We start from the raw sequence: 57,671 nt of genomic DNA, 5'->3' as shown, positions 1-57,671 counted from the left end.
AGAGATATAAACCATTTTCTTTGGGGGCTGAGCAACTAACGCTTGCAACAGGTGGTCATCTAATCCAGTTCGAGGGGGATCAACCACAATACTGTCGGGTCTAAAACCAGCAGCAAACCATTTAGGGAGTAAGTCTTCAGCAGTTCCTGTTTCATAATGCGTATTATTTGCTTGGATTCGGCGGGCATTTTCTTTGGCATTTTCGATTGCTTGCGGAATGATGTCCATCCCACGGACTTCCTTTGCATGTTTTGCGAGGCTTAGTCCAATCGTTCCAACACCACAATAGGCATCAACGACGGTTTCATTTTTTGTCAATGCCAGTGCTTTGATTGCTTCGTCATAAAGTATACTAGTTTGTTGCGGATTCAGTTGGAAGAATGCACGAGGTGAAAGGTCGAATGTTAATTCCTGCAATCGTTCTTCAATCGCTTCTTTTCCCCAGAGATGTAAAGTTTCATCCCCCATGATCACCGAGGTCTTCTTGCTTTGGACATTTTGCATGATCGAAACTACTTGAGGCATGCGTTGATTGATTTCTCGAATCAACGCATTTTTCTGTGGCAGTTTGCTAGAGTTCGTGATAAAAACGACTTGTACTTCGCCGGTCGCTCTGCCCACTCTAACCATCAAAGTCCTCAGGATGCCGCTGTTTTTTCTTTCATCATAGATTGGGAGTTGATACTTGTTCAGTAACTGCACAAGGCCATTGATCACATCTTGGGTTGCTTTTTCTTGAACGAGACAATCATCGATCGCCACTAAACGATGAGAATCCATTTCGTAAAGACCAGCTTCGATTCGTTTTGATTTTGTATCATATCGCAACTGAAATTGCGCTTTGTTGCGATAGTGCCATGGTTCTTCCATGCCAATCGTATCTTTTAAGATATACTTCTGATAACCTTTGGGCTTAAATTTGGTTAATGCTTGTTTTAATAAGTCTTTCTTAAAGTCTAGCTGCTTTTCATAAACAAGATGCTGTAATTGACAGCCCCCACAACGATCATAAAATTTGCAGGGGGGGAGAATACGGTCGCTGCTTTTCTTGATGATTTTGGTCATTCTCGCTTCTGCAAACCTCGGAGTTGCTTTGGTCACTTCTGCAATCACTTCTTCTCCCGGAAGAACTCGCGGGACAAAGACGATCAATTTTTTATAATAGCCGATTCCTTCTCCGTTGATTCCTAAACGTTTGATCGTCAGTTGTAGTTTTTGACCGTTTTTAAGTTGTACGTTTGCCATGATTGCTCCTTATCGATAAATAGTCTCTCTATTTTACCATACTTTTTATAGCTCTTTTGAAGGAATTTCCCCTTTTTTGTGATAAACTAGAATATACGTTCGTGAGGTGAAGAAAATGATAACGATCATTCGTATCAGTAAGGGAAAAGGTCCCTTTTACGAAGTAGACTGCTCCAATGGAGAATCTTTGCGGGTTTCTGAGGATCTTCTGGTTCGTTTCCGTCTTCTAAAAGGAAAAGAAGTGACGGAAGAAGAGTTGACCGAAATCAAAAAAAGCTCCGGTTTTGATATTGGGCTGCAGCAAGCAATGAATTACATTAGCTACCAACTACGTTCCGAAAAAGAAGTTCGTACCTATCTAAAAGACAAAGAAATCAATTTAGAGGATCGCCATTTGGTCGTGCAGCGATTGAAAGAACTAAATTTACTTGATGACCGTACCTACGGAGAAAGCTACTTGCGGACACAAATCCGTTTAGGAGACAAAGGGCCATCAGTCATCAGTCAGCAACTAAAACAAAAAGGGCTGTCTGAAGAAGTGATTCAAGAAGTGATGCCGTTATATACAGAAGAAAAGCAATTTGATGTCGGCTATCATACTGCCGAAAAAGCATTGCGTCGGTTCCAAGGGAAAAGTCACAAAGAGATGATGCAGAAACTATCGCTGCACCTAATGCAAAAAGGGTTTAGACAACCAGTTATCCAATTAATTTTAGATGAACTGCCTACAGATAGAGGCGACGAAGAGGAAAACGCAGCTTTGCAAAAAGAGGGTCAACGACTTTTGCGAAGACATCAGCGGTTGCCTTTGAATAAAAGAAAAATGAAAATCAAACAAGGTCTTTACCAAAAAGGTTTCGCTCTGGATGCGATCCAACAATTTTTAGATGAGGAAGTTATGGATGAATAAACAGTGGGAAAAGTGGTCAAAAGAGGACATTCGTTCTTTCCAAGACAAGTTTTTGAATTGGTACCATGATGAAAAAAGGAATCTCCCCTGGAGAGCAACCAACGATCCCTATGCAATCTGGATCTCGGAGATCATGCTCCAGCAAACAAGAGTGGACACCGTCATTGGCTATTATTACCGCTTTATGGAACAATTTCCAACCATCAAAGATTTAGCTGGTGCAGAAGAGCAGAAGCTTTTGAAGGCTTGGGAAGGATTAGGTTATTACTCTCGTGCACGCAATTTAAAAGCTGCCGCTCAACAAATCATGGCAGAGTTCGATGGAGAGATGCCACAGACCATCACTGATATTCGTTCGTTAAAGGGGATTGGTCCTTACACTGCCGGGGCGATCGGCAGTATCGCTTTTGGATTGCCGGAACCTGCAATTGATGGCAATGTGATGCGTGTAGTGAGTCGTTTGTTTTGTATTGAGGCAGATATAGCTAAAGCAAGTTCTCGCGGAGTCTTTGATAAAGCAATGCGTACAATCATTTCTCACGATGAGCCAGGAGAATTCAATCAAGCTTTGATGGATCTTGGTTCAAGTATTTGTACGCCGACTTCGCCATTATGCGAGGAATGTCCACTGCAAGAATATTGTCTAGCCTATCAGCAGGGAACACAAACCGACTTTCCCGTAAAATCAAAAAAAGCGAAGCCAAAAGATATGTATTACATTGCTGGAGCTATTGAAGAAGATGGCCGCTTTTTATTGGTGCAGCGACCAGAAACTGGCTTGTTAGCCAAAATGTGGCATTTTCCGCTTTTGGAAGTGGATCAGGCGACCTATATGCAATTATTGGCTTATTGGCAAGACCAACAGTTAACATTGGATGCAGTTGCAGAAGAACCAGCTCCGATTTTCCCTGAATTTCCCGTCGTTTGGCAAAAAAGACATCTTGGTGAGGTTACTCACATCTTTAGTCATTTGAAATGGCACATACTGCTTTTTTATGGACGCACACCGTCGGAATTCTCTTTAGAACACAGTCAATGGGCTGCGCCAGAAGAATTTGAACAGTATGTCTTTCCCAAACCTCAGTTGAAATTAGTCGAACAATTGAAGAAAAATCATAAAGTCGATAAACATTTCTAGGCAAAGGGTTGTTTTATTGCTATAATATTTACGATATCGGTGTAATGAACACCCAAGCAAAACGCAAGTTTTCTTGCTGAGGGAAGGGTTGCTATGCGAGTTCCAAAAGAAGGAGAGTTTGTCAGCATCCAAAGCTACAAACATGACGGCAATTTGCATCGAACGTGGCGGGATACTATGGTCTTAAAGACGAGCGAATTCTCAATGATTGGTGTCAATGATCATACATTGGTGACTGAATCGGATGGAAGACGCTGGGTTACCCGTGAGCCAGCTATTGTATATTTTCATAAAAAATACTGGTTTAATGTAATCGCAATGATCCGAGAAAAGGGGGTTTCCTATTATTGTAATCTCGCTTCACCGTATTTGCTTGATGAAGAGGCCTTGAAATATATTGATTATGACCTTGATATCAAAGTATTTCCTGATGGTGAGAAACGTTTACTAGATGTGGATGAATATGAGCTTCATAGCAAGATCATGCATTATCCGCAGGACATTGATTTTATTTTAAAAGAAAATGTCAAAATTTTAGTAGATTGGATCAATAATGGCAAAGGACCATTTTCTGAGGGGTATGTGGACATTTGGTATGATCGCTACAAGCAGTTGTCTCAGAAATAGCAAGGAGTAGCCGTAAAGGGTCACTTCAATGTGCAAAAGACTCGACTTTAATTCGAAGTCGAGTCTTTTTGTATCAAAAAATAGTGCCTGTCATCGAGTGATTGATTTGTAAGGCGGGGCTTCTTTAAAGGAGATTCATCCAGTTCTATAAAGAAGCGAAAGTTGTCAATCACGTGAGTTATAAGTGATTGACAGCTTTTAAGATACTTAGTTCTGCAGATATTTACTCATTTTGATGTGGGGCATATCCGCATCAAGAAATTCTTCCCCTTCAGGTTGGTAGCCTAGAGAAAGATAAAAACCTTTTGCGTTTAGCTGAGCACCTAAAGTGATTTTTTGAAACCCTTGTTTCCGAGCAAAATCCTCCGCCCCTTGGATCAAAATTCGTCCGAAGCCTTTTTTGCGATGGGAAACGGGTACGGCCATACGCTGAAGTTTCAATGTGTGGCTATCTATAGGAAGCAGCCGCAAAGTTGCTGTTGCTTCTTTTTGTTCATTGTAGAGAACAAAATGGACCGCGTTTGCTTCGTCCTGATCGATCTCAAGACTTAAGGGCACGCCTTGTTCTTTGACGAAGACATCATTACGAATTTTCAACGAGTCCAGATAAATTTCGCTTAATGTATCTTTGGTTTGTGCGACGAACATAAAATCAACCACCTTCTTATTTCATCAATTATTTTCTAAGTATACCATTTTTACGAAAAGAAAAATTGCTTTTGCGGCTAAAGTCGCAAGCTTTTTTTTGCAAAATACTCTATAATAGTGAAAAAAAGGAGGGAATCGTTTGTTCGACAAATTCAAACAATCAAAACTTTTCTTCTGGTCATTAGAAATTCTCGTTCTTGCCACGTTAGCTCTGGTATTGAGCAAAATCAATTTCTTATTTGCACCAGTAGGAACATTTTTTTCGACATTATTTGCGCCGGTCTTAATTGCAGGCTTTTTGTACTATCTGCTTAATCCGATCGTCGTTTTTCTGATGAAGACCACTAAGATCAAAAGAATCTACGCTGTGATTTTAGTTTTACTCTTATTAGTAGCAGCTATTGTCCTAACAGTCGTAAGCGTGATTCCAAATCTGATCAACCAAATTTCACAACTTGCAGAAAATATTCCTACTTTTGCTAAAAATATGGAGACTTGGATTTCTAAAATAGCAGATGACCCAGTATTTAAACAGATCGACTTTGCGCAACAGTTAGAAAATCTCAATCTTTCCTATGGTTCATTGCTGCAACAATTTCTAAGTGGGCTGTCAACAAGTTTGGGATCGATCGTAGGAACGATTGCTTCAGCAACGATGATCATTGTTACAGTACCATTCATCTTGTTTTATATGCTGAAAGACGGCGAGAAACTTGTGCCAAATATTCAATCAGTTTTACCTGAAAAAAGACGAAATCAAATCATCGAGTTATTGGGTGATCTGAATAAAACATTGTCCAATTACATTAGCGGACAAGCGATTGAATGTATTTTTGTCGCGACCTTTACCTTTATCGGCTACTGGCTAGTGGGTGTCAATTACGCCTTTTTATTTGGTGTCATTGCAGGGATCACTAACTTGATTCCTTATTTAGGCCCTTACCTCGGCTTGATTCCGGCAGTTTTAGTGACAATCTTTGATGATCCTTTCCGGGCTCTGTTATGTGGTGTAGTCGTGTTAGTCGTTCAACAATTAGATGGTAATGTGATCTATCCTAATGTAATCGGAAAGTCATTGGCGATTCATCCGCTAACCATTATTTTAGTGTTGCTAGTCGCAGGGAACATCGCTGGATTACTGGGTATTTTCTTAGGAGTACCTTTCTACGCCATTTGTCGTACGATTGTGATTTTTGTGATTCGTTTGATTCGTGACGATAAAAGCAAGAAAAACCAAGAGAAATTGATCGAACTAGATAACTGATGGTTTTTATTGCAAAGAAAAAAGCTTTATGATACGATTTTATCGTGGGTATAGCCCACGATTTTTTTTAGAAAATGTAAAAATAAGGAGAGAATGCTATTATGAATGCTGACCCCGAGAGTCAGTCGCTATTAGCGCAAATTTTATTATTGATCGTTTTGACATTGATCAATGCTTTCTTGGCTGCTTCAGAAATCGCGGTTGTTTCAGTTAATAAGAACCGTGTAGAACAGAAGGCTGAGGAAGGAAATGTCAAATCACAAAAATTATTGAAAATCATTGACAATCCCACCAACTTCTTGTCGACGATCCAAGTTGGGATCACATTAGTCAATATCTTATCAGGGGCCTCACTGGCAGATACGCTATCTACCCGCTTAGCACCCGTTCTAGGTGGCGGAGCTGCAGCAAAAAGCCTGGCTAATATCATTGTATTAGCGATTTTGACCTATGTTTCGATCGTATTTGGTGAGTTGTATCCAAAACGAATCGCAATGAACAAATCTGAAGAAGTTGCTCAATTTACTTCAGGTGTGATACGTGTGATTGGTACGATCGCAAAACCATTTGTGTGGTTGCTTTCCGCTTCAACTAGTTTGTTAGCTCGAATCACACCAATGGAATTTGATGATGAAGATACAAAAATGACTCGTGATGAAATGCGGTATATGTTAGAAACAGAAGGTGTCTTTGAAGAAGATGAATTGGAAATGCTACAAGGAATCTTTTCATTGGATACGAAGGTGGCCCGTGAAGTGATGGTGCCGCGGACTACTGCATTTATGGTCGATATCAATGATTCAGTAGATGAAATTTTGACAGAAATTTTAGCAGAAAACTATTCTCGAATCCCAGTATATAATGAGGACAAAGACAAAGTCGTAGGTATTTTACATACGAAAAACCTGCTGAAATGTGCCTATAAATATGGATTTGAAACATTAGATATTAAACAAATCCTCCAAGAACCATTATTTGTGCCTGAAACTGTTTTTATTGATGACTTACTCTATGAGTTGAAAAAGACTCAAAATCAGATGGCTATCTTATTAGACGAATACGGCGGTGTCGTAGGTCTGGTTACTTTAGAAGACCTCTTAGAGGAAATCGTTGGTGAGATCGACGATGAATCGGATGAAGTAGAAGAATTATATGAACAAGTTTCTGATCATGAGTACATCATCCAAGGGCGAATGTTGATTGATGACTTTAATGAAGCATTTGATATGAGCCTGCACATGAGTGATGTTGATACAATGGCCGGATATTTGATCACAGCTTTAGGGTTGATTCCTGATGAAGGAGAGAAATTATCCTTTAAAGTGGATAACGTCACACTGATTACAGAAGAAATGGAAGGGTCACGTGTATTGAAGATCCGCGTTATCTTCCATGATCCTGAAGAAACAGCTGTCGAACCTGAAGAAGAACGCCGCTATTTCAAAAAAGATTTTGAAGAAGACGAACCTCGTCGATAAAATGAATGCTTGAAGCAAATGCTTCAAGCATTTTTTTGTCTAAAAATAATATATAGAACAGAATGAGTTAATCAAATGATACAGATTTAGCTAGATAAAAAAACTAAAATAACTAAGCATATTTCTTGCTTTTCTTGTGAATTAAAGAGAGGATAAGAGTGCGATAACTAGAAATCATTGTGGGGTGGGAAAATGAGATTTTACCGAATGAAAAGTGATGATATTCGGATGAACTTAGCTACTGAAGAATATTTAATGAATAACGTAGATATTTCAGAACCATGCTTGCTGTTATACATACAAAAGCCTTGTGTTATAATCGGTAGAAACCAAAATGCCTACGAAGAAATAAATTTTGACTATTTACGACATAATGACATCGTTTTAACCCGGAGAACCTCTGGTGGCGGAGCAGTTTATGACGATCTAGGCAACATGAGTTTTAGCTTTGTGACTAAAAAAGATGTGACTCATTTTGGTGATTATCATGGAGCCACCCAACCTATTTTGAAAGCATTGCAGAAGATGGGAGCAAAAGAGGTTGAAGTACGGGGAAGAAATGACTTGTTTGTTGAAGGAAAGAAATTTTCTGGTAACGCCATGTACACAAAAAATGACAGAAGCTATTCCCACGGAACATTGATGTTCGATGTTGACTTAAGCGTTTTGACAAAAGTGTTGAACGTTCCACAGGAAAAGATCGACTCGAAGGCAACAAAGTCAGTGCGTAAAAGTGTGACCAACATCAAGCCTTATCTTTCTGAAGAATATCAACAATTGTCAACGAAAGAATTTAGAGATCAATTGCTCTGTCATATTTATGACGTCGACAACATTGAGGAAATCCAAGAAAAAGAAATCAAATTAACGGCTGAAGATCAACGGAAGATTAATCAGTTGTATCAATTGCGATATGCCAATGATCAATGGATTTATGGGGAAGCCCCGAATTATCAATGGACGAAACGCAAACGTTTTGAAAATGTTGGTATCGTTGAACTACGCTTTTCAGTGGCAAAGGGGAAAATCACAGAAGCACAAATCACTGGAGATTTTTTTGGCGAAGAAGATATCGCTGGTCTCGAAAAACAGCTGATTGGTCTTCCTTATAATGAAGAGTTGCGGCAGCATTTTCAAGGGATGGAAGTCGCGAAATATATCCATCAACTGACAAATGAGCAATTTGTATCACTACTTTTCAATTGAGTTTGAAGGCAGAGGAGCGTCAGGAACCAAATATGATCGAAGTAAAAGAGGTTTCACAAGTATATCAGGACAATGTCCTTGATCGAGTATCGTTAACAATCAGCAATGAGATCGTCGGTATCGTCGGCAAAAGCGGTTCCGGGAAGTCTACCTTGTTGCGTCTGATTAATTTGATCGAATCTCCTTCAGCTGGCGAAATCGTGATTGATGGCGTGAACACGACAGGATTGACCAAGAAAATGAGACGAAGTCTACAGCAAGATATTGCGATGATCTTTCAACAATTTAATCTGCTCCATAATCTGACTGTCTACGACAATGTTTTTTTGCCTTTAAAATTAGCTGGAAAATCACAACGACAAGTGATGGAAACGTTAGACTTCGTAGGTATGTCTGAAAAGGCTTCGGTTTATCCTGCTTCTTTAAGTGGAGGGGAAAAGCAACGAGTAGCAATTGCCCGTGCTTTGGTCAAAGAACCAAAGATCCTCTTGTGTGATGAACCGACCAGTGCATTGGATGAAGATACTAAGGGAGATGTTTTATCGTTATTGCAAAAGGTTCATGGCACTTTCCAGCCTACAATCGTGTTTGTTAGTCATGAATTGTCAGCGGTTCGACAAGTTTGTGAGCGGGTCTATGTTATGGAACAAGGAAGAATCGTAGCGGAAGTAGCGAATACGCCGCATCTTTTACAAAAAGAAGAATTAAACTATGTCGATCGTGTGATAAGGAGTCTAAAGCATGACGATAATTGAGAGTATTCAATACTATTTACCAGAATTGATGCAGGCGATGGAAGAAACCCTGATCATGATGAGTATCTCTATCTTCGCCGCTGTTTTGATTGGATTGCCATTAGGTATTCTATTATTTATTAGTCGTGAAAACAACAATCAGGGAACGATTTTGTATCAAATATTAAATTTGCTGATCACGGTCATTCGTTCGTTTCCTTATTTACTGTTTGTTGTTGCGATGATTCCCGTCACTCGTTTTTTGTTAGGCAGCTCGTTTGGGCCGATCCCAGCAAGTATCCCATTGAGTATTGTGTCAATCGTCATCTATGCTCGTTTAGTCGAGCAGGTATTGTTGGATGTCCCAGAAGATGTCGGACTATTGGCACGCTCATTAGGTGTCTCCACTTATCAATATGTCAAAGAATTTTTGCTCGTGGAAGCAAGAAGCGGGTTAATCCTGTCTCTGACGACAACGATCGTCAGTATGGTGTCTTATTCCACAGTGATGGGAATCGTTGGCGGAGGAGGAATCGGAGACTTTGCCATCCGTTATGGATATCAACGGTACGAATATGGGGTCATGTATTTTTCCATTTTAGTGATGATCGTAGCAGTTTTTAGTATTCAGTTGATTGGGAATGGGTTAGCAAAAAAAGTTGATAAAAGAAAGTAGGAGTAGGAATGAAAAAAGGAATATTTTTTGGGTTAGTACTAGCAGTAATGTTTCTTGGTGCTTGTGGAACAGGGAATGAGTCGCAATCAGAGGATAAAGTGATTAAAGTCGCTTCTCAAACGACCCCTATGACAGATGTTGTCAAAGTAGCAGCCGATGCGGTAGAAGATGGCTGGAAAATTGAATTGGTACAAGTAAATGACAATATTCAATACAATGAGCTGTTGAATAATAAGGAAGTAGACGCAAACTTTGCGCAGCATGAGCCGTATATGCAACGCTACAATGAGGAAAAATCAGCAGATTTAGTGGCTTTAGACAAAATTTATAATGCTAAAGTGGGCTTTTACTCAAAAGAGTATACAAAAATTGAAGACATTCCTGAAGGAACGAAAGTTGCTCTGCCGAATGATGTTTCTAATGAAGGACGAGCATTAGCCATCTTAGCTGAGCAAGGATTGATTGAATTAAAAGATGGAGTTGGAGTCAATGGTACGATCAAAGACATTACTGCGAATCCTAAAAACTTTGAATGGTTGTCTGTGGACTTATTGAATCTAGCAGAAGCCTATAATGAACCAAATGTCTCCCTTGTCTACAACTATCCGACCTATATCGCCAAAATTGGTCTAAAGCCTGACGATGCCTTGTTCTTAGAGAAAACGATAGATGATCGTTTTGCGATTTCTTTAGTTGCTCGTAAGGACAATCAAGATTCAGAAAAAATCAATGTTTTGCGAAAAGCGATGACCAGCGATAAAGTCAAAGAATTTTTGGAAAATGAGCATAGTGATACATTAATTCCAGCCTTTTAGTTTTTTGAGTGTTTTTCATGCTTTCACAGCAGTTCTCGTATAAATACAAATAGCTATCAAGCTGCTTAAACAGTTGCTCTCTAGACTTTCGAATCTGAATGATAGAGAGCATTTGTCTGTAATTTTTCTTTTTTCCGCTCTTGATACATGATATACTGATTTGGTCAGAAAATCTTTGTATAGACACAGAGAGTTCTAATTTCAAGGAATGGAGTAACTACATAACATGGAGAATCCAAATTTAAAACAACAAGTTGAAAGTCGTCGCACCTTTGCGATTATTTCTCACCCGGATGCTGGGAAGACAACGATCACTGAGCAGTTGCTGCTATTTGGGGGAGCAATTCGCCAAGCAGGAACTGTCAAAGGAAAGAAAACCGGTAATTTTGCTAAATCCGACTGGATGGAAATCGAGAAACAACGGGGGATTTCTGTCACTAGTTCTGTAATGCAATTTGATTATCAAGGAAAACGTGTGAACATTTTGGATACACCAGGACATGAGGATTTCTCTGAAGATACGTATCGTACGTTAATGGCTGTTGATAGCGCCGTGATGGTTATTGATAGTGCCAAAGGGATCGAAGCACAGACGAAAAAGCTTTTCCAAGTCGTAAAAAAACGGGGAATCCCGATCTTTACCTTCATCAACAAATTAGACCGTGATGGTCGTGAACCATTAGAACTTTTAGAAGAGCTAGAAGAGTTGCTTCAAATCGAGTCCTACCCAATGAATTGGCCAATCGGAATGGGAAAAGGGCTTGAAGGACTTTATGACATTCACAATCAACGGGTTGAAATTTATCGTCCAGAATCTCATGGCGGTGAACGCCTGATTCCATTTAATCAAAACGGTGAAATTCCCCAAGATCATCCGCTGAATCAAAATGGTGTCTATCAACAAGTGTTGGAAGAAGTCGAATTATTACAAGAAGCTGGCGATTCCTTTGATGAAGAGAAAATCGCTCGTGGTGATCAAACCCCTGTCTTTTTTGGCTCTGCGTTAACAAACTTTGGTGTGCAAACTTTCTTAGAAACATTTTTACAATTTGCACCAGCACCTTACGGACATAAGACAAGGACAGGAGAAGAAATTAGTCCATACGAACAAGAGCTTTCAGGATTTGTTTTCAAAATCCAAGCCAATATGAACCCCGCACACCGTGACCGGATTGCCTTTGTCCGCATTTGCTCAGGAACATTTGAACGGGGAATGGATGTCACGCTTGAGCGGACAGGCAAAAAAATGAAATTAAGTAATGTGACCCAGTTCATGGCAGACACTCGCGAAAATATTGAGCAAGCTGTTGCCGGCGACATCATTGGGGTATATGATACCGGAAATTATCAAATTGGTGATACTTTTTATGAAGGGAAATTGAAAGTCGCCTATGAAGAATTACCTTCGTTTACACCTGAACTCTTTATGAAAGTAACAGCCAAAAATGTTATGAAACAAAAATCATTCCATAAAGGGATCTATCAGTTAGTGCAAGAAGGAGCCATCCAATTGTATAAAACGTATCTCAGTGATGAATACATTATTGGAGCGGTTGGACAGCTGCAATTCGAAGTATTTCAATATCGAATGCTGAACGAGTACAATGCAGAGGTGATCATGTCGCCAATGGGACATAAGATTGCTCGTTGGATCGATCCTAAAGATTTGGATGAAAAGATGAGTTCAAGTCGCAACATCTTAGCCAAAGACCGTTTCGACCAGCCATTGTTCTTGTTTGAGAACCAATTCGCGATGCGTTGGTTCGCCGACAAATATCCAGATGTCGAATTGAAAAGTTTGATGTGAAAACACTGCTAGTACTTGTGACGGCTAGTGTTCTCAAATGATGGGAGCGAGAAATGAGTTGGTTCTTGTCTAAAAAAACATTCTTATCGTTTTTGATAAGAATGTTTTTTTGTTTTGTATCAGTAAAAAATCGAATTGTTTTGGTCTAAAAAAACTGATATAATAATTTATGACGTGAGACGAGCGCTTATAGTGTTGCAAATAGGAGTAAGGGGGTCATTATGAAATTAATCAAGCGTGTCAATTTGCTTGACGATAAAAAGCTAATCATGAAACTGAATATCTTAACGATTCCTCTATTGGTTATTTTCTTTGCTTTATTTACGCTTTTAACATTAGATAGAAAGTTAACGGAAGAAGTCACTATCGATTTAATGTATCTCGTTATTGCCATTCTATCAATGGCAGGGTTAATCATCGTTCACGAATTGATTCACGGGATTTTTTTTAAGCTGTTCAATAAGGAAGGAAAAGTCAAATTTGGTTTTAAGAATGGTTTGGCCTATGCAACAAGTCCTAATTCCTTTTATTCAAGGTGGCAGTTTTTACTTATTTTGCTTGCTCCTTTTGTCTTGATCACTTTGGTCTTATGGCTGTTGTATGCGTATAGGGAAATTTCTCCTTATGCATTTGTCTGGTTGGCTTCTTTTCATGGGTCAGCCTGTATTGGGGATTTTTATTTTTGTTATTTAGTGACTAAAGCTCCAGCGCATAGTTATGTAGAAGATACCGAACAGGGGATAAATTTTTATTCCAATCATTAGCAAAGCACAGCCATTAGGGCTGTGCTTTTTTGCACTCATTTGAAAAACGTTTTTGTTGCGTAGCATGGCTATCATTTGTCAATCACTTTGCTATAGAGCATGCACTGAAGATCAATTTTTTTGTTGGGCAATTTTAATGAAATCTTTTTTTCTTTTTGACGTTGAAAACCGCGCTTTTCATAAAATTGATACGTACAAGCACTATCTGTAAAAAGATAAATTTCTTTTCCTTGCACTCTTTTCTGTAGTTCATTTAGCAGCCGCGTTCCGAGCCCTTTGATAGGTATATCAGGATTAGCTGCTAAGAAAATGATTTTCCCATCCGGTGAATGGTCACTTAAATATTCAGAAAGGAGTTGATTGTTTCCGGCATCATATGCTCCGGCACTTTCTTTGGCAAAACTATTCTGTAAGAATTCAAATAGTTTGAAGTAGTTACTGTAAATGTCACAGAAGGAGCAGCAACATTTACTTTAGCTACTCCTGTTGAAACAAAAACTGTAGATTTTGCAGATATTAGTTTCACAGAAACGAAAGCGAATCCGCTAACAGGTACTTTCACGTTATCTGGAACATTAACGAATAAGTCATTTGGAGCAAAGCAAGTAGTGATAACAGCAGCAGTTCCTGGAGAAACCTCACACCTGGTTTAACGATTGCAACGAGTGAAGTATTCAAAGTTGAAGCAAGTCAAGGCTATGAAACGACTGAAGAAGGTACTTTTGATTATACAATTGATCCTTCAACTTTTGACAACACTAAGGCAAGTGATTACGTAATCACACTAACTGCATCAGAAGTGACAGACGTCACTCCTTAATCGTATGTTATATCCTAGCTACAAGAATGAATCTTATTCTTTTAGGGTGTTTCTTTTGTTCCTGTGCTTAGGAATATTTTTTTTCAGTCCAGAAGCATTGGCCGAAGAATCGATTGGCTCTTCTTTTGAAGTTCAGATCCAAGCAGACAAGAATTCAAGTATAGTAAAAGATATTCAATTTTCGCCTGATCTGAACCAAAAGTATACTTATACAGCAACTGTTACTAATCATGAAAGTCATGCCATTGAAGTATCGGTTTTTCCTAGTATCGCTGTTTCAACTAGGACTTCAATGACTTATGTTGCGGAAACAAACAATTTGCTAAATAAAGATTATGATTTAAAGAAGTACGTAAAACTCTTACCAATTGAAGGTAAATTGGAGAGAGTGTAAAATATTTTGTGTAAATAGAAAAAAGGAAGTCCCTTCTGTAGAATAGAGTTACCACAACACATTCACAGAAGAGAGGACTTCCCTATGAACGATTTTACTACAGAAATTCTAAAGACTCTAGCGAACAAAGGCGATTTGAATGAATTATCCCGTGTCCATTTGGAGAAAGCAGTCAATACGCTTCTCAAAACGGAGTTAACGGCTTTCCTAGATTACGAAAAGTATGATCGCATTGGTTTTAACACGGGTAATTCTCGTAACGGCTCCTATGACCGTACGGTCAAGACCGAGTATGGGGAACTTCATCTCCAGATTCCGCGCGACCGCAATGGTGAGTTCAAGCAACAGACTGTTCCTGCTTATAGACGGACGAATGACACGTTAGAGGAGACCGTCATTCACCTCTTCCGAAAAGGTATTACCATGTCGGAAATCGCAGACTTGATTGAGAAAATGTATGGGCATTACTACACGCCCCAAACCATGTCCAATATAACAAAATCATTTACAGAAGAGGTAACGGCGTTTAAAGGGCGGGAGCTTCATGACCGTTATGCTGCTATTTATATGGACGCAACGTATATTCCGTTAAAGCGGAAAACCGTCGCCAAGGAAGCTATTCATATCGCAGTTGGCATTCGCCCGGACGGATCAAAGGAAGTATTGAGCTATGCGATTGCACCGACTGAATCCATCACGATTTGGGAGGAAATTTTATTGGACCTTCAAGAGCGCGGTTTGAAAAATGTCCTCCTGTTCATCACGGATGGCTTAAAGGGGATGGTAGGAGCGATTAGTCGGTTCTATCCCAAAGCTCGTTTTCAACATTGTTGTGTACACGTTTCCCGTAATATCAGTCACAAAGTGCGTGTCGATGATCGTAAGGAAGTCTGTGATGATTTTAAAATGGTGTATCAAGCCTCATCTAAAGAGGTGGCGTTGGAAGCACGTGGTGCTTTTGCGGAAAAAAGGAAAACCAGCTATCCAAAAGTGGTTGAATCGATTCTTTCGAACGATCACTTGCTCACTTTCTATGATTTCCCCTTGGCCATACGCAAGAGTATTTATTCTACGAACTTGATTGAATCCTTTAATAAGCAAATCAAGAAATACAGCCACCGCAAGGAACAGTTCCAAAACGAAGAGTCGATGGAACGTTTCTTAGTCTCGTCTTTTGATACTTACAACCAAAAATTCCTAGGTCGCAGTCATAAAGGCTTTCAACAGGCCGAAGGCGAACTTGAACAAATGCTAAGCCAACTGATTGAGAATTAGAAACAATCTGCAGTAGGGAAGAATCATTTACACAAAATTATTGACGCTCCCCAATAGGTAACTGTACTTAATAATTGTTTCGTTTCAGAGATAGACAAAATTATCGAAGTAACTATCATTAAAAAGGAGAGCATCATGGATTTATGGAAGTTGTTTCTGACAGAGAGGCAAGAACAAAAATTAAACTTGTTAGAGGATATTATTTCAAAGACTGAAACATCAATTGATGAACTAGCTTGTAAGCATTCGCTGACTAATCGCAAGGTGAAGTCATTGATTATGCAGATCAATGAGGATTACATAGTAGAACTGAATATAACCGACTCACTCATTAAATTTGAAAATAGATTATTTAGACTTTCTGACATAGAGACCCCAGAAACTTTTACGTCTTTGTATTCAAGTTTAAAGATACAGTATATTAGACAAAGTTCTGTTTTCCAAGTCCTGAATTACTTTCTTAAACATCGAAAAGTAGGGATGGTCAAGTTATCAATGCAATTTAATTATAGTCAGTCTTATTGTTACAAATTAGTCAATAAAGCAACCGATATCATTCGAACGATTGGAGTCGATTGCCAGATTAGGAAGAAAATGAATTATTTAGTTGTGGAAGGTAAGGAAAGCCAGATACGAGTACTTTCCTATATTCTGAATACACATTCTTCGACATTTGCTGAGGACAATTATTATAGATATCATAACGAAAAGAATGTAACGAGGATCAAGCAAGAGAAACTTTCTAGAATAACTAGAGTTTTTATGGATGCCCATAAAATAGGAAGTTAAACTGATATAGATTCAAAAGAAGAGACGGCTATAAGCGACTGTTTATATGAAGAAATCCGACTAGGATTTTGTCAGACTTTTTATCCGTTAGATAAAAAGATCAATCATTCTATTTATCAGTCAGAAAAATTCTTTTACTATCTTTTCGCTATTTATTTCTTTCCAGAATATTTGACATCTGAAATCTGCGAACGATTGGAGAAGCGATTAATGAAATTATCTGGAAATCCTATCGTAGATCATGCATGTGAAGCTTTGAAGAAAATGGAGGAGAGTTACAGTATTCCTGCCAACCTTCATAGCACATTTGTTTTTCATCTTGTATATCGTTTTTTGATCACGGATAAGCTGAGTTTAAGTTCCTTCTTTTACCACGAAGATAAGAAATTGTTGTTGAACGATAAGTTTCTAAAAATAAAAGAGATGATAAAATCAGTTTACAAAAAAAGCATAGCGGAAAGAGATTTGGATATATTTAGTACACAACTAACAGAGCTACTATACTCCTATGTTGGACATGTGATGGCGGAACCTTTGAATGTCATGATTAATATTACCTCTCATGCCAACTATGTAATGTTAGTAAAAAATTATATAACAGGTGTATATAAAAAGGAAACTGTAACTATGGTAGAAAACCTTGCAGAAGCAGATATCGTTATCTCTGATCGATTTGTTGAATCAAAAAAGAATCAGTGTTTTTTCTTTCTTGAGGATATCCATAACAGTGAAACATGGAAAAGGTTAGGGATATTTATCAATGGGAGGATCATCGAACGGCGAATTCGATCTGAAAGTGCCCCCAAAAATTAGTTAGGATCGATCTGTTGATTGAGTCATGGCACAGATGCTTTTGCTTAAAGATTGTTTTTTTTCGCAGGGGCAACGATAAATAAGTCAAAAAAATATATCTATAAAAGAGGGCTGTGACAGTCATCTTTTATAGATATTTTTTTATAGTGATTTTATTGGTATTAGGTTTGCGAAGAAAGCGATTTTTGGATAGAAATTTCTACAATATCTGGCATTTCAATAACTGAGATCGTTTCAGGTTCATAAGAACCAGGCGGTAATTTTTTCAAGAAGTAATGTTTGATTTCTTCAATTTCGGTAGGTTTGATTGCGCGTTTTTTGTTGATCAGCAATATTTCGTTGTGATTTGGAGCAGAAGTAAAGATGACTGTGATGTCTCCGGCAGTATATACTTTTACCATTTCAGCATCGGTATTTTCAAGCTGATTCATAACTAATCGAGAATGGCTGTTTGTCACATTGATCAATTTCACCATACTCACCTCACATTCTATGTATTTTTACTAATATTATAGGGCGTTTTTTTTAAAAAGAAAAGCCAGACAGCTTGAAAACCTTGGTTTTTTTGAGGTTATTCAGGCGTCTGGCATAGAAATCTAGACAAATAAGGTACGATGTCTGGCTGTTGCGAGGATTTTACTCATCATCAGATGGCTGTTTTTCTTGTTCCTTTGGCTCTTCGGGTGTGTCAACAGTTTTTGCTGTCACAATGATTTTGTCTTCAGAATCCAAAGTTGCTTGTAGATCATGGACTAGAGGATGATCAAGATAAAATTCTGCGATACCATCTTCGATATGATCTTGAATCGTTCGGCGTAATGGGCGAGCCCCCATCGTAGCACTATAACCAAGCTCTACCAATTTTTCTTGGACATTTTCTGGAACTTCAATATGCAATTTTTGATTGGCTAAGGTTTGATTGACATCTGCGAGCATCAAAGAAACGATGGATAACAGATTTTCTTTGCTTAATGCTTTGAATTCAATGATGCCATCAAAGCGATTCAGAAATTCTGGTGTGAAGTAGTTATTTAACTGATTCAAGACAGATCGTGTGACACCTTCCCGGGCTGCTCCAAAACCAACATTGGCTTCTACTTTTCCAGTGCCGGCATTACTTGTCATGATGATCAATGTGTCTTTGAAGCTGACCGTGCGTCCTTGAGCATCAGTTAAACGACCGTCATCCAAGATTTGCAAAAACATATGCAGAACATCAGGATGAGCTTTTTCGATTTCATCTAAAAGAATTAAGCTATAAGGGTTACGACGGACTTTTTCCGTTAACTGTCCAGCTTCTTCATAACCAACATAACCAGGAGGAGAACCAATCAGTTTGGAGACACTGTGTTTTTCCATGTATTCTGACATGTCAAAACGAATCATTGATTCTTCAGAGCCAAACATTTCATAGGCAAGTTGTTTAGCAAGTTCTGTTTTACCAACACCAGTTGGTCCGACAAAAAGGAACGAACCGATCGGACGGCTTTGTTTTCCTAATCCCACACGATTACGACGGATCGCTTTAGCAACTTTATCGATTGCTTCATCTTGTCCGATTACATGCGATTTCAGATCTTGAGCTAAGTTTTTCAACTGAGTTTGTTCTTTTTCTTTGAGTTCGCCAACCGGAATGCCCGTCCGTTCTTCAACGATTTGCTCCATATCCTTTTCGGTGATCACGGGAGTTTCTTCTTCACTGATTTGACGTTCTTTCATTTTTTGCAGCTTATTGATTTGATCTCGGTAGTAAGCAGCTTTTTCAAAGTCTTCTTCTCTAGAAGCAGCTTGTTTTTGTTCTTCTGCTTCTTGCAATTTCTTGTCGATTGTTTTCGGATCAACAATTTGAATAGTCAGATTTTTTTTCGAGCCGGTCTCATCCAGAAGATCGATCGCTTTATCAGGCAAGAAACGGTCTTGGATGTAGCGATTGGAAAGGGTAGCAGCAGCTTTGATTGCCTCATCCGTATATCTTACATGATGGTAATCTTCATATCGAGGCTGTAATCCTTTCAAAATACTGATGGTTTCTTCTACAGAAGGTTCATCGACTCGGACAGGTTGCAAACGACGTTCTAATGCTGCATCTTTTTCAATGATGCGATATTCGTTCAATGTCGTTGCGCCGACCATTTGTAATTCACCGCGAGCCAATGCTGGCTTCAGAATATTTCCAGCGTCCATGTTGCCATCACCAGCAGCCCCTGCGCCCACGATCTCATGGACTTCATCAATGAATAAGATGACATTTTCGGCTTGTTTGATTTCTTCAATCAATTTTTGGATTCGCTCTTCAAATTGTCCGCGAATACCCGTTCCTTGAACCAGTGACGCAACATCTAAGCGAATCACTTCTTTATCCATTAGTTTTTGAGGAACGTCACCGTCGACAATTTTTTGTGCCAGACCTTCCACGACAGCGGTTTTACCTACACCAGGCTCACCAATCAATACAGGATTGTTTTTCGTTCGGCGATTCAAGATCTCGATCACCCGACGAATTTCATCGTCACGTCCTACGACTGGATCGATCCCGCCGTCTCGAGCTTGTTGTGTGATATTGATGCCGTATTCGCCTAAAAGACCAGAAGGTGCTTGGCCATTGCGCGGAGGTTGTCCGCCGATTATGCCGTTTCCTCCAGTTTGAGTTGGAGGCGTTTGTTCATAAGGTGAATTTCCTTGTTGCATTTGGCGAGACATTTGTCGAAAAAGGTCATCAAGATTTCCGAAGCCGAAGGGATCCTGAGCCATCATATTTGTTGGATTTCCAGATTGTGCTTTTAATTTTTGGTAACAACTTTGACAATAATCGAGTTGTTTTCTTTGACCATTGACATTGGCATAAAGATGAATAGAAGCTTCATTTTTACCGCAGTTTTGACAAAGCATATGTTCACGACCTTTCTTATCATTTGCTCATCTATCATTCTACCGCGATTTTTACTCATGGTAAAAAGATACACTTGCAGATTCGGTGAATAATTGTCAGCAGCGTCAAAAATTTCATTGACCTTTACTGACCATAACTTTATTATACAATTTTTTTTTCAGACTGCAAGGATTTCAGCTTTGATGACGGAAACAACTTTTCCCTGAAAAAAGAATCGTTTATAATGGAGAAGATGAAGAGGTGATAGAGATGAATGAAAATCGATTTGTTGAACAAATTGAACAGTTGCGCTCTGGAGAAATCGACGAATTGCTGGTAGAACAATCCGAATTTCTGCTATTTCGAGAAGCATGGTTAAAATTGGAAGACCGCATGAAATTTGTCGGCGAGGCTGGCTTGAATGGCAAGATCATCTATCGGTACCAACCATAAAAACAAATATAGGTTCATTTCAGTCGTTTTCTTAAGAGAAAACGGTTGTCTATCAGAGAAAAAAATGGTAATCTTAACAGTTGAAAGGGCGTTTTTTTGAGTCTGACAATTGACTGAGTCAAAAAAAGCCTTCACCACAAAAAAACCGTATCATAAAGGAGATTGATCAATATGGAAAAGAAAGATTTTCACGTAGTTGCTGAGACAGGGATTCACGCACGTCCAGCTACTTTATTAGTACAAACAGCAAGCAAATTCAACTCTGATATCAACTTGGAGTACAAAGGTAAATCAGTAAACCTTAAATCAATCATGGGCGTTATGTCTCTAGGTGTTGGTCAAGGTTCTGACGTTACAATCACTGCTGAAGGTGCTGACGAAGCAGATGCAATCGCTGCAATCGTTGAAACAATGAAAAAAGAAGGTTTGTCTGAATAATGGTTGAGATGCTAAAAGGAATTGCTGCTAGTGATGGTGTAGCCGTTGCCAAAGCCTACCTGTTAGTACAACCTGATTTATCTTTTTCAAAAGTAAATGTTGAAGATACGGCAGCAGAAGAAGCTCGTTTAGATGAAGCTCTAGCAAAGTCAACAGCGGAATTGCAACAAATCCGTGACAAAGCAGCGCAATCTTTAGGCGAGGCAGAAGCACAAGTATTTGATGCTCATTTAATGGTTCTGTCAGATCCTGAAATGATCGGACAAATCAAACAAAACATGGCAGATAACAAAGTCAATGCAGAAGCTGCATTGAAAGAAGTCACTGACATGTATATCGGCATGTTTGAAGCAATGGATGACAATGCATACATGCAAGAACGTGCAGCGGACATCAAAGACGTTGCGAAACGTATCTTGGCACATTTGCTAAATGTGACGTTGCCAAATCCTTCAATGATCAACGAAGAAGTTGTTATCGTTGCTCACGATTTGACACCAAGTGATACTGCGCAATTAGACCGCAACTTCGTTAAAGCTTTTGTAACTGATATCGGGGGACGTACCTCTCACTCAGCAATCATGGCTCGATCTCTTGAGATTCCTGCAATCGTAGGATCAAAAGAAATCACAGCTAAAGTGAATGCTGGTGATATTCTGGCAGTTAACGGAATCTTAGGAGATGTTATCATCAATCCTACTGAAGACCAAGCTGCTGAATTTATTGAAGCAGGGAAAGCTTACGCGGAACAAAAAGCAGAATGGGAAAAATTGAAAGATGCTCAAACCGTTACAGCTGACGGCAAGCACTTTGAATTAGCTGCAAATATCGGAACGCCTAAAGATCTTGAAGGTGTTCACAACAATGGTGCAGAAGCTGTCGGTTTATACCGGACAGAATTCTTGTACATGGATTCTCCTGATTTTCCTACAGAAGATGACCAATATGAAGCATACAAAGCAGTTCTTGAAGGAATGGCTGGTAAACCAGTCGTTGTTCGTACAATGGACATCGGTGGGGACAAAGAACTTCCTTACTTGAAATTGCCACACGAAATGAACCCATTCTTAGGCTATCGTGCATTGCGTATCAGTTTATCTGAGTTGGGTGACGGCATGTTCCGTACACAACTTCGTGCGCTGTTACGTGCTTCTGCTCACGGAAACTTGCGTATTATGTTCCCGATGGTGGCAACATTGAAAGAGTTTCGTACTGCGAAAAAAATGTACGAAGAAGAACGTCAAAAATTGATCGATGAAGGTGTAACTGTCTCTGAAGATATTCAAGTAGGTATCATGATCGAAATTCCTGCAGCAGCTGTCTTAGCTGACAAATTTGCCAAGGAAGTAGACTTCTTCAGTATTGGTACCAATGACTTGATCCAATACACAATGGCTGCAGACCGTATGAATGAACAAGTTTCATATCTTTACCAACCATATAACCCATCTATTCTACGTTTGATCAAAAACGTAATCGATTCAGCACATGCTGAAGGTAAATGGGCTGGTATGTGTGGAGAAATGGCCGGCGATCAAACTGCTGTGCCACTTCTAGTCGGTATGGGCTTAGATGAATTCTCTATGAGCGCAACTTCTGTACTTAAAACACGGAGCTTAATGAAACGCTTGTCAACAACTGACATGCAAGAATTAGCAAAACGTGCTTTGGAAGATTGCGATACGATGGAAGAAGTAGTCGAATTGATCAATCAATATGTAAAGTAGTTAAAAGTTAGCAGCAAGCGAATTCGCTTGCTGCTTTTTTTGTGGTCTGGGAGCGAACAGTTTTGTCATATTGTTTTGATGACCTTTGATAAACCAGCTTTTTGACGTATGATAGAAATCAATACAAAAACTAGGCCTTGAGTTGGAGGGTGTTCTCGTCTAGCTATGTTATACTAGATGTAACAGTTTAGAAGGAGGAATCTCGTTTGAAAGTACTTCTCTATTTTGAAAGTGAAAAGCTTTTAGAGAAATCTGGTATCGGCAGAGCACTTGCGCATCAGCAACGTGCACTGAGCAGTATCGGTGTTGAATATACATTAGACAAACAAGCTGAGGATTATGATATACTTCATATTAATACGTATGGGATCAATTCGTTGAATCAAATCAATAAAGCAAGGAAACAAGGCAAAAAGGTAATTTACCATGCGCATTCGACTGAAGAAGATTTTCGAAATTCATTTATCGGCTCAAACCAGTTATCGCCATTATACAAAAAATATTTGATCAATTTATATTCCCGAGCCGATCAATTGATAACCCCAACGCCCTACGCAAAAGAACTATTGGAAGGGTATGGCATCAAGGTACCGATCTGTGCGATCTCTAATGGGATTGATTTGGACAAATATCGTCCGGAACCAAAAAAAGAACAGGCTTTTCGCGACTATTTCCAATTGTCGGCGGATCAAAAAGTGATTATTTCTGTTGGCTTGTATTTTGAGAGAAAAGGAATTGTCGATTTTGTTGAGATTGCTCGCCGCATGCCAGAGTATACTTTTATTTGGTTTGGACATACACCTATGTATACGATCCCTAAAGCGGTTCGAGATCTCGTGAAAGAAAACCATCCTGAAAATGTTATTTTTCCTGGCTATATCAAAGGAGATGTCATTGAGGGGGCCTATTCTGGAGCAGATCTGTTTTTCTTTCCTTCCTATGAAGAAACAGAAGGGATCGTTGTGTTAGAGGCGCTTGCTAGTAAGCAGAAAGTTCTAGTGCGTGACATTCCTGTTTATCATAGTTGGTTGCAAGAGAATCAAAATTCTTATATGGGACGGACAGTTGATGAGTTCGTTGAACAAATTGCTAACATCGTAGAAGGTCGTGTACCAGATCTGTCAGCTGCCGGCTATCAAGCAGCTGCAGAACGGAGTATTGAAGAAATTGGAAAAGAGTTAAAGAAAGTTTATCAAAGCGTTTTAGAAGAAAAACCCGTTGATTGACGGCAAGTTTGGAGGTACCGTTGTGAAAATCGGATTTTTTACAGACACATATTTTCCGCAAGTGAGCGGTGTAGCGACATCGATCAAAACATTAAAAGAAGAGTTGGAAAAGAAGGGCCATAAGGTCTATATCTTTACGACTACAGATCCAAATGCAGAAATGGATGAGGAAGATATCATTCGTATGCCTAGTGTGCCTTTCGTGTCTTTCAAAGACCGTAGAATCGTGGTGCGGGGCATGTGGTATGCCTATTTGATTGCGAAAGAGTTGGAACTAGAACTGATTCATACCCATACTGAATTTGGTGCGGGACTACTGGGAAAAATGGTGGGTCGAAAACTACAGATTCCTGTGATTCATACCTATCATACAATGTATGAAGATTATCTGCATTATATTGCGAAAGGAAAAGTTTTGCGACCTACACACGTAAAGTATTTCTCTCGTCTGTTTGCCAATCATTCTACTGGGGTTGTCTGCCCGAGTGAACGGGTCATCGATACACTACGCAGTTATGGCGTTGTGTCGCCGATGCGCATCATTCCCACTGGTATTGAGGTAGAGAAATTTCGCCGTCCGGATATCACTCTGGAAATGAAACGAGCCTTGCGTCAAGAATTGGCGATTGAAGAAGACCAGCCAATGTTATTATCATTGAGTCGTATTTCTTATGAGAAAAATATCCAAGCGATCGTTGATGGACTGCCTGATATTCTAGCAGAAATTCCTTCAGCCAAATTAGTGATCGTGGGCAAAGGGCCTTACAAAGAAAAATTGGAAGAAAAAGTTCAAGAAATGAACTTGTCTGACCATGTTCATTTTGTTGGAGAGGTTGCAAATGATGAAGTAGCCATCTATTATCATGCAGCAGATTTCTTCGTCAGTGCTTCTACTTCAGAGACACAAGGACTGACGTATACAGAAGCAATGGCAGCAGGTACGCCTTTAGTCGTTGAAGGCAATGATTATTTAAATACATTGATCGATGATCCATCTCTTGGTGTGACCTTTGACACCGATCAAGATTTTGCTTCTGCATTTATTCATTATTATCAACAGCAGATTCCTAGGGATGAAAGTGTCTTAGCACGAAAAATGTATGAAATCTCTGCGGCACACTTTGGTGAATCGATGCTTTCTTTTTACCATGATATGATTGCTTACTATGAGACAGAACGCCTAGACAAGGAAACCGAAGAAACATTGAAAAAATTCAAAGTCAAATTGAAATCATTTAAACGAACAATTGATTAAACATTATTGCAGTCAAGTTCACGTTTTTAGCGTATACTAAAGACGTGAATTTTTTTATTTTTGGAGGTATGACTATGAAGCTAGGTTTTATTGGAACGGGTGTCATGGGCCAATCAATGGTCGGTCACTTTTTAGCAAGCGGACATCATGTAAATGTGTATAATCGTACAAAAAGCAAAACAGACGAATTAGTCGCTAAGGGAGCGGTTTGGTGTGATACGCCTGAAATAGTTGCTGCTGAAAGTGAAGTTGTTTTCACAATGGTCGGCTATCCTGCAGATGTTGAGGAAGTTTACTATGGAGAAAAGGGAATTTTTCAAACCGATGTCGCGGCAAAATATTTAGTTGACTTTACAACTAGTACGCCAAAATTAGCAGAACAAATCTATCAAACGGCAAAAGAGCATGGTGCGGCAAGTATTGATGCGCCAGTTTCTGGTGGTGACCTTGGAGCAAAAAATGGAACGTTGACGATAATGGCGGGTGGTGACGAGGAAGCCTATCAAAAAGTTGAACCACTATTTGAGATTGTCGGAAAAACGTGTCATCTTCATGGCTCTGCCGGCAAAGGCCAGCACACAAAAATGGCCAATCAGATCATGATTGCTGGCACGATGACTGGAATGACTGAGATGCTCGTCTATGCCGATAAAGCAGGTTTAGAACTTCCGCAAGTCATTGAGACATTATCTGGTGGCAGCGCCGCAAACTGGTCATTGGCCAACTACAGCCCCCGTATTTTGAAAGAAGATTTTTCACCTGGTTTTTTTGTCAAACATTTTATCAAAGATTTAGGTATCGCACTTGATGAAGCAGCGAAAATGGGACTGGATTTGCCAAGTACGGCTTTGGCAAAAAAAATGTACGATCGCTTAGCGGAAGCTGGCTATGAAAGTGATGGGACTCAAGCCCTGATTAAGCTTTGGTGGCAAGATGGAAAAAAATCTTAAAATGACAAAATAAATTGTAAAAAATCAATGCAAGATAGAATATGATTTGATACAATATAACGGACAGAAAAAGGAGGCTTACGAATGAAAAGTTCGCAATTAGTCGCTATCATCAAACGTTTAGAAGCGATGGTCGAAGCGCAAGACAACGAGGTTCAAGTTCGCCGTTTCGAAAAAGAAGGCGTAGAAAAATGCACAGTGACCTACGATAACACCACAGAAACGTTTGAGTTAACGGAAGCAGAGTCAAGTCAGCCTTATCAATTTGATAATATTGATATTGTAGCCATGGAAATTTATGATTTGATCCAATAAACGTATCAGCGTTCAGATGAAAAATGCCATACGCATTGCCAGCGTTCCTCTTTAAGGAGCGCTGGTTTTTTGTTGCAATCATTTGAGCGTTTAGGTATTTGACAGCACAAAATTTAATTGTCTTAACTGGCGCAAAATTATATGTAGAGGGTCAAGGTCTGTTGGCAGCAATCGTTTAGCTGTTGTTAAAGGTGCTGGAACAAAAGCATCAGAGGTTGATACAACTTCGCTATGAATGATTTGTCCAAAAGAGAGTTGATAGACTTTTACTTGTGATGAATCGGCAGCAAGAGAAGCTTCAAGAGAGGTTTCAAGAGGAATCTCAAAGCGAAATTCTGGGAGAGCGATCAGAGTATTCACCTCGAGAATTTCTCGATAAAAGGATTGAAGCAATTTTTTTTGGTACAGTAGTTGATCAGCCTGTTCAAAAAGTAACTGTTCCGCAAAATAATGCAATCGTTGGTCGAGATAACGAAATATTGTCTTGCTTTCTGCACGAAAGAAAAGTTTCAGCTCATTCAGTTTTTCTTCCAAAGGAATAGTTTGCATCAACGGCAACTGTTTGGACAACGAGAGAAGTTTATAAGGATTGACAGAAGGTAATTGATACGTTTCTGTCAATATCTCAATGATTTCCGGCAATTGCTTGGATCGGCGAAAAGGTCCTATTGCATCCTCTGCTGCCTCATTTGTTCGAACGATGTTTCCTGCATCAAAGCGGATGTATTGGTAATTAAGAAAGTTGGTCATTTGACGGTTATAAATGGGACGATGTTGCTGAATCAACTGACATTCTAACAATAGCGCATCGAGTTCTGTGTCTACGAAAATTGTTTCGAAATCTACGACATTGTGAACTAAACGCAGAATCTTGTTTGTATGCTGTGTATTTTTGCGAAAATAAGAAGAAACTCGTTGTTTCAATTGCTTGGCTTTTCCAACATACAGAATTCCGCCATGAGAATCTTTCATTAAATAAATCCCAGGTTTTTGGGGTAACGCATTTGCTTTTTGCTTTAAGTATTCGATCCGTGCGTTGATGTCCATCACCTCATTTCTACACTGCAACGATACCAAAATTTAAGGTGTAGAACAAGTGATGTTCTGACACGATAATCATTTTCGTGAAATGATGGAAGAAATCTTTGATAATCAAAATAATTTTTAACTACTCGATTCTCTGGTAATTGTCAACTTAAAAACTTGTGAAGGTTAGAAAAGCGTACTGAAAATAAAAATGCGCTTAAAAAAAATAAAAATCAAAAAATTTTCTTGCAATTCTCTAAAAGTTACTTTATAGTTTGACTATCAAATGATTTGATTATCAAACTATTCGGATGGTGAAAGATATGGAACCAAATTTAGAAACGGTCAACGACTATTTAGTCAGTGTCTTCAATGACATTCTCGTGATCGAAGAATCAGAATTAAAGAAATCACAATTTAAAGATCTTTCAATCACAGAAATGCATACGATTGAAGCAATCGGCATGTACAAGAAGAAAACAACTTCAGAAGTCGCTAAAGAGCTTTCTATTACTGTTGGGACCCTCACCATTGCAATCAATCGTTTGGTTAAAAAAGAATATGTAGAACGCATTCGCAGTGAAGACGATCGACGCGTAGTCAAACTTGCGTTGACAAAAAAAGGCAAATTGCTTTATCGGGTACATCAACATTTTCACCGTGAGATGGTCAAAGGCGTTCTAAGCCAGATGTCTACGGATGAAGAGCAAGCTTTACTTAAAGCCTTAAAAAATCTGCATGACTTTTTACAAGATTATAAGTGAGTGTAACGGATGAATATGTTTGGAAAGATTACCGCAACAGCAAGCTATGTTCCTGAACAAATCGTGACGAATCAGCAACTTTCAGAAATTATGGATACATCAGATGACTGGATTTTTTCACGTACAGGAATCAAAGAACGTCGAATTAGTAATGGAGAAAATACTTCCGATTTATGTACGAATGTTGCTACGAAACTTTTGGCATCAAGGGGACTTGCTCCAGATGAATTGGACTTTATCCTAGTAGCGACCATCACTCCGGATTTCAATACACCGGCAGTTGCTTGCCAAGTTCAAGGGAATATTGGCGCCCATCAAGCTTTTGCTTTTGATATCAGCGCAGCTTGTGCCGGATTTGTTTATGCATTGTCTTTAGCAGAAAAATTGATTCGGACCGGTTCTAAAAAAGGGCTCGTCATTGGCGGTGAAGTGCTGTCAAAGGTCTTGGATTGGGAAGATCGTTCAACCGCAGTTTTATTTGGAGACGGGGCAGGCGGGGTGCTTTTAGAAGCAACCAACCATCAGCATCTCTTGAAGGAATCGCTGCAGTCTGATGGAACCAGAGGACTCTCTCTGACATCAGGTTTTGTTGAAAATAAGAATCCTTACGGAAGTTCGTCAACCCAATACAGTGCTTGTATGCAGATGGTTGGTCGTGAAATTTTTGATTTTGCGACACGCGATGTCGTTCAATCCATTCATGCAATCAGTGAGCATGAATCGGTAGATTATTACTTGTTGCATCAGGCCAATTCCCGAATCTTAGATAAAGTGGCTCGGAAATTAAAGGTCCCGCGACATAAGTTTTTGCAAAATATGCAATTTTATGGCAATACTTCAGCCGCTTCAATTCCGATTTTGTTAGATGAAGAAGTGAAACGCGGCACGCTGTCTTTAGGCAGCGGACAAAAAGTGGTGTTCTCAGGTTTCGGCGGCGGATTAGCATGGGGGACCATGCTGGCAGCTTTATAGCCTGTTCACAATCAATATTGAAGAAAACACATTGGAGGAATATACACATGGTATTCGAAAAAATTCAAGAAATCGTAGCAGAAGAATTAGGAAAAGAAAAAGAAGAAATCAAATTAAACACAAACATTCAAGAGGATCTTGAAGCAGACAGCTTAGACCTTTTCCAAATCATTAACGAGATCGAAGATGAATTCGATGTAAAAATCGAAACTGAAGACGGCATCAAAACTGTCGAAGATCTAGTTAAATACGTTGAAAAACAACAAGCATAAAAAACGAGGCTAGGCAAACAGCCTAGCCTTTCCTTGTAATAGAAAGAGTGTGTTTCACTCGCTGAGATCTGCGAGTGAAGATGCCATTTTCTCCAAAATCTTTCAGTTCAAAAAAGGAGTTTAAAATGAAAACAGCATTTTTATTCAGCGGTCAAGGAGCCCAATATGTAGGAATGGGTCAGGAGTTATATCAGCAAGAATCAAGTGTTCAACAAACCTTTACGGAAGCAAGTGAGATGCTCGGCTATGATATGACTGAACTATGTTTTACTGAAAATGACCGTTTGAATCAAACTGAATATACGCAGCCAGCCATTTTAACCGTCAGTGTGGCTTTTTGGCGTTTGTTAAAAGAAAAAGGTCTCCAGGCCGATGCTTTGGCTGGTTTGAGCTTAGGTGAATATTCCGCATTAGTAGCAAGCGGCGCATTAGACTTTCAAACTGCTGTAGCCCTCGTGCAAAAACGCGGCAAGTTTATGGCAAATGCCGCACCACAGGGTGTGGGTAAAATGGTCGCTGTGATGAATACTCCGGCTGAAACCATTGAGGCGATTTGTAAAGAAGCTAGCCAAGTAGGGATCGTTTCGCCAGCTAATTACAATACGCCGCAGCAAATTGTCATCGGTGGGGAAGTAGCTGCGGTTGACCAAGCCGTTCAGTTATTGCAAGCGGCGGGAGCCAAACGAATGATTCCATTAAATGTCAGCGGCCCTTTCCATACAAAACTTTTAGAACCCGCTTCTAAACAACTTGCTCAAGAGCTGGCGAAAATTGAAATCAAAGATTTACAGGTGCCGGTGATCAGCAACACGACTGCGAAACCGATGAAACAAGAACAAGTCAAAGAATTATTAGAGAAGCAAGTCAAATCACCTGTGCGTTTTTATGAAAGCACCGAGCAGTTGAAACAAATGGGAATTGAGCAGATGATCGAGATCGGTCCCGGAAAAGTATTGACCGGTTTTTTGAAAAAAATCGACAAAACCATTGCTGCTTCGAGAGTGGAAGATGCTCAAACACTTTTTGACACACTTTCAAGGTTTGATTAGGAGGAATTTATGGAACTGACAAATAAAAATGTCTTTATTACTGGTAGTTCAAGAGGGATTGGCTTTGGCATTGCAGAAGCATTTGCCAAAGAAGGAGCCAATATCGTATTGAATGGGCGGAAAGAGATACCTCAAACTCTTATAGAGACGATTACCCGTTTTGGTGTGAAATGCATCGCAGTCAACGGTGATATATCCGAATACGATCAAGCTGTTTCGATGCTTGCACAAGCGGAAGCTGAATTAGGACCGATCCACATTTTAGTCAACAACGCAGGAATCACCAATGACAAGTTATTGTTGCGCATGAAACCAGAAGAATTTGAAAGTGTATTGAAGATCAATTTGACTGGAACCTTCAACATGACGCAAGTAGCTCTCAAAAAGATGATGAAACTACGCGAAGGACGTATCATTAATTTGACTAGTGTCGTAGGATTGACTGGCAACATTGGTCAAGCAAATTATGCAGCAAGTAAAGCTGGCGTGATTGGTTTTACCAAATCAGTTGCCCGCGAAGGAGCGGCTAGAGGCATTACCTGTAATGCGATCGCACCAGGATTTATTGAAACGGAGATGACCGCAGTTCTTTCTGATAAGGTAAAAGAACAATCGATCAATAATATTCCGTTGCAGCGATTTGGTGCTGTAGAAGATGTCGCAAAAGCTGCGGTTTTTTTGGCCCAAAGCGCTTATATCACAGGTCAAGTAGTCAGCGTAGATGGCGGAATGGCCATGCAAGGATAGAAAGGAGATACTTATGAATCGAGTAGTTATTACAGGATACGGTGTGACTTCCCCAATAGGGAATGATCCAGAAACATTTTTAGCTAGTTTGCAAAATGGAACCAATGGGATTGGCCCCATCACCAAATTTGACGCCAGTGGAACAGGGATTTCAGTAGCAGCTGAAGTCAAAGAGTTTCCACTAGAAAAATACTTTGTCAAAAAAGATACGAAACGGATGGATCTTTTTTCGATTTATGGGATCTATGCTGCCCTTGAAGCAATGAAAATGGCGGGTTTGAATTCTGAAGCGTTAGATGCCGATCGATTCGGTGTCATGGTCGGATCAGGTATTGGAGGTTTGCCAACTATTCAAGACCAAGTGATTCGAATGCATGAAAAAGGTGCAAATCGTGTGTCTCCAATGTTTGTGCCCATGTCGATCGTCAACATGGTGGCAGGAAACATTGCATTGCGTGTGGGGGCAAAAGGTATTTGTACAACTACGGTCTCTGCTTGTGCATCCGGTACTCATTCGATTGGTGAGGCTTTCCGCAATATCAAACATGGTTATGCAGACGTGATGATTGCTGGCGGATCTGAATCAACGATTTGTGAGATTGGTATCGCTGGTTTTGCTTCTTTAACGGCATTAACAACGGAATCTGATCCAGACAAAGCATCCACACCATTTGACAAAAACCGCAGCGGGTTTGTTATGGGAGAAGGTGCTGGGGTTTTGATTATAGAATCATTTGAACATGCCCAAAAGCGCGGAGCGAAGATTCTCGGGGAAGTTGTTGGCTATGGTGCCAATTGTGATGCCTACCATATGACTGCACCGAATCCTGACGGTTCAGGTGCTGGAAAAGCAATGAAACTCGCGATGTCTGAAGCAGCGATCACTCCAGCCGAAGTTGGCTATATCAATGCTCACGGAACAAGCACACCAGCTAATGATGTAGCTGAAGCTACATCGATCCAATATGGTTTAGGGGACGACTATCGCAAACCTTACGTCAGCAGTACAAAATCTATGACAGGACATCTATTGGGGGCAGCAGGAGGAATCGAAGCAATTGCCTCGCTTTTAGCCTTGCAGCATCAATTTATTCCACCGACCATCAATGTTCGTGAACAAGATCCTGAAATCGACTTAAATATTGTGAAAAACCAAAGCCAGCCAGCAGAAATTACGTATGCAATGAGTAACTCACTAGGTTTTGGTGGACACAATGCAGTCATCTTATTGAAACGTTGGGAGGAAGCTTAATTGGAAACAAATGAAATCAAGGATCTGCTTTCCCAATTTGATCAGTCCTCTTTGACTGAATTGCAGCTCAAAAAAGAAAACATCGAACTTTATTTTAATAAAAATTCGTTCAGTAGCCGTCAAGTATCATCCGAGAGTTCAGATGTCAAAGTTGAAAGCATCCCTGCAGCTGCACCAGTACCAAGCGTACAACCAACAGCTGCTGGAACCCTCGAGGTTAGTTCAGAGCCAATTATAGCGGGAACGGAGATCGTTTCACCTTTAGTGGGTGTGGTTTACTTAAAACCTAGTCCTGAACAAAGCCAATTCAAACAAATCGGCGATTCTGTCAAAAAAGGGGATGTCCTTTGTATCGTTGAAGCAATGAAAGTAATGAATGAAATTGTTAGCGATGTTGATGGCGAATTAGTTGAAATCTTAGTTGAAAATGAGCAGATCGTTGAATACGATCAACCATTATTCCGTGTGAAAGAAGGGTAAGCTATGTCAGTTATGTCAATTCAAGAAATCAAAGAAATCATTCCCCATCGCTATCCTATGCTCTTAGTGGATCGCATTGAAGAACTAGAAGAAGGAAAACGGGTGGTAGCAAAGAAGAACGTGACCATCAACGAACCTTTTTTTCAAGGCCATTTTCCTCATGAACCAGTCATGCCTGGTGTATTGATCGTTGAAGCAATGGCCCAAGCGGGGGCAGTTGCACTCTTGTCTTTACCGGATTTTCGAGGTAAAACCGCTTATTTCGGCGGACTTGATAAAGCAAAATTCCGCAAAAAAGTAACACCAGGAGATACATTGATCTTAGAAGTAGAAATACTCAAGGTAAAATCTGCAGCAGGAATCGGCAAAGGGATTGCCTATGTTGATGGCAAAAAAGTTGCAGAAGCAGAACTTACCTTCATGATTGGATAGGTGAAAAATGTTTTCTAAAGTATTGATAGCTAACCGTGGTGAGATCGCTGTTCGCATTATACGTGCTTGCCGCGAACTTGGGATCCAAACGGTCGCAGTTTATTCAGAAGCAGATAAAGAAGCGTTACATGCAGAACTTGCCGATGAAGCCATTTGTATTGGCCCGGCGAAAGCAGCAGACTCTTATTTGAATGTGCAACAAATATTAAGCGCCGCGATCGTTACCAAAGCTGAAGCCATCCATCCCGGATTTGGTTTCTTATCAGAAAATAGCCGTTTTGCATCTATGTGTGAAGAATGCAATATTGTCTTTATTGGTCCTAAGAGTGAAACAATCGATGCAATGGGGAACAAAATCAATGCCCGACGGTTGATGATCGAAGCACAAGTGCCAGTGATCCCCGGCAGTCAAGGAGCGATTTCTGATGTGAAAGAAGCATTGACGATCGCTGAAGAAATTGGCTATCCAGTGATGCTTAAAGCAGCAGCAGGCGGTGGTGGTAAAGGCATACGTAAAGTATTGACAAAAGAAGAATTGCCGCAGCATTTTTCTTCCGCTCAGCAAGAAGCAAAAGCCGCTTTTGGTAATGATGAAATGTATATTGAGAAAATCGTGTATCCCGCAAGACATATCGAAGTCCAAGTTTTAGGAGATTCTTTTGGGAATATCATTCACTTGGGCGAGCGGGATTGTTCTTTACAACGGAACAATCAAAAAGTTTTGGAAGAATCGCCATCGGTCGTAATATCAGCTAGTAAACGTCAAGAACTAGGAGCTGCAGCAGTTCGCGCCGCTCAGGCTGTTGGCTATCGCAATGCTGGTACAATCGAATTTCTGATGGATGAAGCTGGCGAATTCTATTTCATGGAAATGAATACTCGCATCCAGGTCGAACATCCGATCACAGAAATGGTGACCAATATCGATCTCGTAAAAAAACAAATTGAGATTGCTAGCGGCGAACCGCTGGATATCAAACAAGAAGATGTCAAAATGCAAGGTGCTGCCATCGAGTGTCGTATCAATGCGGAAAATCCAGCCTTTAATTTTGCTCCTTCCCCTGGAAAAATTCACAATTTGTTTTTACCTGGAGGAGGTCTGGGCGTTCGTGTGGATAGTGCCATGTACTCTGGATATACGATTCCTCCTTACTATGATTCGATGATTGCAAAGGTCATCGTTCATGGAGAAAATCGATTTGAAGCATTGATGAAAATGCAGCGAGCTTTGGCTGAATTAGTGACTGAGGGTGTAGTGACGAATGCAGAATTCCAAATGGATCTGATCGGTCATCCAAAAGTGATTGCCGGAGACTACAACACAGCCTTTTTACAAGAGGAATTCTTGCCAAACTGGACGCCTGAACAATAGGAGGGAAGAGAATGGCTTTATTTAAAAAGAAGAATTACATTCGCATCAATCCTAATCGCGGCCAGGCTCCTGCCAATGAACCAACAGTGCCCGACAATCTTTGGGCGAAATGTCCCAGATGTAAACGGACCTTATATACAAAAGAAATGGGCGCAGAAAAAGTCTGTCCTCATTGCGGCTATAATTTCCGTATCAGTGCCTGGGAAAGAATCGCATTAACGATCGACGAAAAAAGCTTGGAAGAATGGGATACAGATGTGAAAACAGAAGATCCTCTCAACTTTCCTGATTATCTCGAAAAAATAGCTTCCGTACAGGAAAAAACTGGTCTCCATGAAGCCGTGTTAACTGGAGAAGCGACAATCAATCAGCAACCTGTGGCAATAGGAATCATGGATTCCAACTTTATTATGGGAAGTATGGGAACTGTCGTAGGTGAAAAAATCACTCGATTGTTTGAGCGAGCGCTTGCGAAGAACTTACCCGTTGTATTATTCACTGCTTCTGGTGGTGCACGGATGCAAGAAGGGATTTTTTCATTGATGCAGATGGCTAAAATCTCTGCAGCAGTGAAGCGTCATAGTGAAGCCGGTTTATTTTATTTGACAGTCTTGACAGATCCAACTACCGGAGGCGTAACAGCAAGTTTTGCAATGGAAGGAGATGTGATTCTCGCTGAACCGCAGGCATTGATTGGGTTTGCGGGGAGACGAGTGATCGAACAAACGATTCGACAAGAACTGCCAGAAGACTTCCAAAAAGCAGAGTTCTTGTTGGAACATGGTTTTGTCGATCAAATCGTTCCACGGACACAATTAAGGGAACGAATTTCCCAATTGCTTAAATTGCATACGACAAAGGGGTGGATGACAAATGATTGAAGCGGCACATGAGATCGTTGAGTTAGCCCGCAGCAAAGATCGTTTGACGGCACTTGATTACTTTGAACATGTTTTTAGCGATTTTCAGGAATTCCATGGGGATCGTCTCTATGCCGATGATGAAGCTGTTGTGGGCGGGGTCGCTGCCTTAGATGGGAAACCTGTGACAGTGATCGGTATCCAAAAAGGGCGGAACCTGCCAGAGAACCTTCGACGAAATTTTGGTGCTCCTCATCCAGAAGGTTACCGAAAAGCGTTGCGGCTAATGAAACAAGCGGAGAAATTTCAACGGCCTGTTATCACATTGATCAATACAGCAGGTGCCTATTGCGGCGTCGGCGCTGAAGAGCGTGGCGAAGGAGAAGCGATTGCGCGCAATCTCTTAGAAATGTCAGATTTAAAAGTACCAATCTTGGCAATCATTATTGGCGAAGGCGGCAGTGGTGGAGCTTTGGCATTGGCTTTAGGGGATGAAGTATGGATGATGGAACATTCTATCTATGCGATTTTATCCCCGGAAGGCTTTGCATCGATCCTCTGGAAAGATGGAAGCCGTGCGAAAGAAGCTGCCGGACTCATGAAAATAACAGCGCAAGAGTTGCACAAGCTTGGAGTGATCGAAAAAATGATTCCCGAGACCATCGACGGTGAACTGTTGTCGAAAGAGACAGTGATCGCGGAAATGCGATCGGCAATCACCAAAAAGATCGCTACTCTAGCACAAAAGAATATAGACCAACTCCTTGCTGAGCGCTATCAGCGTTTTCGCAAATTTTAATCATAAGTTTGATATCAATGTCGATTTTTGATCCGTCATTGATTTCAAGCTTTTTTATTTGTCCTTGTGAAATTTCTCTAATATAATAAACATCAGCAGATAGTTGTTTGAAATTCAATAACATTGTGGTATTATGTATATATTCTGAATAAAGATGGGAATATATGCATAATTATTTATTTTATAAGGGGAGAAAACAAATGAAGAAATTGATAAGTGGATTTATAACAGTTGCTGCTTTATTAACTTTAGCTGCATGTGGGAATGGTGGATCATCAAGCACTGATTCGTCAAAAAAAGGAGATCAAAATCAGCTAGAAGCTATCAAGTCTGCTGGTGTATTAAATGTAGCGACATCAGCTGATTTTGCACCTTTTGAGTTCCATGCTTTGATTGATGGCAAAGACCAAATCGTCGGCGCGGACATTGATCTGGTAAATGAAATCGCCAAAGAATTAGGCGTCAAAGTCAATGTAATGGATTTGGAGTTCAATGCTGTTCTAACTGCATTGAGCCAAGGAAAAGCGGATATTGCGGTTTCTGGGATCTCAGCAACTGATGAAAGAAAACAAACATTTGATTTTACTGACAACTACTTTACACCTGAACAAAAAATCGTGATCAAAAAGGACAATACGGATGCATTGTCTGCAATCGATGACTTTTCAGGAAAGAAGGTAGGCGCCCAAAAAGGATCGATCCAAGAGGCTGTGGTTCAAAACCAATTAGCTGACTCACAATTGGTTTCGATTGCGAAAGTGCCTAACTTGATCAATGAATTGAAACAAGGATCGATCGATGGGCTAGTACTTGAAAGTGCCGTTGCAGACTCATATGTTGCTCAAAATGATGATTTGGCAGTGGCTGACATTGCTTTGGAAGCTTCACCAGATGATTCTTATGCTATCGCTCTACCAAAAGGCAGCACAGAATTAAAAGATGAATTGAACCGTATTTTGAAAGAATTGAATGATAAAGGGACAATTAATGAATACGTTCAAAAGAATACAGACTTAGCCAACGAAAATGCGGCTGAATAGATCGGAGTAGTAAATTTATGGATTTTTCCTTCTTGTCGACTTATTATCCTTACTTTATCTCAGGGGTATTGATTACGATTGTCATCTCCATTATTACAGTGATCCTAGGCACCATCCTCGGAATCACCTTTGCATTGATGAAGTTATCAAAAGTAAAACCATTACGCTGGATCGCTAATACGTATATCGAAGTGTTACGGGGAACACCGATGCTGGTTCAGATATTGATTGCATTTGGGTTGTTGCAGGGGCTGTTCTCACTGCCGACGATTTCGTTTGGTGTGTTGAATCTTGACTTTGGACGACTATTTCCAGGGATTATCGCCCTTTCATTGAACTCAGGGGCTTACGTTGCTGAAATCGTTCGTGGTGGTATCAATGCAGTCGATTTTGGTCAATCAGAAGCAGCTGGTTCGCTAGGATTGCGTCCTGCACAAGCGATGCGGTATGTTATTTTACCTCAAGCTTTGCGTAATATCTTGCCTCCTCTAGGTAACGAGTTCATTGTTTTGATCAAAGACTCTTCTTTGTTATCCACTATCGGTATCTACGAATTGATGAATAGCGCACAAATTGTTGTGACAAGTTCGTATCAGCCATTAACTCCTTTATATGTTGCCGCTGTAATTTACTTTATTTTAACGTTTACCACCTCCCGCTTGTTGAATCTATGGGAGAAAAAACTCGGCAAAGGTTACCGGCGATAGGAGGAAAAAAGATGGATACAATGATCAAAGTAAAGAATTTACACAAAACATTTGGAACAAATCAGGTGCTTAAAGGTATCAATACTGAAATCAAAAAAGGTGAGGTCGTTGTTGTGATTGGACCTTCCGGATCGGGAAAGAGTACTTTTTTACGCTGCTTGAATTTGTTAGAAGAACCAACAAGCGGCAATATTTACTTTAAAGGGACGGACATTACTGACAAAAAAAATGATATTTATCAAATGCGGGAAAAATTAGGCATGGTTTTTCAAAACTTTAACCTCTTCCCCAATCTGACAGTAATGGATAATATTACATTGTCGCCAATCAAAGTAAAAAAAATGTCTAAAGAAGACGCTCGGAAAATCGGAGAGAAACTGTTGACTGACGTAGGGTTGCCGGATAAAGCAAAAGCTTATCCTCAAAGCTTATCCGGAGGACAAATGCAACGGATCGCTATTGCTCGCGCATTGGCGATGCAGCCAGAAGTGATGTTGTTTGACGAACCGACATCGGCGTTAGACCCGGAAATGGTCGGTGAGGTATTGAGTGTCATGCAGCGTTTGGCTCAAGAAGGGATGACGATGGTGATCGTTACCCATGAAATGGGATTTGCCAAAGAGGTTGGCGACCGCGTTCTTTTCATGGACCAAGGGGTCATTATGGAAGAGGGGACTCCTGCTCAAATATTTGATGCACCGCAAAATCCGCGGACAATCGATTTTCTGGCAAAAGTCTTATGATCTTTTTTAGACCATGAAGTTGGTTAGTATGATGTGCGTTCATATCGGTCAAGATGAAAAACAATGAATTGTCTGAACGATTCTTGAGGAAGGAAGCTGCAGAAGTAATCTGCATTGATTGCTCACTCCTCTGATCGTTCGGCTTTTTTATTTTTTAAAGAAAGTAGCAGTGGATGATCCGTTGCTTTTTTCAACTAGATGAAAATCTGTTGCTGAGAGTTGTAGCTCAGTCTAGTATTTCACACGATTCTATTGTATAATTACAGGTTGAAAGTAGCATTATAAGTAGGATGCCTTTAAATAATCATCAGTGACCCTGTGGGGACTGATTGACGACTTGTCAGCTGACAAGCTGTTTTTATCTAGACGTGTCAACAAATTGACTATTTTTGTCACATGAATAAAAGAATCAAGGAGAATCTATGTTTTCAAAATTTAAACCGACTTGGATGGTCGATGCCATCTATCAGATCACTCCCCATCAACTTAAGAAGCAAGGCATCAAAGCTGTTCTAACTGACCTTGATAATACCCTGATTGCTTGGAATGATCCTGACGGTAGTGAAGAGCTAAAAAATTGGTTGTTAGAAATGAAGAATGCGGGAATCCCGGTGATTGTCGTTTCAAACAATAATAGTGAACGGGTCGCACGGGCAGTGGCGCCCTTTGGTTTGCAATACGTCCATCGAGCATTGAAACCTTTTTCTCGTGGCATCAAGCAAGGATACCGCCAACTCGGCTTGCAAAAAGAAGATGTTGTGATGATCGGTGATCAAATCATGACCGACATTCAAGGTGCTAATCGAGCAGGGGTCCGTAGTATCTTAGTGAAGCCGATCATTAATACGGATTCATGGAAAACACAATTCAACCGTTTGCTGGAGCGAAGAATTATGAAGTATTTATTGAAACACAATCCAGAAATGAAATGGCGAGGTGGAATTTGATAATGAATGAAGAAATGATTCATTGTATTGGCTGTGGCGCGCTGATCCAGACAGAAAATCCAACAGAGCTTGGTTATACACCGCTCTCTGCATTAGAGAAAGGGTTAGAAACCGGAGAAGTCTATTGCCAACGCTGTTTCCGCTTGCGACATTACAATGAAATCCAAGATGTCTCGCTGACAGACGATGATTTTCTGCGTTTACTGAACGAACTCGGTCAAAAAGATGCATTAATCGTAAATGTAGTGGATATCTTTGATTTTAACGGTTCGTTGATTCCAGGACTTCATCGTTTTGTGGGAGACAATCCTGTGTTGCTAGTGGGCAATAAAGTGGATATCTTGCCAAAGTCATTGAAGAAATCAAAAATGACCCAATGGATGAGAGAGCGTGCCCATGAAGCAGGGCTGCGTCCAATCGATGTTTTATTGACAAGTGCAAAAAAAGCCGCCGAAATGACTGAATTGTTACAGGCGATCGATCATTATCGAGAAGGTCGAGATGTCTATGTGGTAGGTGTTACGAATGTTGGTAAGTCGACATTGATCAATCAAATCATCAAACAGACGGCTGGAGTCCAAGAATTGATTACTACTTCTCGTTTTCCAGGGACAACCCTTGATAAAATCGAAATTCCTCTCGACGACGGTCACTTTTTGATCGACACTCCAGGGATCATCCACCGACATCAGATGGCTCATTACCTTGGAAAGAAAGATTTAAAAATCGTGGCGCCGAATAAGGAAATTAAACCGAAAAGCTACCAATTGAATGCTGGCCAAACACTCTTTTTCGGAGGAGTGGCACGTTTTGACTTTATTCAAGGAGAGCGCAGCTCATTCATTGCTTATGTAGCAAATGATGTGGTGCTGCATCGCACGAAGTTAGAAAAAGCTGATGCTTTTTATCAAAAACATGTTGGTGGTCTTTTACAACCGCCTCGTCCTGATGAGTTAGCTGATTTTCCGGAGTTAGTTCGCTTTGAATTTTCGATCAAAGAAAAAACAGATATTGTTTTTGCAGGTTTAGGATGGATCACAGTCACAAAACCAGGAGTTGTTGCTGGTTGGGCACCCAAAGGCGTTGATGTGATCAAACGGAAAGCATTAATTTAAAGGAAGAAGGCAGAACATGGAATTACGAGGAAAACAAAAGCGGTTTTTACGCAGTGAAGCGCATCATTTAACACCGATTTTTCAGATTGGCAAAGGCGGGTTGAATGAGGCAATGATCAATCAAATCGAAGAAGCGCTAGAAAAAAGAGAATTGATCAAGGTATCTTTATTGCAAAATACCGACGAAGTGGCGGAGGACGCTGCTACAGCAATCAGTGAAGCGATTCAATGCGAGGTTGTTCAAATCATTGGACGCGTGATTGTGTTATTCAAACCATCTACAAAAGAAAAATATAAAAAAATCTCTGTAAACGTACGTTCATTATAGGAGTGATTTGACATGCAAGGAAATTCGTTTGGCAAAGTTCAGACCTTATATACAACAGAAGCGGCTTATCAAGCGCCTAAAAAACAAGTGGGCATACTGGGGGGGAATTTCAACCCCGTTCACTATACCCACTTGGTCATGGGTGAAGAAGTTGGGCAAGCTTTGGGCTTGGATAAAGTCTATTTTATGCCTGAGTATCTTCCGCCGCATGTCGATGAAAAAAAGACGATCCCGGCTGCTCACCGACTGGCAATGTTACAGTTAGCGATTGCGGATAATCCCCGATTTGCGATTGAAGACATTGAATTGAAACGTAAAGGGAAAAGCTATACTTTTGATACAATGAAGGAACTGACTGAAAAGAACCCTGATACAAGTTATTACTTTATTATTGGCGGCGACATGGTACAATACTTGCCGAAGTGGCATCGGATTGATGAATTGATGGAGTTGGTCACCTTCGTCGGGGTTCGTCGTCCTAGTTATCCCGTTGAAACACCCTATCCGATCATTTGGATCGATGTGCCTTTGATGGATATCAGCTCCACAATAATTCGTAAGAAAGTGCAACAAGGATGCTCGATTCGCTACTTATTGCCGGAAAATGTGTTAAACTATATTCAAGAAAAGGGGCTGTATCTGGATGAATAGCCAACAGTATACGCCTGCTGAACGCGAATTATTGATGCAGGAAGTACAAATGCATATGAGCCAAAAACGATTTCAGCATGTACTAGGTGTGGAAAAAACGGCTGTCGCATTGGCTGAAAAATTCGGTGCTTCACCGGAAAAAGCCAGTATCGCTGCGCTGACTCATGATTATGCCAAAGAGCGTCCAGATGAAGAATTCCAGCTTGTCATTCGGCGAGATGGTTTTGATCTGGAATTGCTCAATTGGAGCAATGCTATTTGGCATGGTATTGTGGGAGCCGATTTTGTTCAGCGAGAGTTAGGCATCGATGACGAAGAGATCCTACAAGCCATTCGTATCCATACGACTGGTGCTGCAGAAATGAGTTTGTTGGATAAGATCATTTACGTTGCCGATTATATCGAACCTGGTCGGTCATTTCCTGGTGTGAAAGAAGCCCGTGAATTAGCTATGATTGATCTTGACGCTGCAGTAGCTTACGAAACGAAACATACATTGCTTTATTTGATTGAAAAGGAAGCACCAATTTATCCCAAGACGATTGAAACATACAATCATTGGGTCGCAAACCATTAGGAGGGAATTACCATAGATAGCCAGAGAATTTTAGAAATTGCTGTTAAAGCAGCAGATTCAAAACATGCCGAAGATATTATGGCATTAGACGTTCGTGAAATTTCATTATTAGCCGATTACTTTGTGATTTGTTCAGGGAACAGTGACAGACAAATCAATGCCATCATTGATGAAGTTCTTGACAAAGAAGAAGAAAACCAAGTGGAGGTTCGCCGTGTTGAAGGAAAAGATGGTGGTAAATGGGTCTTGATTGATCTTGGTGATGTCATCGTTCACGTTTTCAACGCTTCAGAACGTGCGTTTTATAATTTAGAAAAATTATGGTCAGATGCACCGCTTGTTGATCTGAACGAATGGGTCGTGGCTTAATAATGGCCTACGAAACATTTGCTTTTGTCTATGACGAAGTAATGGATTCCAGTCTCTATCAAAAGTGGCTGGATTTTTCTTGCCGTCATTTAGGTGAAAAAAAACAAATTATGGAACTAGCCTGCGGAACAGGTGCATTAGCAGTAGAATTCGCAAAAGCGGGTTTTGATGTAACCGGCTTAGACCTTTCAGAAGAAATGTTGATGATCGCCAGTCAGCGGGCGGAACAAGAGGATACGCCCATCCAATTGGTAGAAGGGGACATGCTGGATCTGACAGATGTGGGAACCTACGAAGCGATCACTTGTTACTCTGACTCAATCTGTTATATGGAAGATGAACAAAGTGTCCAACAAGTTTTCGATGGGGTTTATAACAGCTTGCGTGACGACGGGGTATTTATGTTCGATGTACACTCAACGTACCAGATCGATGAAGTATTCCCTGATTACAGCTACCACTATCAAACAGATGAGTTTGCCTTTCTCTGGGAAAGTTACCAAGGAGAAGTTCCTCACAGCATTGAACATTTTTTGACTTTTTTTGTGCAAAATGAGGATGGAACTTTCCAACGAATGGATGAACTACACCGAGAACGCACCTATTCGCTTGAAAGTTATCAGCGGATGTTAGAAAATGCTGGCTTCTCTGAAATCGAAATGTATGCAGACTTTATTGATAGTCCGCCAAATGAAAAGAGCCGTCGTTGGTTCTTTGTCTGCCGCAAGCTTTGATTGTTTGCGGTTTTTTTTAGATTAAAAAGAACTTAAATTTTTTTGCTGATGGGAGAAAGGAGTGGAGAAATGCAAGCATGCGGTATTGTTGTAGAGTATAATCCTTTTCATAATGGCCATGAATTTCATGTCCAGCAAGCTAGAAAAGCATCTGGAGCGGATGTTGTTGTGGCGGTGATGAGTGGCAACTTTTTGCAGCGAGGAGAACCGGCAATCGTTGACAAATGGCAGCGTGCTCGAGCTGCACTCGAAAATGGCGTGGATCTAATTGTAGAATTACCGCCGGCTTGGTCAGTTCAATCAGCTGATTTCTTTGCAAAAGGAGCAATTAGAATTCTGCAATCATTGGATTGCTCCTTTTTATGTTTTGGAACGGACGCTCCCGAACCATTTGATTATGAAGCATTTGCGCATTTTGAGCGAAACAATCAAGAAGTCATCGACCAGTTTTTCCAAGAGAATGCTTCTGAGAACCAAACCTATACACAAAAAATGCATGCGGCTTTTGCAGCAGTCTATCCAGACTTTTTGGCAGAGGCTCATTTGCCTAATCACATATTGGGCATGCGCTATGCTCGTGAAACGTGTCAGTATCCATCACCAATGAAACTGTTGCCGATTTCAAGGAAACAAGCGGCCTATCACTCACAAGAATTGTCTGGTGGGATGATTGCCAGTGCGACGGCTATTCGCAAAGCTGTGAAGGCAGGTCAAGAGATTAAAGGGTACGTTCCTGAAAGTGTAAGAAATGATTTATTAGACCAAACGATTGATTGGGAGTTTTTTTGGCCATTGTTGCAGTACCAACTTATCGCAACCCCTCTTGAACAATTGCGAACCCGGTATCAAGTGACCGAAGGATTAGAATATCGGATCAAAGATTGTTTACACGCCACTTCTTTTGCGGAATTTATGGCACTTCTGAAAACAAAACGGTATACTAGAACTAGACTTCAGCGGTTGATGTGTTATCTATTGTTTCAAGCAACCAGTGAAGAAGTCCAACAAGCGCAAAAGAATACCGGGATTCGTATTTTGGGGTTTACAACAGCAGGTCAAACTTATTTAAAGCAAGTTAAAAAGAAGACAGACCTGCCGCTCATTTCTAAATTTGGCAAAAAGGAAAGCGAGCGTTTTGGGTATTCTTTACGGGTAGATCAAATCTATCAGTTGGCATCACCACAGATTGTAGAACAAAATTTTGGTCGTTCCCCTATTTTTCTAAAGAATTGAACTGAAATTACTTCACAGAACAGGAAATCACAAGTATAATGATTAAGGAATTTTGATTATAAAGAAAGCGAAGTGAAATTATGGGTCGTAAATGGGCAAATATCGTAGCAAAGAAAACTGCTAAGGATGCAAACAATAGCCGAGTTTATGCAAAATTTGGAATCGAAATCTACGCGGCAGCAAAATCAGGTGATCCTGATCCTCATGCGAACCAAAAATTGCGCTTTGTTATTGAACGTGCAAAAACATACAATGTACCAAAACACATCATTGACCGAGCAATTGAGAAAGCAAAAGGTTCAGGGGATGAACAATACTCCGAATTGCGTTATGAAGGGTTCGGACCAAATGGTTCAATGGTTATCGTCGATACATTGACGAATAATGTTAACCGTACAGCAGCAGACGTACGAGCAGCTTTTGGTAAAAATGGCGGAAACATGGGTGTTTCTGGCGCGGTTGCTTACATGTTTGATAATACGGCATTATTTGGTTTTTCTGGTACGGATGCAGATGACATCTTAGAATACTTGATGGAAAAAGACATCGACGTGCGCGATGTTCTTGAAGAAGATGGTCAAATCATCGTCCATGGAGAACCTAGTGATTTTCATGTGATTCAAGAAGCTTTAAAAGAAAAAGGAATTACTGAGTTTTCAATTGCTGAGATGCAGATGATTCCTCAAAATGAAGTCACTTTGACTGGAGAAGATCTTGAAAAATTTGAAAAAATGATCGATGCACTAGAAGACTTAGAAGATGTCCAAAACGTTTATCATAATGTAGCAGACAGCGAAGAAGAATAAAAGTAAGACATCCTTGAAAGTTTATCTGTGCTTTCGGGGGTGTTTTTTTACTTTCATTTTTATCGTTTTCAAAAAACAAAGGGGTATTTCTTTTGGTTTAATCGCTTTTTTTATGTTATTATTTAAGTAATTAGCAGTATGAGCAAGAAGGGAGCGGCAGAGTTGGAAGAAAAAATCGTTTTAGAGCCTTTTGATCGGATTTTAAGCGGATACGATAAATTAGCAGAAGTATCTGTCTCAGTTTCTGATTGTTCTGCACTGTGCCGCAAATACAAAAAATACGGTGTAGAGGGATACCGTTTGGGCGGCTTTCGTGGAGCTACCTATTTGAATCGTTACTTGAATGTGACGGTAGATCGTGCGCCTTTACTGATTTATAAACGGAATTTTTTGATCCCGCTGGTTTTTCGAGTATCGGAAGCGTCCCAACGCTTATTTTTGGACAATTATCGGATGGAAGGCTTTTTCTTGTTGTTAGAGTGGCTGCTGCATCATCGTCCAGAAAAAGCAATCATTGATTTTCAGAAAAGTAATCAAATTGATCCTGAAAGGGAATATGTGATCGACAGTTCTTATATTGCTTTTCGTTTAACAGAAATTCTAGATGGTTCCGGTTTTCCCCTCAGTCACTTTACAGATGTCGAACAATTTATGGAATGGAACCGGATCTATCGATTGATCGACAATGGCAGTATTGGAAAACATAGTAAAATCTTTGATCCTGACAATGAAGAAAATGTTTCAGAACTTCAGATGATTTTGACGATTGTCGCGATGAAATATCCAGAAACGAGACTCTTTATCGGTGAATTGAAGGGGTGATCGAACCCTGTAAAAAAATGACAAAACAAATACCGATCAAACAAGGCTTTTGTCGAGAAGAATATTGTTTGATTGATCATTTATCGCTAAGCAAAAACGAGAGCAAGGGATTGTCCGCTTGCTCTCGTTTTTTTGATGTATCAATCGCTTTCCTTAAAGCAATTGTAATGCGTAGGTTGCGGGATCAGCTTTCTCTAGCAATTGATTGGTGTTATTTTGCAAAACAATCAATTGGTGCATGGCACGGGTCGCCATGGTATAGAAGATCAATTGATCTTGCTCCGTCACAAAAGAAGTCCCATACGTCCATAAGAATACTTGATCAAATTCCAACCCTTTAGCTAAAAAGGCTGGAAAAATCATGATTTTACGTTTCATAAAATCTTCCTCTGAAGTAATTAATTGAACTTGATCCTGCATCTCTCCAGAGAGCTGGGCATAAAGCGCTCGGCAGTCGGCAGCTGTCTTACAGATGATAGCTGTGCGCCAGTGTGACTGTGATTTGGTTAATGCTTGCTGCAAGTAGTCCAGACCAACTGTTTCGTTCTCGGTTTGAATGACTTGAGGGAGAGCCCCTTCGCGTGCTGTCAATTCAACTTGATCGGAACCAGTTAAGAATTGGTTGGCAAAATCCGTGATTTCTTTCGTTGAACGATAGCTGGTTTTTAATTGATACCGAGTCACGCTGTCAGCAGGAAACAACTCTTCCAACGAACCAACGATCGTTTCATTACCGTAGACCTTTTGATTTAAATCACCACATAAAGTAATTCCGGCTTTAGGATATAATTGACGTAAGAGAGCCACTTGAGCAGGCGGAAAATCCTGCATCTCATCAATGAAAATAAACCGTGCTTTTTCATCCACATAGATTGGGTAAAGTTGTTTGATCAGCAAAAAGAATAGCACGGCATCTTCTTGGGTCAATTGGCGTTGCCGCAGACCTTCTCGCAGAAGTCGGAGATGTTGTTGCCAATCTTCATCACGGATCGCTTGATCGTCTAACAACGTCTTAGGAACTGCCTGTAAGAAATGTAAATACTGCTTGGTTTGGTTGATAAACTGGTATTGTTTGACACCACGAGTTAGTGAGCGGAATTTTTTCTTAACGATTTGCTGCCGGATTTGCTTACGCAATCGGCGTTCATTTTCTTCGGTGTACTCCTGATAAGGATCTTTGGCAAAATGTTGCTGCAACTGCTCTTCGGTTGCTTCTTTGACCCAATCTTTTTTGGCCTCATCTTTTTCAAGACCACCGATTTTTTTCAGTAATTTTGTTTGTAATAATTGACTCCGTTGATACAAAGGAAGCTCTTGATTTGTTTCTTGATACCAACGACGGATTTGTTCTTTCGTAATGTATGTCTGTCCTTGAATTTTTAAATCACGAAATAACGGACCGATCGCAGAAATCTTCTGTACGTATCGTTGAATCAATTTGACAAGTTTCAGACTGCTTTTGATCTTTTCAATCCGATCGTCTGCTCCTGATAAGAAAGTTTCTTCTAGCTGTGTTTCTTTTGTGATTTGGAAATTGGGCAGAGCTCTTTGGATGAAATGATGGAACGTACGTGTTGGCACTTCACTTTCCCCAAGAGAAGGCAAGACCATTGAAATATAATCAGAAAATAAATGATTGGGAGAGAAAAGCAAGACTTGTTCTTCATCCAGCCATTTGCGGTTGCGGTAAAGCAAGAACGCCACCCGTTGCAACAGTGCCGATGTTTTACCACTGCCGGCAATTCCTTCAATCAGCATGAACTTGCTAGTAGTATCACGAATGATCTGATTTTGTGCTTTTTGGATCGTTGAGACAATATTTTTCATTTGAGAAGAAGAGGCTTCGTCTAAAATCTCCAGCAAAAACTCATCATTGATGATTTCTGAAGTGTCCACCATAGACAAAATCTGGCCTTCTTGAATTTTGAATTGACGCTTCAGCAACAACTCAACTGTAAAGCGATCGGTTTCTGTTTCATAAAACGTTTCGCCTAATTCTCCTTCGTAATATAAATTTGCGATAGGTGCCCGCCAATCGATGACAATTGTTTCTTCTTGCTGATCCCTTAAAGAGGCGATCCCTAGATAAAGTGTTTCTTTTTCTTGTTCTTCTTGAAAATCAATTCGGGCAAAATAAGGATTGCTAGCCATTGTTTCCAATGTTTTGACCCTTTTCTCTTGAGATTCCGCTGTTCGATATTTTAACAGCAATTCTTGCTCGTGTTGCTGATATTCAACAACAGATTCGTAAAAAGCTTCGCTGTCACCACCACGAATCTTCTTTTCGGAAATCTCTTTTAACTGATCCTCCATTTTTGTAGCCAAGTCCGCTTTTTGCTGCGCTAAGACCATTTGTTCTCTTCGAATCAATGCGATCGTATCATCGACATGTAGTTGTTCTTTTTGACGTTCGTTCACAAGGAATCCTCCTTAAAAAAATTGCGACATAAAATTATAGCATATAATCTTTGCGAATGTCGTCTGAAAAATCGTTCTATGGTAAAATTTAAGTATGCTTTTGAGATCAATTGGATCAAAGAAAGGGAGGATAGCTGTGCGGAATGAAGCTGAAATGCTAGCAGTGATTTTACGAGTTGGTCAAAAAATAGGTGTCCAAGCAATCGCAATCTCTGGGTCCCGGCGAGAACCTAATGCAATAAGCGATCGGTTTCAAGATTATGATATCGTTTATATTGTTGACAATATGCAAGAACTAATAGCAGAACCTAGCTGGCTGGAAGAATTCGGACAGATCATGATCATGCAGACTCCAGAAAGTTCTGTGCTTTCGCAACCCTCTTTGGGAGGACGTTTTACATTCTTGATGCATTTTGAAGATGGCAATCGCATAGACTTGATGCTTTGCCCGGTTGAATTGATCCATTTGTTGCAAGCTGAACCCTTTCTTGAGCGTCTCTATGATCCAAAAGAACTTCTGCAGGGAATGACAGTTCCTAATGCCTCTATCTTTTGGATTAAACCACCGACAGAAAAAACGTTTCATGACAGTTGTAACGAATTTTGGTGGGTAGCGACTTATGTCGTCAAAGGGCTTGTCAGAAATCAGCTTTTCTATGCCGCCGACCATTTGTACCAAATTTGCTGGCAAGAGTTGCTTCGGCAATATGATTGGTATCTAGCGCATCAAGCAGACTATCGTCTCAGTACCGGAAAGAACCATAAATATCTTCAAAGTTATTTATCAGAAGAAGAGTATGAGCGGTTGACGGCACTTTGTTTTTCATCTGTTGAAACTTGCGGCGAATCCTTATGGAAAATCGTTCAACTATTTGATGAGATTGCTCGTTATGTAAGCAGACAACATCAATTTTTGTACCATGAAGAGGAAGCCAGTAAGGTGATGAAGTATGTTCAAAAATGGCATTCGAGAAAATGGCGTGAAGATCCAGCCAAATGAAATGGAAGAATCTTTAGATTGTCAGAAATGCTTATTCTTGATAAGGGACAGTCATTCGATAATAGAGCAGGTTATTGCAGAGCATAATTAAGAAGCGTATACTAATGAACAGAGGAGTGATGACTATGCCATTTATTCATGTAGAATTAGTAGAAGGCCGATCGCAAGAACAATTGACCAATATGATGAAAGAAATTACTGAAGCAGTCCACAAAAATACTGGGGCACCTAAAGAACATATTCATGTCATTATCAACGAAATGAAAAAAGGACAGTATGCAGTTAATGGTGATTGGAAATAATTTACTTGATTTTTTAAGCAGATAGTGGTTAAATGAAGCCATAATTGATTGATGAAAAAGACACCTGAATTTGAGAGTCTTCGATAAGAGAGGGAAATCACGGCTGAAAATTTCCTGGAAGAAAACCAATGGATGACCACTTTTTCAAACCTTTGTTGAAACAAAGGCGGTCGTACCGTTATCCCGTCAAAGAAATACAGCGTTGTTGTATTTGAAATTAGGTGGAACCACGAAATCTTCGTCCTAGTATCGTTATCTGATACTAGGACTTTTTTTGGTTCGAATCATTCATTGATCAAATAAATCAGTAGGGGGAAAACAAATGACACTAACAATTACATTCCCAGATGGGGCGAAAAAAGAATTTGCAGTTGGCATCACAACAAAAGAAATTGCTGAAGGAATCTCTAAAAGTTTAGCGAAAAAAGCCTTAGCAGGAAAGGTCAATGGTCAGTTGATTGATCTTGATCGAGGGATTGAAGAGGATGCACAAATCGAAATCGTCACACCGGATCATGAGGATGCTTTAGGCTTGGTTCGCCATTCAGCAGCTCACTTAATGGCTCAGGCGATGCGTCGCCTTTATCCAAACATTCATTTTGGCGTGGGACCAGCTATCGATACAGGATTCTATTATGATACAGATAATGGAGAAAGCCCTGTAACTGCCGAAGATTTACCAGCAATTGAAGCAGAAATGATGAAAATCGTTAAAGAAAATCTACCGATCGAACGTCGTGTATTATCGAAAAAAGAAGCTTTAGAACTATTTGCTGAAGATCCATATAAAGTAGAATTGATCAGTGAACTACCAGAAGATGAAACGATTACTGCCTATCAACAAGGAGAGTTTGTTGATCTATGTCGCGGGCCTCACGTGCCATCAACAGGACGGATTCAAGTGTTCAAACTTTTATCTGTGGCAGGAGCTTACTGGCGTGGAAATTCAAATAACCAAATGATGCAACGGGTCTATGGAACAGCGTTCTTTGACAAAAAAGAGTTGAAAGAATTCATTCGTTTACGAGAAGAAGCCAAAGAGCGGGATCACCGCAAGCTAGGGAAAGAGTTAGACTTATTCATGCTCTCTCCAGAAGTTGGTGCTGGTCTACCATTTTGGTTGCCAAAAGGTGCAACCATTCGTCGTACCATTGAGCGCTACATCGTGGACAAAGAAGTAAGCTTGGGTTACCAACACGTTTATACACCAATCATGGCCAATGTTGACCTTTATAAGACTTCAGGACACTGGGATCATTATCATGAAGATATGTTTCCGCCAATGGACATGGGAGATGGGGAAATGCTCGTTCTTCGTCCAATGAATTGCCCTCATCATATGATGGTCTACAAAAACGATATTCACTCTTATCGTGAATTGCCGATTCGAATCGCTGAATTAGGGATGATGCACCGTTACGAAAAATCTGGCGCTCTTTCTGGGTTGCAACGGGTTCGGGAAATGACTCTAAATGATGGACATACATTTGTTCGTCCTGATCAAATCAAAGATGAATTCAAACGGACTTTGGATTTGATGGTTGAAGTCTATAAAGATTTCAATGTAACAGATTACCGCTTCCGTTTAAGCTATCGTGATCCAGAAAACAAAGATAAATACTTTGATGATGATGCGATGTGGGAAAATGCCCAAACCATGCTGAAAGCAGCGATGGATGAATTGAATTTGGATTATTTCGAAGCAGAAGGGGAAGCAGCGTTCTATGGTCCAAAATTAGACGTTCAAGTAAAAACTGCTTTGGGCATGGAAGAAACGCTTTCCACGATCCAATTAGATTTCTTATTACCAGAACGTTTCGACTTAACTTATGTTGGTGAAGATGGTGAAAATACACATCGTCCAGTCGTGATCCATCGCGGGATCGTTTCAACAATGGAACGTTTCGTTGCCTACTTAACAGAAGTTTACAAAGGCGCATTTCCAACTTGGTTGGCACCGATCCAAGCAACGATCATTCCTGTTTCAGTCGATGCACACAGCGATTATGCTTATGAGATCAAAGAACGTCTTCAATCACAAGGTTTACGTGTGGAAGTGGACGATCGCAATGAAAAAATGGGCTACAAAATTCGCGCATCACAAATGCAAAAAATTCCTTATCAGTTAGTTGTCGGAGACCAAGAAGTCAAAGATGCAACTGTCAATATTCGTCGTTACGGCAGCAAAGAAACGAACGTTGAAGAACTAAATATCTTTGTTGATGCAATGGCAGCAGAAGTAAAAAATTATAGTCGCGCATAAATCAATTAAAAGGATTATAATAAAAGGATTGTAATAAAAGGTTTGTAATAGAAGCAAAAAATGAGACTATCCGAATGACAGTGGAAAAAAAGTGTTTGTCCAGCTGGCGTTATTACTGGTGACTAGTTGGAGATTAACAGCATCCCAATGTCCTTCAGAGGTTTCGTTTATTAAAAAGCTTAGATTACATCCTTTTTTTTCATTATTATTGAAATAAATTTCCTTTAAAAGGACTTTCCACTTTTTTGGATTGGTGTATAATTGGAAGAAAAGTAAAAAGATTCAATCTTTTAGAAGGAGTAACCGATGTATCAAAATTATCAATCCAAGAAAAAGTCCATTTTAATGGTGATTTTACTAACTATTATTACTTGCGGCATCTATTCACTTTTCTGGCTATACCAAACCACGCAAGATTTGACAGAATATAGTGAAGATTATCGCCTTACCCCAGGCATGTCTGTGTTGTTGACGATCATTACTTGCGGGTTGTACCAAATTTATTGGTGGTATCGAATCGCGGACATTTTTATCACTGCACAGGAAAAAACGAAATTTCCACGTATCAATGATAATAAAGTGTTGTTTGTTGTCTTAGCGATTTTTGGTTTGGACATTATCAATATGGCCATTTTACAATCGGATATGAATCAAGTGTGGGAGTCTGCAGATTCTGCAAGCCAATCAGTTACTCAAGACACTGATGATTGGACCGATTATTAATGTGTCCGTTTAAACTGCTGACGGGGGTTCCTTGCCCTGGATGTGGAATGACTCGCGCCTATTTGCATCTTTTTGAAGGTGACATACAAGGCGCTTTTTATTTTCATCCACTTTTTTGGCTCATTCCTTTGCTAGTGTTACTTGTCATTTTCTGGAAAAAGCCCATGGTTCAGCGTATCAATCAAAATCGCTACTTTTGGCTTGGACTGATGATTGCTGTTCTGGGCGTTTATGGCTACCGCATGTGGCACTTTTTTCCTGATCAAGCGCCGATGGACTTTGATCCGAAAGCTTTGCTTCCACAAGTCATCACGAAGCTTGTCGCCTTCATTGCTTGAATCAAGAAAGACAGCTGCCTATTTTGAGATAGAGGGAACAAGGAAGTATTCTGAAGGAAGAAATCTTAAGAAATAGGATGTAAAATTTTCAGAAAAAGCCACAAAATGCTAGGATACTTGAATTTGTTAGTAAACTATGTTATATTTACATAGTAATGATACTTAGAGTGAGTGAGCGGTTTTTTCGCTCACTCTTTTTAATGGAATGAAGTTCGTTTCGTTGAGAAATAAAGGAGGCGATGTCGTGTGAGTACAGTGGTGGAAACTGTCACAACAATTGTGACCCCCATTCTGGAAGCGCAAAATTTTGAATTAGTTGAGGTAGAATTTGTTAAGGAAGGAAAAAGCTGGTTTCTAAGGGTGTTTATTGACAAAGAGGGCGGAATCGATATTGAAGAATGTGCCTTTGTCAGTGAACAACTGAGTGATAAATTGGATGCCTGTGATCCAGATCCGATCCCACAAGCCTATTTCTTAGAGGTATCCTCGCCTGGTGCTGAACGCCCCCTCAAAAAAGAAGAGGACTATCACCGTGCAGTTGGAGAATATATCCATCTTTCCTTGTATCAGCCGGTGGAAGGCGAAAAGCAATTTGAAGGCTTTTTGCAGTCCTTTGATGAAGAACAACTAGTCATTAAGATTCGAATCAAAACAAGAGAAAAAGAACTAACGATCGAACGGAAAAATATTGCCAAAGCTCGTTTAGCAATCCAATTTTAAACACGGAGGAATGGAAGAATCATGAGTAAAGAAATGTTAAATGCACTTGATGCATTGGAAGCAGAAAAAGGCATTTCAAAAGAGATCGTCATTGACGCATTGGAAGCCGCGTTAGTGTCAGCGTACAAACGTCATTATGGTCAAGCGCAAAATGTAGAAGTTGAATTTGACCAGAAAAAAGGCAATATTCACGTTTATGCAGTCAAAGAAGTGACCGAAGAAGTAATGGACTCTCAATTGGAAGTGTCTTTGAAAGAAGCCATGACGATCAATCCTGCTTACGAGATTGGCGATAAGATCCGTTTCGAAGTGACCCCGAAAGATTTTGGCCGGATAGCTGCTCAAACAGCAAAACAGGTCATTTTGCAACGGGTGCGCGAGGCAGAACGGACAATCATCTACAATGAATTCAGTGCCTATGAAAAAGATATCCTGCAAGGGATCGTTGAACGTCAGGACAATCGCTATATCTATGTGAACCTTGGAAAAATCGAAGCAGTATTATCAAAACAAGATCAAATGCCAAATGAATTCTATCAACCTCACGATCGGATCAAAGTATTTGTTTCTCGGGTCGAAAATACTTCGAAAGGGCCTCAAGTTTTTGTAAGCCGTAGTCATCCTGATTTATTACGCCGTTTATTTGAACAAGAAGTACCGGAAGTTTATGATGGTACAGTTGAAATCGTCAGCATTGCCAGAGAAGCAGGAGACCGCTCTAAAGTAGCTGTGCGCTCATTTGATGCTAATGTCGATCCTGTCGGAACTTGTGTTGGTCCAAAGGGACAACGGGTTCAAGCAATTGTCAATGAATTAAAAGGTGAGAACATGGATATTGTTGAGTGGAATGATGATCCAGCGGTATTTATTGCAAATGCATTGAATCCAGCAGAAGTGACTGATGTTATTTTTGATGTGGATAATCCGAAAGCTTGTACGGTGGTCGTACCTGATTATCAGCTATCGCTTGCCATTGGTAAACGAGGACAAAATGCCCGTTTGGCTGCGAAATTGACTGGCTTTAAGATCGATATCAAATCGGAGTCAGACATGGAAGAATTTTATGCAAAATTAGAAGAAGGCGCCTATATCGATGAAGGCGAGGCTGTTGAAAGTCAAGAAAGCACTATCGAAGATAATGAGTCTCACGACGAAATGATCATTGCTTCTGATATGACGGCAGACGATTACGAAAACATGGATTTTGACGAAAAATAAGTCAAGGAGAGATCGCGATGAAAAAACGAAAAATTCCTTTACGAAAATCTGTTGTTTCAGGGGAAATGATTCCCAAAAAAGAAATGCTGCGCATCACCCGTTCGAAAGAAGGAACAGTTGCGATCGATCCATCCGGCAAGATGCCGGGTCGAGGAGCGTACATCGCTATCGAACCAGAGGAAGCGCAATTAGCTTGGGATAAGCGGATCTTGGATAGAGTATTAGAGACGAAATTGTCAGATGAATTTTATCAAGAACTCTTAGACTATGTGACGCATCAAAAAGCCCGAAGAGAGTTATTTGCAAATGAATAAACAAAAAGCATTGAATATGTTAGGACTAGCCATGCGTGCTGGGAAATTGATCACTGGCGAAGAGATGACGTTAAAAGAGATTCGTCAACAACGAGCAGCTCTCGTACTTGTCGCTAGTGACGCTGGTAAAAATACACAAAAGAAAATAAAGGACAAAAGTTCTTATTATGAAATTCCGCTCCTAGATACATTTTCTGCCGATGAAATCAGTTCAGCCATTGGCAAACCGCGAATGGTGGTGGGCATTCTAGATGCAGGATTTGCAAAGAAGGTGCAGGAATTAATATTAGGTTAGGAAGGTGATTGCATGGGAAAAAAAAGAATTTATGAACTTGCAAAAGAATGGAACAAATCGAGCAAAGAGGTTGTTGAAAAAGCACAATCTTTAGGCTTTGATGTGAAAAATCACATGGGCGCGATCTCAGATGGAGAGGCGCAAAAATTGCGGCAGTCATTAGGCGGCAATCCAAATGATCGATCATCAGCAAAACCAACTCCCGCAAATCAGAAACCAGCCAACCAGCCGGAAAAACAAGAGCAAAAGAAATTTAAAACGCAGAGAAATAATCCTAACTTCCAGAACCGACACAATAATCAAGGGCAGCGGAACACGACGAATTCTCGTCCTAATGGTCAAGGACAACCCAACCGCCCAATAAGTCAAAACAACGGATCAACAAATCAAGGAAGTAATCGACCAAATAACCAAGGAAGTCAAAATCGAGTGAATAACCAAGAAAATCGTAACAATCAAGGACAACAGAATCGTCCAACGAACCAAAATAGAACACAAGGACAACAAAACCGTCCTAGCGGTCAAGGGCAACAAAATCGCCCAGCACAGGGACAACAAAATCATCCGAACCAAGGAAATCAAAGTCAAAATCGCCCAGCACAAGGACAACAAAGTCGTCCAAACCAAGGGGCTAGCAGTCAAGGAACACAAAGCCGTCCAGCTGGTGATAACCAAAATCGCGGTGGAAATCAAAACCGTGGTAAGTCAAACTACAACGGACGCAACAATAATTTCAATAACAATAACCGCAACAAGTTTAACAAAAAAGGGAAAAAAGGTCGTCAACAGCAAGAGAAAAAACCACCTGTTCCAGCACGTAAATTCCGTGAATTACCAGAAGTATTGGAATATACAGAAGGCATGAATGTAGCGGATATCGCGAAAAAAATCTATCGTGAACCTGCTGAGATCATCAAGAAGTTGTTTATGATGGAAGTTATGGTCAATCAAAACCAACCATTGGATAAAGATACGATCGAATTGTTAGCAACTGATTACGGTATTGAACCACAAGAAAAAGTTCAAATCGACATCGCGGATATCGATAAATTCTTTGAACCAGAAGAACAAAACAAAGAAAATCTTGTTTCTCGTCCGCCGGTAGTTACCATCATGGGACACGTTGACCACGGGAAAACAACGTTATTAGACACATTGCGCCATTCTCGTGTGACAAGCGGAGAAGCTGGTGGGATCACGCAGCATATCGGTGCTTATCAAATCGATATCGATGGCAAACCAATTACTTTCTTGGATACTCCTGGACACGCGGCCTTCACAAGTATGCGGGCACGGGGAGCAAGTATCACTGATATTACGATTTTAGTTGTAGCAGCAGATGACGGT

At 40.2% G+C, this 57,671-nt stretch carries 62 protein-coding genes and 1 pseudogene (2 of these 63 cut by a window edge); 56 read left to right on the top strand and 7 right to left on the bottom strand.

The genetic code is table 11. The features are described from left to right. Positions 1-1,245, bottom strand: partial view of a 23S rRNA (uracil(1939)-C(5))-methyltransferase RlmD gene (gene rlmD, locus EGX73_RS14330; RefSeq protein ID WP_003126313.1) — the 5' portion only. The gene continues 132 nt to the left of window position 1, outside the view; only the first 1,245 of its 1,377 coding nucleotides appear in the window; it begins with the start codon at positions 1,243-1,245; its stop codon lies beyond the left edge, outside the window. A 115-nt stretch (positions 1,246-1,360) separates the two neighbouring features. On the opposite strand from rlmD, the gene recX reads away from it, so the two are divergent. The 3 genes from recX (at position 1,361) to EGX73_RS14315 (ending at position 3,920) form a co-directional block, all read left to right on the top strand. Next, the gene (gene recX / locus EGX73_RS14325; RefSeq protein ID WP_005471227.1) at positions 1,361-2,155 is read left to right on the top strand and encodes a recombination regulator RecX; all 795 of its coding nucleotides are present in this window, start codon (positions 1,361-1,363) and stop codon (positions 2,153-2,155) included. Further along, positions 2,148-3,293, top strand: a complete 1,146-nt coding sequence (gene mutY, locus EGX73_RS14320; protein ID WP_021149874.1) for an A/G-specific adenine glycosylase — start codon at positions 2,148-2,150, stop codon at positions 3,291-3,293. The genes recX and mutY overlap by 8 nt, the downstream gene beginning before the upstream one ends. A 93-nt stretch (positions 3,294-3,386) precedes the next feature. Further along, positions 3,387-3,920, top strand: a complete 534-nt coding sequence (locus EGX73_RS14315) for a DUF402 domain-containing protein (RefSeq protein ID WP_003126316.1) — start codon at positions 3,387-3,389, stop codon at positions 3,918-3,920. 207 nt (positions 3,921-4,127) lie between these two features. Here EGX73_RS14315 and EGX73_RS14310 read toward each other — a convergent pair whose 3' ends face one another. Then, positions 4,128-4,568 (bottom strand): GNAT family N-acetyltransferase, encoded by a 441-nt coding sequence (locus tag EGX73_RS14310; protein WP_123867026.1) that lies wholly within the window; start codon positions 4,566-4,568, stop codon positions 4,128-4,130. 139 nt (positions 4,569-4,707) lie between these two features. On the opposite strand from EGX73_RS14310, the gene EGX73_RS14305 reads away from it, so the two are divergent. From EGX73_RS14305 to EGX73_RS14270, 8 genes are all read left to right on the top strand, one after another. Further along, complete coding sequence (locus EGX73_RS14305; protein WP_003126318.1) at positions 4,708-5,832, top strand: AI-2E family transporter; 1,125 nt, start codon at positions 4,708-4,710, stop codon at positions 5,830-5,832. 101 nt (positions 5,833-5,933) lie between these two features. Then, on the top strand, positions 5,934-7,310 hold the full coding sequence (locus EGX73_RS14300) for a hemolysin family protein (RefSeq protein ID WP_003126319.1): 1,377 nt from the start codon (positions 5,934-5,936) through the stop codon (positions 7,308-7,310). Positions 7,311-7,502: 192 nt separating this feature from the next. Beyond that, the gene (locus tag EGX73_RS14295) at positions 7,503-8,516 is read left to right on the top strand and encodes a lipoate--protein ligase (RefSeq protein ID WP_003126320.1); all 1,014 of its coding nucleotides are present in this window, start codon (positions 7,503-7,505) and stop codon (positions 8,514-8,516) included. A gap of 32 nt (positions 8,517-8,548) precedes the next feature. After that, complete coding sequence (locus tag EGX73_RS14290) at positions 8,549-9,271, top strand: methionine ABC transporter ATP-binding protein (protein WP_005471235.1); 723 nt, start codon at positions 8,549-8,551, stop codon at positions 9,269-9,271. Then, positions 9,258-9,926, top strand: coding sequence for a methionine ABC transporter permease (locus EGX73_RS14285; protein ID WP_003126323.1), 669 nt, complete (start codon positions 9,258-9,260; stop codon positions 9,924-9,926). The genes EGX73_RS14290 and EGX73_RS14285 overlap by 14 nt, the downstream gene beginning before the upstream one ends. A gap of 8 nt (positions 9,927-9,934) precedes the next feature. Further along, on the top strand, positions 9,935-10,741 hold the full coding sequence (locus EGX73_RS14280; protein WP_003126324.1) for a MetQ/NlpA family ABC transporter substrate-binding protein: 807 nt from the start codon (positions 9,935-9,937) through the stop codon (positions 10,739-10,741). Between the two features lie 226 nt (positions 10,742-10,967). Continuing rightward, a complete protein-coding gene (locus EGX73_RS14275; RefSeq protein ID WP_123867025.1) occupies positions 10,968-12,548 on the top strand; it encodes a peptide chain release factor 3 in 1,581 nt (526 codons plus the stop codon). Between the two features lie 221 nt (positions 12,549-12,769). Next, on the top strand, positions 12,770-13,312 hold the full coding sequence (locus EGX73_RS14270; RefSeq protein WP_003126326.1) for a DUF3267 domain-containing protein: 543 nt from the start codon (positions 12,770-12,772) through the stop codon (positions 13,310-13,312). Between the two features lie 71 nt (positions 13,313-13,383). Here the strand turns inward: EGX73_RS14270 and EGX73_RS16480 are convergent. Further along, positions 13,384-13,746 (bottom strand): annotated as a pseudogene (locus tag EGX73_RS16480) (GNAT family N-acetyltransferase); the annotation flags it as partial. Between the two features lie 441 nt (positions 13,747-14,187). On the opposite strand from EGX73_RS16480, the gene EGX73_RS15990 reads away from it, so the two are divergent. The 4 genes from EGX73_RS15990 to EGX73_RS14245 all read left to right on the top strand — a co-directional run bounded on the left by EGX73_RS15990 (position 14,188) and on the right by EGX73_RS14245 (position 17,403). Continuing rightward, on the top strand, positions 14,188-14,526 hold the full coding sequence (locus EGX73_RS15990; protein ID WP_148395047.1) for a hypothetical protein: 339 nt from the start codon (positions 14,188-14,190) through the stop codon (positions 14,524-14,526). A gap of 84 nt (positions 14,527-14,610) precedes the next feature. After that, on the top strand, positions 14,611-15,801 hold the full coding sequence (locus EGX73_RS14255; protein WP_123867024.1) for an IS256-like element ISLgar5 family transposase: 1,191 nt from the start codon (positions 14,611-14,613) through the stop codon (positions 15,799-15,801). A 135-nt stretch (positions 15,802-15,936) separates the two neighbouring features. Continuing rightward, complete coding sequence (locus EGX73_RS14250) at positions 15,937-16,590, top strand: helix-turn-helix domain-containing protein (RefSeq protein ID WP_003126329.1); 654 nt, start codon at positions 15,937-15,939, stop codon at positions 16,588-16,590. A 210-nt stretch (positions 16,591-16,800) separates the two neighbouring features. Then, positions 16,801-17,403, top strand: coding sequence for a hypothetical protein (locus EGX73_RS14245; protein ID WP_003126330.1), 603 nt, complete (start codon positions 16,801-16,803; stop codon positions 17,401-17,403). Positions 17,404-17,564: 161 nt separating this feature from the next. Here the strand turns inward: EGX73_RS14245 and EGX73_RS14240 are convergent, their stop codons facing one another. Both EGX73_RS14240 and EGX73_RS14235 read right to left on the bottom strand, forming a co-directional pair. Further along, entirely contained in the window at positions 17,565-17,876 is a 312-nt protein-coding gene (locus EGX73_RS14240; RefSeq protein WP_029486733.1) for a DUF1827 family protein, read from the bottom strand. Between the two features lie 163 nt (positions 17,877-18,039). Next, positions 18,040-20,292, bottom strand: coding sequence for an ATP-dependent Clp protease ATP-binding subunit (locus EGX73_RS14235; RefSeq protein ID WP_003126333.1), 2,253 nt, complete (start codon positions 20,290-20,292; stop codon positions 18,040-18,042). Between the two features lie 250 nt (positions 20,293-20,542). Between EGX73_RS14235 and EGX73_RS14230 the strand changes: the two genes are divergently transcribed. From EGX73_RS14230 to EGX73_RS14200, 7 genes are all read left to right on the top strand, one after another. Next, positions 20,543-20,725, top strand: a complete 183-nt coding sequence (locus EGX73_RS14230) for a hypothetical protein (RefSeq protein ID WP_005471251.1) — start codon at positions 20,543-20,545, stop codon at positions 20,723-20,725. A gap of 171 nt (positions 20,726-20,896) precedes the next feature. Beyond that, positions 20,897-21,163 (top strand): phosphocarrier protein HPr, encoded by a 267-nt coding sequence (locus tag EGX73_RS14225; protein WP_003126335.1) that lies wholly within the window; start codon positions 20,897-20,899, stop codon positions 21,161-21,163. After that, positions 21,163-22,890 (top strand): phosphoenolpyruvate--protein phosphotransferase, encoded by a 1,728-nt coding sequence (gene ptsP, locus EGX73_RS14220; protein WP_003126336.1) that lies wholly within the window; start codon positions 21,163-21,165, stop codon positions 22,888-22,890. Before EGX73_RS14225 ends, ptsP begins: the two co-directional genes overlap by 1 nt. A gap of 206 nt (positions 22,891-23,096) precedes the next feature. Continuing rightward, positions 23,097-24,116 carry a glycosyltransferase family 4 protein gene (locus tag EGX73_RS14215; protein WP_021149859.1) on the top strand — a complete coding sequence of 340 codons (1,020 nt, stop codon included), beginning with the start codon at positions 23,097-23,099 and terminating at the stop codon, positions 24,114-24,116. 22 nt (positions 24,117-24,138) lie between these two features. Continuing rightward, positions 24,139-25,371 (top strand): glycosyltransferase family 4 protein, encoded by a 1,233-nt coding sequence (locus tag EGX73_RS14210; protein ID WP_021149858.1) that lies wholly within the window; start codon positions 24,139-24,141, stop codon positions 25,369-25,371. A 74-nt stretch (positions 25,372-25,445) separates the two neighbouring features. Next, complete coding sequence (locus tag EGX73_RS14205; protein WP_005471255.1) at positions 25,446-26,321, top strand: NAD(P)-dependent oxidoreductase; 876 nt, start codon at positions 25,446-25,448, stop codon at positions 26,319-26,321. Positions 26,322-26,405: 84 nt separating this feature from the next. Further along, positions 26,406-26,636: a YkuJ family protein gene (locus EGX73_RS14200; protein ID WP_003126341.1), complete on the top strand. Its 231-nt coding sequence runs from the start codon at positions 26,406-26,408 to the stop codon at positions 26,634-26,636. A 90-nt stretch (positions 26,637-26,726) separates the two neighbouring features. Here EGX73_RS14200 and EGX73_RS14195 read toward each other — a convergent pair whose 3' ends face one another. Further along, positions 26,727-27,683, bottom strand: coding sequence for a GIY-YIG nuclease family protein (locus EGX73_RS14195; protein ID WP_005471257.1), 957 nt, complete (start codon positions 27,681-27,683; stop codon positions 26,727-26,729). A 302-nt stretch (positions 27,684-27,985) separates the two neighbouring features. Between EGX73_RS14195 and EGX73_RS14190 the strand changes: the two genes are divergently transcribed. From EGX73_RS14190 to EGX73_RS14075, 24 genes are all read left to right on the top strand, one after another. Next, complete coding sequence (locus EGX73_RS14190) at positions 27,986-28,426, top strand: MarR family winged helix-turn-helix transcriptional regulator (RefSeq protein WP_005471259.1); 441 nt, start codon at positions 27,986-27,988, stop codon at positions 28,424-28,426. A gap of 9 nt (positions 28,427-28,435) precedes the next feature. Continuing rightward, entirely contained in the window at positions 28,436-29,398 is a 963-nt protein-coding gene (locus EGX73_RS14185) for a beta-ketoacyl-ACP synthase III (RefSeq protein WP_029486739.1), read from the top strand. Between the two features lie 47 nt (positions 29,399-29,445). Next, a complete protein-coding gene (locus tag EGX73_RS14180; RefSeq protein WP_003126345.1) occupies positions 29,446-29,670 on the top strand; it encodes an acyl carrier protein in 225 nt (74 codons plus the stop codon). Positions 29,671-29,795: 125 nt separating this feature from the next. Then, on the top strand, positions 29,796-30,719 hold the full coding sequence (gene fabD / locus EGX73_RS14175) for an ACP S-malonyltransferase (protein ID WP_123867023.1): 924 nt from the start codon (positions 29,796-29,798) through the stop codon (positions 30,717-30,719). 9 nt (positions 30,720-30,728) lie between these two features. Beyond that, positions 30,729-31,466, top strand: a complete 738-nt coding sequence (fabG, locus tag EGX73_RS14170; RefSeq protein WP_003126347.1) for a 3-oxoacyl-[acyl-carrier-protein] reductase — start codon at positions 30,729-30,731, stop codon at positions 31,464-31,466. Positions 31,467-31,479: 13 nt separating this feature from the next. After that, on the top strand, positions 31,480-32,718 hold the full coding sequence (gene fabF / locus EGX73_RS14165; protein WP_123867022.1) for a beta-ketoacyl-ACP synthase II: 1,239 nt from the start codon (positions 31,480-31,482) through the stop codon (positions 32,716-32,718). Continuing rightward, complete coding sequence (accB, locus tag EGX73_RS14160) at positions 32,719-33,198, top strand: acetyl-CoA carboxylase biotin carboxyl carrier protein (RefSeq protein ID WP_003126350.1); 480 nt, start codon at positions 32,719-32,721, stop codon at positions 33,196-33,198. Between the two features lie 12 nt (positions 33,199-33,210). Next, on the top strand, positions 33,211-33,630 hold the full coding sequence (gene fabZ / locus EGX73_RS14155; RefSeq protein ID WP_029486743.1) for a 3-hydroxyacyl-ACP dehydratase FabZ: 420 nt from the start codon (positions 33,211-33,213) through the stop codon (positions 33,628-33,630). Positions 33,631-33,637: 7 nt separating this feature from the next. Next, the gene (locus EGX73_RS14150; protein ID WP_003126352.1) at positions 33,638-35,002 is read left to right on the top strand and encodes an acetyl-CoA carboxylase biotin carboxylase subunit; all 1,365 of its coding nucleotides are present in this window, start codon (positions 33,638-33,640) and stop codon (positions 35,000-35,002) included. 11 nt (positions 35,003-35,013) lie between these two features. After that, on the top strand, positions 35,014-35,883 hold the full coding sequence (gene accD / locus EGX73_RS14145; protein WP_003126353.1) for an acetyl-CoA carboxylase, carboxyltransferase subunit beta: 870 nt from the start codon (positions 35,014-35,016) through the stop codon (positions 35,881-35,883). Next, positions 35,876-36,661, top strand: a complete 786-nt coding sequence (locus EGX73_RS14140) for an acetyl-CoA carboxylase carboxyl transferase subunit alpha (RefSeq protein WP_123867021.1) — start codon at positions 35,876-35,878, stop codon at positions 36,659-36,661. The genes accD and EGX73_RS14140 overlap by 8 nt, the downstream gene beginning before the upstream one ends. Positions 36,662-36,861: 200 nt before the next feature. After that, positions 36,862-37,701 (top strand): transporter substrate-binding domain-containing protein, encoded by an 840-nt coding sequence (locus EGX73_RS14135; protein WP_029486744.1) that lies wholly within the window; start codon positions 36,862-36,864, stop codon positions 37,699-37,701. A gap of 17 nt (positions 37,702-37,718) precedes the next feature. Continuing rightward, positions 37,719-38,408, top strand: a complete 690-nt coding sequence (locus EGX73_RS14130; protein ID WP_005471270.1) for an amino acid ABC transporter permease — start codon at positions 37,719-37,721, stop codon at positions 38,406-38,408. 11 nt (positions 38,409-38,419) lie between these two features. Beyond that, positions 38,420-39,151 (top strand): amino acid ABC transporter ATP-binding protein, encoded by a 732-nt coding sequence (locus EGX73_RS14125; RefSeq protein ID WP_003126356.1) that lies wholly within the window; start codon positions 38,420-38,422, stop codon positions 39,149-39,151. Positions 39,152-39,573: 422 nt separating this feature from the next. Further along, positions 39,574-40,098 carry a YqeG family HAD IIIA-type phosphatase gene (locus EGX73_RS14120; RefSeq protein ID WP_003126357.1) on the top strand — a complete coding sequence of 175 codons (525 nt, stop codon included), beginning with the start codon at positions 39,574-39,576 and terminating at the stop codon, positions 40,096-40,098. Positions 40,099-40,100: 2 nt separating this feature from the next. Further along, entirely contained in the window at positions 40,101-41,213 is a 1,113-nt protein-coding gene (gene yqeH / locus EGX73_RS14115; protein WP_003126358.1) for a ribosome biogenesis GTPase YqeH, read from the top strand. Between the two features lie 16 nt (positions 41,214-41,229). After that, positions 41,230-41,541: a ribosome assembly RNA-binding protein YhbY gene (gene yhbY / locus EGX73_RS14110; protein ID WP_003126359.1), complete on the top strand. Its 312-nt coding sequence runs from the start codon at positions 41,230-41,232 to the stop codon at positions 41,539-41,541. 12 nt (positions 41,542-41,553) lie between these two features. Then, on the top strand, positions 41,554-42,192 hold the full coding sequence (locus tag EGX73_RS14105; protein ID WP_003126360.1) for a nicotinate-nucleotide adenylyltransferase: 639 nt from the start codon (positions 41,554-41,556) through the stop codon (positions 42,190-42,192). Next, entirely contained in the window at positions 42,185-42,769 is a 585-nt protein-coding gene (gene yqeK / locus EGX73_RS14100; RefSeq protein ID WP_003126361.1) for a bis(5'-nucleosyl)-tetraphosphatase (symmetrical) YqeK, read from the top strand. Before EGX73_RS14105 ends, yqeK begins: the two co-directional genes overlap by 8 nt. A 78-nt stretch (positions 42,770-42,847) precedes the next feature. Then, entirely contained in the window at positions 42,848-43,138 is a 291-nt protein-coding gene (gene rsfS / locus EGX73_RS14095; RefSeq protein WP_003126363.1) for a ribosome silencing factor, read from the top strand. Between the two features lie 2 nt (positions 43,139-43,140). Further along, a complete protein-coding gene (locus tag EGX73_RS14090; RefSeq protein ID WP_021149847.1) occupies positions 43,141-43,872 on the top strand; it encodes a class I SAM-dependent methyltransferase in 732 nt (243 codons plus the stop codon). Positions 43,873-43,941: 69 nt separating this feature from the next. Continuing rightward, a complete protein-coding gene (locus EGX73_RS14085) occupies positions 43,942-45,105 on the top strand; it encodes a nucleotidyltransferase (protein WP_005471282.1) in 1,164 nt (387 codons plus the stop codon). An 80-nt stretch (positions 45,106-45,185) separates the two neighbouring features. Next, the gene (locus EGX73_RS14080; RefSeq protein ID WP_003126366.1) at positions 45,186-45,911 is read left to right on the top strand and encodes a YebC/PmpR family DNA-binding transcriptional regulator; all 726 of its coding nucleotides are present in this window, start codon (positions 45,186-45,188) and stop codon (positions 45,909-45,911) included. A 162-nt stretch (positions 45,912-46,073) separates the two neighbouring features. Continuing rightward, positions 46,074-46,733 carry a hypothetical protein gene (locus tag EGX73_RS14075; protein ID WP_003126367.1) on the top strand — a complete coding sequence of 220 codons (660 nt, stop codon included), beginning with the start codon at positions 46,074-46,076 and terminating at the stop codon, positions 46,731-46,733. Between the two features lie 153 nt (positions 46,734-46,886). Here EGX73_RS14075 and helD read toward each other — a convergent pair whose 3' ends face one another. Next, positions 46,887-49,151: an RNA polymerase recycling motor HelD gene (helD, locus tag EGX73_RS14070; RefSeq protein WP_003126368.1), complete on the bottom strand. Its 2,265-nt coding sequence runs from the start codon at positions 49,149-49,151 to the stop codon at positions 46,887-46,889. A gap of 136 nt (positions 49,152-49,287) precedes the next feature. Here helD and EGX73_RS14065 point away from each other — a divergent pair, with 136 nt between their 5' ends. The 10 genes from EGX73_RS14065 to infB form a co-directional block, all read left to right on the top strand. Then, positions 49,288-50,151, top strand: coding sequence for an aminoglycoside 6-adenylyltransferase (locus EGX73_RS14065; RefSeq protein WP_005471287.1), 864 nt, complete (start codon positions 49,288-49,290; stop codon positions 50,149-50,151). Positions 50,152-50,276: 125 nt separating this feature from the next. Continuing rightward, on the top strand, positions 50,277-50,453 hold the full coding sequence (locus EGX73_RS14060; RefSeq protein WP_005471289.1) for a 2-hydroxymuconate tautomerase: 177 nt from the start codon (positions 50,277-50,279) through the stop codon (positions 50,451-50,453). A gap of 322 nt (positions 50,454-50,775) precedes the next feature. Continuing rightward, entirely contained in the window at positions 50,776-52,716 is a 1,941-nt protein-coding gene (gene thrS / locus EGX73_RS14055) for a threonine--tRNA ligase (protein WP_041119746.1), read from the top strand. 306 nt (positions 52,717-53,022) lie between these two features. Further along, complete coding sequence (locus EGX73_RS14050) at positions 53,023-53,439, top strand: DUF4234 domain-containing protein (RefSeq protein ID WP_003126374.1); 417 nt, start codon at positions 53,023-53,025, stop codon at positions 53,437-53,439. Further along, positions 53,424-53,777: a DUF2752 domain-containing protein gene (locus tag EGX73_RS14045; protein ID WP_034704326.1), complete on the top strand. Its 354-nt coding sequence runs from the start codon at positions 53,424-53,426 to the stop codon at positions 53,775-53,777. Before EGX73_RS14050 ends, EGX73_RS14045 begins: the two co-directional genes overlap by 16 nt. A gap of 246 nt (positions 53,778-54,023) precedes the next feature. Next, the gene (gene rimP / locus EGX73_RS14040) at positions 54,024-54,497 is read left to right on the top strand and encodes a ribosome maturation factor RimP (protein WP_003126376.1); all 474 of its coding nucleotides are present in this window, start codon (positions 54,024-54,026) and stop codon (positions 54,495-54,497) included. A gap of 21 nt (positions 54,498-54,518) precedes the next feature. Then, positions 54,519-55,715 carry a transcription termination factor NusA gene (nusA, locus tag EGX73_RS14035; RefSeq protein ID WP_003126377.1) on the top strand — a complete coding sequence of 399 codons (1,197 nt, stop codon included), beginning with the start codon at positions 54,519-54,521 and terminating at the stop codon, positions 55,713-55,715. Positions 55,716-55,732: 17 nt separating this feature from the next. After that, complete coding sequence (locus tag EGX73_RS14030) at positions 55,733-56,029, top strand: YlxR family protein (RefSeq protein WP_003126378.1); 297 nt, start codon at positions 55,733-55,735, stop codon at positions 56,027-56,029. Next, on the top strand, positions 56,022-56,324 hold the full coding sequence (locus tag EGX73_RS14025; protein WP_005471295.1) for a YlxQ-related RNA-binding protein: 303 nt from the start codon (positions 56,022-56,024) through the stop codon (positions 56,322-56,324). Before EGX73_RS14030 ends, EGX73_RS14025 begins: the two co-directional genes overlap by 8 nt. Positions 56,325-56,336: 12 nt before the next feature. Continuing rightward, positions 56,337-57,671: the 5' portion of a translation initiation factor IF-2 gene (gene infB, locus EGX73_RS14020; protein ID WP_123867020.1), read on the top strand. It continues 1,245 nt past the right edge of the window; 1,335 of the gene's 2,580 nt are visible here — the first part of the coding sequence; the start codon lies at positions 56,337-56,339; its stop codon lies beyond the right edge, outside the window.

This window comes from Enterococcus sp. FDAARGOS_553, assembly GCF_003812305.1.
Taxonomy (GTDB): domain Bacteria; phylum Bacillota; class Bacilli; order Lactobacillales; family Enterococcaceae; genus Enterococcus_D; species Enterococcus_D gallinarum.
This window is presented reverse-complemented; position numbering and strand designations above follow the sequence as displayed.

What these genes read in the sequence shown, in the direction of transcription:
- recX (WP_005471227.1), top strand. Translation starts at nt 1,361, where the DNA reads ATGATAACGATCATTCGTATCAGTAAGGGAAAAGGTCCCTTTTACGAA.
- mutY (WP_021149874.1), top strand. Translation starts at nt 2,148, where the DNA reads ATGAATAAACAGTGGGAAAAGTGGTCAAAAGAGGACATTCGTTCTTTC.
- EGX73_RS14315 (WP_003126316.1), top strand. Translation starts at nt 3,387, where the DNA reads ATGCGAGTTCCAAAAGAAGGAGAGTTTGTCAGCATCCAAAGCTACAAA.
- EGX73_RS14310 (WP_123867026.1), bottom strand. Translation starts at nt 4,568, where the DNA reads ATGTTCGTCGCACAAACCAAAGATACATTAAGCGAAATTTATCTGGAC.
- EGX73_RS14300 (WP_003126319.1), top strand. Translation starts at nt 5,934, where the DNA reads ATGAATGCTGACCCCGAGAGTCAGTCGCTATTAGCGCAAATTTTATTA.
- EGX73_RS14295 (WP_003126320.1), top strand. Translation starts at nt 7,503, where the DNA reads ATGAGATTTTACCGAATGAAAAGTGATGATATTCGGATGAACTTAGCT.
- EGX73_RS14290 (WP_005471235.1), top strand. Translation starts at nt 8,549, where the DNA reads ATGATCGAAGTAAAAGAGGTTTCACAAGTATATCAGGACAATGTCCTT.
- EGX73_RS14285 (WP_003126323.1), top strand. Translation starts at nt 9,258, where the DNA reads ATGACGATAATTGAGAGTATTCAATACTATTTACCAGAATTGATGCAG.
- EGX73_RS14280 (WP_003126324.1), top strand. Translation starts at nt 9,935, where the DNA reads ATGAAAAAAGGAATATTTTTTGGGTTAGTACTAGCAGTAATGTTTCTT.
- EGX73_RS14275 (WP_123867025.1), top strand. Translation starts at nt 10,968, where the DNA reads ATGGAGAATCCAAATTTAAAACAACAAGTTGAAAGTCGTCGCACCTTT.
- EGX73_RS14270 (WP_003126326.1), top strand. Translation starts at nt 12,770, where the DNA reads ATGAAATTAATCAAGCGTGTCAATTTGCTTGACGATAAAAAGCTAATC.
- EGX73_RS14255 (WP_123867024.1), top strand. Translation starts at nt 14,611, where the DNA reads ATGAACGATTTTACTACAGAAATTCTAAAGACTCTAGCGAACAAAGGC.
- EGX73_RS14250 (WP_003126329.1), top strand. Translation starts at nt 15,937, where the DNA reads ATGGATTTATGGAAGTTGTTTCTGACAGAGAGGCAAGAACAAAAATTA.
- EGX73_RS14245 (WP_003126330.1), top strand. Translation starts at nt 16,801, where the DNA reads ATGAAATTATCTGGAAATCCTATCGTAGATCATGCATGTGAAGCTTTG.
- EGX73_RS14235 (WP_003126333.1), bottom strand. Translation starts at nt 20,292, where the DNA reads ATGCTTTGTCAAAACTGCGGTAAAAATGAAGCTTCTATTCATCTTTAT.
- EGX73_RS14230 (WP_005471251.1), top strand. Translation starts at nt 20,543, where the DNA reads ATGAATGAAAATCGATTTGTTGAACAAATTGAACAGTTGCGCTCTGGA.
- EGX73_RS14225 (WP_003126335.1), top strand. Translation starts at nt 20,897, where the DNA reads ATGGAAAAGAAAGATTTTCACGTAGTTGCTGAGACAGGGATTCACGCA.
- ptsP (WP_003126336.1), top strand. Translation starts at nt 21,163, where the DNA reads ATGGTTGAGATGCTAAAAGGAATTGCTGCTAGTGATGGTGTAGCCGTT.
- EGX73_RS14205 (WP_005471255.1), top strand. Translation starts at nt 25,446, where the DNA reads ATGAAGCTAGGTTTTATTGGAACGGGTGTCATGGGCCAATCAATGGTC.
- EGX73_RS14200 (WP_003126341.1), top strand. Translation starts at nt 26,406, where the DNA reads ATGAAAAGTTCGCAATTAGTCGCTATCATCAAACGTTTAGAAGCGATG.
- EGX73_RS14195 (WP_005471257.1), bottom strand. Translation starts at nt 27,683, where the DNA reads ATGGACATCAACGCACGGATCGAATACTTAAAGCAAAAAGCAAATGCG.
- EGX73_RS14190 (WP_005471259.1), top strand. Translation starts at nt 27,986, where the DNA reads ATGGAACCAAATTTAGAAACGGTCAACGACTATTTAGTCAGTGTCTTC.
- EGX73_RS14185 (WP_029486739.1), top strand. Translation starts at nt 28,436, where the DNA reads ATGAATATGTTTGGAAAGATTACCGCAACAGCAAGCTATGTTCCTGAA.
- EGX73_RS14180 (WP_003126345.1), top strand. Translation starts at nt 29,446, where the DNA reads ATGGTATTCGAAAAAATTCAAGAAATCGTAGCAGAAGAATTAGGAAAA.
- fabD (WP_123867023.1), top strand. Translation starts at nt 29,796, where the DNA reads ATGAAAACAGCATTTTTATTCAGCGGTCAAGGAGCCCAATATGTAGGA.
- fabG (WP_003126347.1), top strand. Translation starts at nt 30,729, where the DNA reads ATGGAACTGACAAATAAAAATGTCTTTATTACTGGTAGTTCAAGAGGG.
- fabF (WP_123867022.1), top strand. Translation starts at nt 31,480, where the DNA reads ATGAATCGAGTAGTTATTACAGGATACGGTGTGACTTCCCCAATAGGG.
- fabZ (WP_029486743.1), top strand. Translation starts at nt 33,211, where the DNA reads ATGTCAATTCAAGAAATCAAAGAAATCATTCCCCATCGCTATCCTATG.
- EGX73_RS14150 (WP_003126352.1), top strand. Translation starts at nt 33,638, where the DNA reads ATGTTTTCTAAAGTATTGATAGCTAACCGTGGTGAGATCGCTGTTCGC.
- accD (WP_003126353.1), top strand. Translation starts at nt 35,014, where the DNA reads ATGGCTTTATTTAAAAAGAAGAATTACATTCGCATCAATCCTAATCGC.
- EGX73_RS14140 (WP_123867021.1), top strand. Translation starts at nt 35,876, where the DNA reads ATGATTGAAGCGGCACATGAGATCGTTGAGTTAGCCCGCAGCAAAGAT.
- EGX73_RS14135 (WP_029486744.1), top strand. Translation starts at nt 36,862, where the DNA reads ATGAAGAAATTGATAAGTGGATTTATAACAGTTGCTGCTTTATTAACT.
- EGX73_RS14130 (WP_005471270.1), top strand. Translation starts at nt 37,719, where the DNA reads ATGGATTTTTCCTTCTTGTCGACTTATTATCCTTACTTTATCTCAGGG.
- EGX73_RS14125 (WP_003126356.1), top strand. Translation starts at nt 38,420, where the DNA reads ATGGATACAATGATCAAAGTAAAGAATTTACACAAAACATTTGGAACA.
- EGX73_RS14120 (WP_003126357.1), top strand. Translation starts at nt 39,574, where the DNA reads ATGTTTTCAAAATTTAAACCGACTTGGATGGTCGATGCCATCTATCAG.
- yqeH (WP_003126358.1), top strand. Translation starts at nt 40,101, where the DNA reads ATGAATGAAGAAATGATTCATTGTATTGGCTGTGGCGCGCTGATCCAG.
- yhbY (WP_003126359.1), top strand. Translation starts at nt 41,230, where the DNA reads ATGGAATTACGAGGAAAACAAAAGCGGTTTTTACGCAGTGAAGCGCAT.
- EGX73_RS14105 (WP_003126360.1), top strand. Translation starts at nt 41,554, where the DNA reads ATGCAAGGAAATTCGTTTGGCAAAGTTCAGACCTTATATACAACAGAA.
- yqeK (WP_003126361.1), top strand. Translation starts at nt 42,185, where the DNA reads ATGAATAGCCAACAGTATACGCCTGCTGAACGCGAATTATTGATGCAG.
- rsfS (WP_003126363.1), top strand. Translation starts at nt 42,848, where the DNA reads ATGGCATTAGACGTTCGTGAAATTTCATTATTAGCCGATTACTTTGTG.
- EGX73_RS14090 (WP_021149847.1), top strand. Translation starts at nt 43,141, where the DNA reads ATGGCCTACGAAACATTTGCTTTTGTCTATGACGAAGTAATGGATTCC.
- EGX73_RS14085 (WP_005471282.1), top strand. Translation starts at nt 43,942, where the DNA reads ATGCAAGCATGCGGTATTGTTGTAGAGTATAATCCTTTTCATAATGGC.
- EGX73_RS14080 (WP_003126366.1), top strand. Translation starts at nt 45,186, where the DNA reads ATGGGTCGTAAATGGGCAAATATCGTAGCAAAGAAAACTGCTAAGGAT.
- EGX73_RS14060 (WP_005471289.1), top strand. Translation starts at nt 50,277, where the DNA reads ATGCCATTTATTCATGTAGAATTAGTAGAAGGCCGATCGCAAGAACAA.
- thrS (WP_041119746.1), top strand. Translation starts at nt 50,776, where the DNA reads ATGACACTAACAATTACATTCCCAGATGGGGCGAAAAAAGAATTTGCA.
- EGX73_RS14050 (WP_003126374.1), top strand. Translation starts at nt 53,023, where the DNA reads ATGTATCAAAATTATCAATCCAAGAAAAAGTCCATTTTAATGGTGATT.
- nusA (WP_003126377.1), top strand. Translation starts at nt 54,519, where the DNA reads ATGAGTAAAGAAATGTTAAATGCACTTGATGCATTGGAAGCAGAAAAA.
- EGX73_RS14030 (WP_003126378.1), top strand. Translation starts at nt 55,733, where the DNA reads ATGAAAAAACGAAAAATTCCTTTACGAAAATCTGTTGTTTCAGGGGAA.
- EGX73_RS14025 (WP_005471295.1), top strand. Translation starts at nt 56,022, where the DNA reads ATGAATAAACAAAAAGCATTGAATATGTTAGGACTAGCCATGCGTGCT.